The sequence below is a fragment of the Stackebrandtia albiflava genome (genome assembly GCF_007994225.1).
Lineage (GTDB): Bacteria > Actinomycetota > Actinomycetes > Mycobacteriales > Micromonosporaceae > Stackebrandtia > Stackebrandtia albiflava.
The window spans coordinates 213,038-270,259 of sequence record NZ_VLLL01000008.1; the positions used below are offsets into that span (position 1 = coordinate 213,038).

Here is a 57,222-nt window from a genome sequence, read left to right on the forward strand (position 1 = left end):
CGCGGCACTGCTGGGGATGTCGGCCGACTGGCGGCCGATCGACCTGGCGGCCGGGCTGTGCGTCGTGGGTGTCGGCACCGGCCTGTTCTCCGGAGCCAACTCGGCGCTGACACTGTGGGCGGCGCCGCCCGAACGGCTGGCGACCGCCTCGGCGGCGATCAGCGTCGCCAGGCAGGCCGGTATCGCGGCCGGTCCGGCGGTGGCGAATCTGGTGTGGAGTGTGACGGGGCAGGGCTGGGACGGCGTCCGCGCGGCGGTCGCGGTCGCCATGGTGGTCGGCGCGCTCGGCTGGTGGACGATGTGGCGCTCGGCGCGCCGTCAGGCGGCACTCGTCACGACGTGAGGAACCGGGTGACACCCTCGGCCAGCGCCTCCGCCAGTTCCTGCCGGAAACCCGCGTCCTTCAGCAGCGCGGCGTCGTCGGCGTTGCGCATGTTGCCGCACTCCACCATGACCTTGGGAACGGTCGTCAGGTTGAGCCCGCCCATGTCGTCACGGGGATTGATGCCGTCGGTGCCGATGTAGTCGGCCGGCGGCATCCTCGTGGCCTTCATCGCCTCGGCCAGCAGCACCGCCAGGTCGTGGGAGGGCACGACGACGTCCTCGTTGTGGCCGTCGATCGGCACCGGTTCCATGATGTGGAAACCGGAACCGGTGCCGGGGCCGCCGTCGGCGTGTATGGACAACGAGACGTCGGCGCCCGCGTCGTTGGCGACGGCGACCCGTTCGGTGATGCAGGGACCGACGCCGGTGTCGTCCTCGCGGGTGAGGATCACCGTCGCGCCCGACTCGGTCAGCAGCGCCGACAACCGGGTGGCCACGTCGAAGTTGAACGCGTGTTCGGCGTACCCGTCGTCGGTCTCGGTTCCGGTGGTGTCGCAGGGTTTCTCACCGTTGCCGACCTCGACGGGCTCGGCGATCTCATCGGGCGCGTCGGCGTTGCCGCCGTTGTGGCCCGGATCGATGACGACGACGAGACCGTCGAGCGGTCCGGCGGGACCGGCGGGTTCGGCCGCGTCCCCGGGCGGGGTGCGGCCGTGGCCGGTGGCGGCGCAGCCGGCGGTGACGGCGGCGAGCGCGACGACGGCGGCCAGGCGGCTCAGGACGGTGTGTCTCACGGGGCGGTTCCTCGATCGGGTGGAGTGGCGAGGCTATCGGAACCCGTCGTGGCGGGTTCGGCCCGCCCGGCCGCCGCCGGTTCCATATTCCGGCTATCGCACCGGCGGCCCGGGCCTGCCACAACGAAACCGCGGCGCCCGCTTCACATAGACGCAGGTAAAGGCATTCATATAGGGAATTCGACGGATTCAACCGCCCCCGTCGTGGCGGTGTCACCCACCGTCCCCGCGGCCCCGGCGTTTGTCCAGGTTGTGGGCCGCTTGTATGTGACTGCGGTAACCCTGTACCTGGACACGCGGCGACCCCCACCGCGTGCCAGGTGGACGGCGAAGGTCGGCTCCAACCCGTTGTGAACCGGTACGCAATGGCCGCCCACCCGGTTTTGTGAAGGAGAACCACAATGTCACGCGAAACGCCCGGCCGCGGCATACGCGGCCGGCTCATGCGGCTTTCCCGCCGGAGCCGGATCGGCATCGCGGCGGCCGCACTGGTCGCCACGGCCATCGTCACACCCGCCACCGTCGCCTCGGCACAGGACGCCGGCACCGACGACGTCAGCACCCAGGCCGTCAGCCACCGGGTACCGTTCCCCTGCGGCCAGACCTGGTCGGGACAGACCCGCACCAACCACAGTCCACTGCGCGCCGTCGACTTCAACCGCACCAACGACCAGGGCGACGCCGTCACGGCCAGCGCCCCCGGAACCGTCGTCCACCGTGGATCGATGAGCGGCACCTCCTACGGCAACCTGGTCGTGATCCGGCACAGCGACGGCACCGCCACCTACTACGCCCACCTCAGCGGTTTCGCCGTCAGCAACGGCCAGAGCGTCAACCGAGGCCAGACCATCGGCTACGTCGGCGGCACCGGCTTCCCGAACACGCCCGGCGGCTTCGGAGCCCACCTCCACTACGAGCAGCGCACCTCCTACGGCGGCTCGGCGGTCTCCATCAGGTTCAACAACGCCAGCGTCTACTACTACGGCACCCGCAACTACACCTCCGACTGCGGCGGTGGCAGCACCAACCCGTACACCCCCGGTGAGGTCTGCGGCAGCGGTTACACCCAGATCAACTCGCACGCCGTCACCGGCGGACGCATCTACCTCATGTACAACTCCTCCAACCAGTACAACTGCGTCGTCACCATCAAGAGCACCAAGATCGGCACGGCCAGCCCCGTGTCCGCCTCGCTCGAAGTACAGGGCGGCACCAAGTCCACCGATTCCGGCAACTTCGCCTACTACGCCGGACCGGTGAAGAAACACGCCCCCTCCACCTGCGTGAAGTGGGGCGGCTCGGTGGGCAGCTCCAGTTGGACCAGCGCCTGGTCCCACTGCGGCTGACCTCTCAGGCTCACGGCCGCCGCCGGGCAACCGGCGGCGGCCGTTCCGTGTCCACCCGAAGGTAGCCTTCGCCGCATGCGGGCCGCGAGACTGATCAACCTGGTGCTGTTGCTGCAGCGGCGCGGCACCGTCACCGCCGAACGGCTCGCCCGCGAACTCGGCGTCACCACCCGGACGATCACCCGCGACGTCCTGGAACTCGCCGAGGCCGGAATCGGCGTCGAGACGATCCGAGGCAGGTCCGGCGGATACCGGCTCAGCGAGGACCTTCGGTTGCGGTTGGGCGGCCTGGAGGCCGCCGAGGTGGAGGCACTGTTCCTGTCCGGTGTGCCCGAAGCGGTCACCGGGCTGGGGCTCGCCGACGCCTCCGCCGCCGCCCGGCTCAAGGTCGCCGCCGCACTGTCACCCCGCGCCCGAAGCGCCCCCGACCGGGTCAGGGAACGATTCCACCTCGACGCCCCCGGGTGGTTCCGGGAGGCCCCGCCACCACCCCACCTCGGCGACCTCGCCCGCGCCGTATGGCAGAACCGCCACGTCACCGTCACCTACCAGGCGGGCACCCGGGTGTGGTCCACCGAACCGCCACCACCCACCCGCGGCAGGCTCGCCCCGTACGGGCTGGTCCTCAAGGCGGGAGTCTGGTACCTGATCGCCGCCCGCGACGGCGACCTCCGCAGCTACCGGGTCGACCGGGTCCAGGCGGTCGAGGTCACCGAGGAACGTTTCACCCGCGACCCCGACTTCGACCTCGCCGCGCACTGGCGCGCCCAGTCCGACCGCTTCGGCGTCGCCATCCTGCGGGAACGCATCACCGTCCGGTTGAGCCCGGCGGGCGTCGACCTGATCGGGCACGCCGTCTCACCCCACGCGTACGCCCTGATCAAGGACCACCTGGCGCCCCGCCCCGCCACCGTCGAGATACCCGTGGAGACCCTCGACGTCGCCTATACCGAGATGCTGCGACTCGGCCCCGAGGTCGAGGTCGTCGCCCCCGCGTCGCTGCGGGAACGGATGGCCGAGGCGGCCCGGCGGACCGCCGCCCTCTACCGGTGACGGTTCGCGGCAGAATTGGAGACGAGGACGGTGAGACGCGATGCTGTGGCGGATACTGAGCGACATCACCATGGTGGTGCACTTCCTGGTGCTCGCGTACCTCGTCGTCGGCGGCTTCCTGGCGTGGCGGTGGCCGAGGATGTGGTTCCCGCACCTGGCGATGGCGCTGTGGGGACTGGCGGCGATCATGTTCCCGGTGATCTGCCCGCTCACGTACCTGGAGAACCTGTTCCGTGACAGGGCCGGCCAGAACAGTCTCGACCCCGGCGGGTTCATCGACCAGTACCTCACCGACGTGGTCTACCCCGGTGAACACCTGATCCTGGTGCGGTGGATCGTCGTGGCCGTGATCGCGGTGTCCTGGGCGGGAGCCTGGTGGCGGTGGCGGCGGCGCACCGGTGCGGCCCGGTAGAGCCGCACCGGAACCGGGTCACCGGTAGTCGTCGGCGGTCCGGTCGGCGCCACCCTCCACGACCTCGGAGATGTAGCTCCACGCGTCCGGCCGTGAACCGTCCACATCGGTGGTCCCGTACTCCTGGGACAACCGGTGACTCGACAACGTCTGCCCGTTCCAACGCGCCACGTCCGGATCGGCGGCCAGTGCGGCCGTTCCACGCGCCACGAAGTACGGGGTCTCACTGATCAGGAAGTGCGGGTCACGGTTCGCGCCGTCCCGCCAGTTCTCCTCGGTCACCTCGAAGTGGGTGTCCAACATGGCCTCCGAGCGGATCCACCCGGGTGTCACGCACACCGCGGTCCCACCGGAATCGGCCAGTTCCTCCGCCAGCGCCTTGGTCATCCGGTGCGGCGCGGCCTTGGCCAGATCGTAGAAGAACGGCTTGCGATAGTGCGTCGAGTTGTACTCCCACGTGCCGTCGGTGACCTCCACGACCAGGCCGCCGGGTCGCCGGACCAGCAGCGGAAGGGCCGCATGGGAGGTCACGATGTGCGACTCCACACCCAGCCGGAGGATCCGCAGCCCGGCGTCCAGGTCGTGCTCCCACAGCTTCGCCTCCCCCTCCCACAGGTGGTCACCACCCCAGATGTTGTTGACCAGGACGTCCAGCCGCCCCTGCTCCGATTCGATGCGGGCGACCAGCTCCCGCACCCGCTCCGGCTCCAGGTGGTCCACCACGGCGTACGCGCCTCGGCCGCCCGCGGCCTCCATCGCCTCCACGGTGCCCTCGATCGTCTCCGGACGGTCGATCTCCGAACGCCCCGCGGCACTGCTGCGGCCGGTCGCGTACACGAACGCGCCCGCCCGGGACAGTTCCACCGCGAACGCCCTGCCCGCACCCCGGGTCGCCCCGGCCACCAACGCCACCTTGCCCGACAGCGGTCCCTGCATGGAATTACCTCCAGTTCGTCGAGACGCCGACGTTAACAACGAAACCAGACAACCCGTGTCGGGTTTTCCCGGCGGGTCGCCCGTTTTCCGGACGACCGTGCCCTCACCGCGTCCCGGACGGGCGAGGCGGTGTCGCGCGCCGGTGCCCACACTGGTGCCGAGGTGGGGAACATGACCGGAACGCCCGAAAGGCTCCCCGAGCCGCGTACGGCCGTCGCCGCTCGCACTCGGGCGGTGGCGGTACCGCCCGGCGGCGTCATGGCGCTGCAGGCGGCCGCCGGGAACCGCGCCGTGCAACGGCACATCGAACAGCAGAAGGCCGGTCTCGACGAGGCGACGTACCAGGCGCGGGCCGATCACAGCGTTCTCACCAACGCGTTCGGGGACTCCAATCGCGGCTGGATCAGAATCATGACGGGCGGCCAGGAGAGGAAGATCCCCGCCGAATCCCTCGGCGGGCACCACGCCGAAGGGCTCCTTTTGAAGAAGGCCGCCGAGATCATCACACCGCAGGCGCTCGGGAACCATCCCGACGACCAACGGTTCGCACGGGTGCTTGACATGTACACCGAGCGCCGGCCGTGCGCTCCCGGCCACAAGTACGGGAACCTCCGCTCCCGGACCTTCGGTACCGCCGATGACTGCCACAGCATGCTCCAAGCGGCACTGCACGCGCAGACCCCCGTCTACTACAGCGTTCCCGACGGGGACCGGGACCAGTGGCAGAAGCTTCGTCTCGCCGGAACCAACCGGCTCGCCGAGGAGGTGGTCGCCGGTCTGCGCCGCGGCTCGGTCCAGTTCAACGGGCCGATCCGTGCCGCCCACGAGGCTCGACATGGGACACCGGGCCGCGATTACCGCCGGGAATACCGATACTGGTCGACTGTGACGAGCCGGCTGGAGGGCGTCTATGCCGCGCGCACCGGCAAACGTCCGCGGGACCTGCACCAGGACCCGTTGTGGACGACGAGGACGCCCGGACGGTACGGCCCTCTGGAGTGGATCGAGGTCGGCGAGGAGAGCGGAAGCGACGTCATGCTGGAACGGATCGACAAGATCCGCTGCGACGTTCTCGCGGCGATCGAAAGCCTGCCGACACCGGCTCCGGTGTACGTGGACGCGGGGACGTCGGCGACGCGGGGGCGCCGCGGTGTGTCCAATTCCCCCGCCCACCCCTCCGGTGACGCGCTGAGCGACACGGAGGAACCCGAGTCGTCACCGGACCCGACTCCGCCGGTGCCTACCCGGGGGGCGATCACACCATCACCGGTGGCGGGCGTAGGAGGCCACGGCGGGACGGCGGTGGACGCCATTTCGTCCCCACCGGACGCCCTAGGCGGCGCCGCCGGAGGTGTCGAACGGGAGGAGGAAGAGGACGATGCGGAGGCCACGGCGTCCACACCAGACGAAGCCGCCTCGCAGTGGCGCGGTTCGGGCGTCGCCGTCTTCGGCCCGGGCGGTGTCCAGGAGGAGGACGAGGAGCCGGAAGGCCGGCACGATCCCGACCTCGTCCCCAACGCCGTATCCGTCGATGATCCCGGCTACCTGCCTGACTGACTACAACGGACTCTTCATGTTGAAGATCTCGCAGTACTTGCCGACGAACAGGTCGGTCCCCTTGTACTGCACGGTCGTGGCGGCGTCCAGGATTCCGGCGTCCGGCGAGTACGAGGCGCCGCCGCGGGGACCCAACGGGATCAGGAACATCGGTTGGCTCGGGTGGTAGCGCTTCAGGCGCCCACCGCCGCCCATCAGGGTCTTGATCTGCTCGGCGACCAGTTCCCCCTGCTCCATCGCCACCACGGCGGTGTCCATGGCGGGCGCGGCGGTGACGTCACCGATGGCGAACACCCGGGGCTGGCCCGCCAACCGCAGATCGGAACCCACCGACAGTCGCCCGTCGGTACGCCACGCCCCCGACAGTTCCCGGGACAGGCAGTGCGCCGCCGGTTCCCGGCCGAAGCACTGGAACCAGATGTCCGCGGTGATGGTGCGTCCCGACCAGGTGCGCGCGGTGAAGGGGGCGGTCGTGCCGCTGAGCACCGGCAGCGAATGCCGCAGCGAGTCGTTGAGGATGATCTCCACACCCATCGCGCGCAACTGCCGCCACAGGTCGTCGCGCAACCGGGCCGCCACGTCCTGCGGGAAGCCGTCGATGAACCCACCCGACAGCACCGTCCGGCCGGGATCCACTATGGTCACCGACTTGTCGGGCCACGCCGCCTTGATCTCACCGGCCAGTTCCAGCCCGACCGGTCCCGCCCCCAGCAACAGCACCCGCCCGGCACGGGACAGCTGCTCCGCCGTCCGGTGGAACCGTTCCCTGCCGATCTTCGCGCGGTCGTTACCCGGCTTGGCGGGGAAGGGATACGCGGTCCCCGTGGCCACCACCACGTAGTCGGCGGCGATGCGCGGCCCCGAGGCCAGCCGCACCCCCGTGGACTCGACCGAGACCGCCAGGTCGGTCACGACCCTGCCCCGTTCCAGTAGCCGCTCATAGGGGAAGAACACCCAGTCGGCCCACCACGGATCCACCACCGCGCGCAACGACGCGACATTGTGGACGAAGGAGTCCTTCGGGTCGATCAACACCACGTCGGCGACCTGGTCGAGTGCCTTGGCGGCGGTGATCCCGGCGTAGCCACCACCCACGATGGCCACGGTCGCGGACATGAGGACTCCTGTCGCTCAGCGGAAGACGTCTGCGCCATACAGGTTGCTGGAGCCCCGCGGCGGTGTCAACCGTCCACGGCGACGGGCCTGGACACCGGCCCCTCCTGGCGACCGCCCCCAACGCGGCGCCGCGCGGGGCGGGCGGCCGTGCCACCAGGCGAAATCCCGTTGTGGTCGGCGCCCGACCGGCCTACCGTCATCCCATGCCCGACGCGATCTTCGCCCACCCCCGCCTCGCCGCCGTGTACGACGCCTTCGACGGCGACCGTGCCGACCTCGACGCGTACCGTCGCGTCGCCGCGGAACTCGGCGCGCGTCGCGTCCTCGACATCGGCTGTGGCACCGGTAATCTCGCCGTGCTGCTCACGGAAGACGGCCTCGACGTCACCGGAGTGGACCCGGCGGCCGCGTCACTGGCGATCGCCGCGACCAAGGACCCCGACGGCGCGATCCGGTGGATTCACGGCGACGCCACCGACGTCCCGGCCACGGCACCGGGGTTCGATCTGGCGGTCATGACCGGCAACGTCGCCCAGGTGTTCCTCACCGACGCCGAGTGGACGGCCACCCTGCGCGCGATCCACGCGACACTGCGGCCCGGGGGCCACCTGGTGTACGAGACCCGCCGCCCCGAATACCGGGCCTGGGAGGAGTGGGCCGCCGACACGGCACCGGCGCGACGCGACGTCCCCGGAGTCGGGATCGTGGAACAGACGCGACAGGTCACCGACGTCGACCTGCCGCTGGTGTCGTTCCGGGAGTCGTACCGGTTCGAGTCCGACGGCGAGGTCGTCGACTCCCGGTCCACGCTGCGGTTCCGCGACCGTGCCGAGTCCGAGACCGCGTTGCGCGACAACGGTTTCGAGGTACGGGACGTGCGCCAGGCACCGGACCGGCCGGGCAGGGAGTTCGTCTTCGTCGCCCGCCGGGTCGGCTGAGGCGGGGGACTCCGCCGGTCCCGGGTCAGGCGGTCCCGGCCCAGCCCGACACGACCGCCGCCGCGACGGCCGCGACGTCACCGTTCGCGTCGACCGAGAAGTCGCCGAACCCGCTGCGGCGCAGCGTCTCGTTCCGCGCCACGGCCGCCTCCACCGCCCCCGGTACCTCCGACGGCGCATGATGCCGCCACGGGTTCCCCGGTTCCGGCCAGCCGGCACCGCCGACTCGTGCGGATATCCGGTCGCGCAGTGTCTCCGGGGACACGTCGAGACGGCACACCGTCAACCGCGTGACCGACAGGGCCGCCCGGTACCGGCCGAGGGCGGCGGCGTCGCCCGCCCTGCCGACCATGACGAGCCGCCGGGCGCCCGCCACGCCGAACCGGGGCCACAGGCCCGCCACCGTCCGCGCCGCGAGCCGATGGCCGTCGGCGTCGTCCGGGCGCGCGGGACCGAACCCGAGCTGCCCGAGATCCAGGAAGGCGCACGTCTCCGAGGCGACCAGCCGCAGGTACGCGGCGAAACCGATCGTGGACGCCCCGGCGCCGGGTGCGCCGCACAACCACAGCACCGCGCCGGGCGGGCCGCCACCGGCCTCGGCGTCCCCGCCGAGTGGCGGTTCGGACGGCGGCGGTTGCGGCCACCGCCGCCGCACCCGGTCGGTCACCTCGTCGACGGTGAGGTCCGTGGTGTCCACGACATCCCCTGTGGACGATGCGTCGAGTAGTGCCGCCTCCCGGCGCACCGCCGCCTCGGGTGGCGCGGACCCGCCGCGAGCCGTGATCCGTTCCCACAACCGGTCGAAGTCGGCGCGCAGCCCGACCGTCGTCACGGCCGCCCCCGGAACCGCGGTCGCCTCCGGGCCGCCCGCCGGATCCGTCACCCCCGACACGATCAGGCCGTGTGCGCCGTGGTCGCGTTGCGCGGCGACCACCGCCGCCAGGTTCCGCAGCTTCAGGCGATACCGGCCGGGGTCGGCCTCCGACTCGGGGTAGCACATGCCGAGCTGGTCGACGTCGACGTAACCGACCGCCGCGCCGGCATCGCGCAACTCGCGGTAGAGCCGCCACGCCACCGTGGTCTTCCCGGCGCCCGGCGGCCCGCACAGCCACAACACCGGGAAGCCTGCGGGGTCAGAGAGGCGCGTCATACCGGGATTCTCACGGCGCGACGGTGAGCGGTCAACGGAGTATCGGGGGGCGGGTGCCGGTGCCCGATCACAGAGGACGGTTGGGCGGTGGTGGGGGAGTGACGCCGTGGTTCGGTCGGTCGGTCGGGCGGTGCCGGTGTCACCGGGTCGCCGGGGGACGGGGCCGGCATCGCAACGGGCGCGATGGTGTGTGGAGTATGGACGGACCGGCCGCGGGGCTTCCGGGTACGGGCGAGGCGGCGCGGGGCATGAGGCAGTGGCGTGCCGAAAAGTCCGAGAACGGACTATTGACCGTTTAGTACTGATGTGCGAACATTGTGCACGGCGGATTCGCGGAGTGCGATCCCCCGCCGTCCCAACCCCCGGGCCACCGACCTCCTCCCCTGTCTGTGAACGTAGACGGGTTTCGCTGAAGGGAGGCTTAAGCGGCGGGGAGGGTTGTGGACGACGCAGGTGTTGTGGAAAAGCCATTGTGGAATATGTGGGGTGGAGGATGACGACGGTTCCCGGATGGCATGTCGCACGGCCACGATCGAGATGGCACCGGTGGTTCCGGCGCCACCGGCTGCGCCGGTTCGTGATCGTGTGCCCGCCGACCGCACTCGCCCGCCACGCCCGTGTCCTCGCGCGCCTCCGCCGCGTCCCCGACACCCACCTCCCGACCCGGCGGCCCCGGCTGGCCTGGCTGCTGGGCGTCATCCCGGTGCCCGTCGTCTTCGCCCGCTGCCGCGAGTGTGGCCGCCGGTGGCCCTGCGGCCCGCTGATCCGGCACCTACGCCGCCGCCACGGCTGGACCGGTTCCATCGCCCCGCACGTGGCCGCGCTGTCCACCCGCCGCCGCCGCGACCGCGCCGCCCGGCGGAACCCCGGGGCGGTCAGCCACCGCGCCGTCCGGCACGCCCCGCCACACCCCACCGCGCCGGCATCGCCTCCCCGACCACTCCCGGTCACCGCCCGAGGCCGGGGCGGGTCACATTCGGGCAGGTCGGCGTACCCGCCGGAAACCCGCTCCGCAAGATCATTCCCGCGTACCAGCCGCCCGACGTGGTGCCCGCCGCGTCGAAATGAGCGAAATCCGGGCGCGGAAATGGGAGATTTCGGTACATGGGGAAGAACACCTCCGGCACCGCCGCCGCATCGAAGGTCAACGGTTTCGACCGTTGGTTCCAGATCACGGCACGCGGCAGCACCGTCGGCGCGGAGATCCGCGGCGGCTTCACCACCTTCATGGCGATGGCGTACATCGTCGTCCTCAACCCGCTGATCCTCACCGGCGCCACCGACGTCACCGGTGAACGCCTCTCGCTGGTCGGCGTCACCACCATGACGGCGTTCTCGGCGTTCATCGCCACGACCGTCATGGGCGCGGTCGGGCGGGTCCCGCTGGCGTTGGCCGCCGCGTTGACCGTCAACGCCGTCGTGGCGTACCAGATCGCCCCCAACGTCACCTGGGCGCAGGCGATGGGCCTCGTCGTGTTGGAGGGCCTGCTGATCGTGGTGCTGGCGATCAGCGGTGCCCGTGCCGCCATCATGAACGCCATCCCACGAGACCTCAAGTACGCCATCGGCGCGGGACTCGGACTGTTCATCGCGCTGATCGGACTGGTCAACGCCGGATTCGTCACGCGACGCCCCGACGCCGACGGCACGACCGTGCCGGTGGTGCTGGGCAGCGGCGGTGAACTCCAGGGCTGGCCGATCGCGGTGTTCGTGATCGGTCTGTTGTTGACCATCGCCCTGTGGGGCCGCAGGGTTCCCGGCGCCGTCATGATCAGCATCGTCGTCGCGACCGTGCTGGGCATCGTGGTCGAGTCGGTCGCCTCCCCGGGTGGCTGGGGCCTGGTCACCCCGACCATGCCCGACCGTGTCTTCGCCGCACCCGACTTCTCGCTGTTCGGTCAGGTAGACCTGTTCGGCGCGTTCACGCACCTCGGCCTGGTCACCGTGGTCGTGTTCCTGTTCACCCTGGTGCTGTCCGGTTTCTTCGACGCGATGGGCACCATCATCGCCGTCTCCGACGAGGCGGGCCTCGTCGACGACAAGGGCAGGATGCCCGGGATCGGTCGTGTGCTGTCGATCGACGGCGCCGCCGCCGCGTTCGGAGGTGTCACCTCGTCCTCCGCCAACACCGTGTTCGTGGAGTCGGCTGCCGGCGTCGGCGACGGTGCCCGCACCGGCCTGGCGAGCGTCGTCACGGGTCTGCTGTTCGGCGCGACCATGTTCCTGGTGCCGTTGGCGGCGGTGGTGCCGCAGCAGGCCGCCGCACCCGCGCTGGTCCTGGTCGGCGGGCTCATGGTGGCGCAGGTCCGCAACATCGACTTCACCGACACCGAGATCGCGATCCCGGCGTTCCTGATCCTGGCGATCACACCGTTCACGTACTCGGTGACCAGCGGCGTCGGCGCGGGCATCATCGCGTTCGTGCTGTTGAAGACCGTGCGCGGCAAGTGGCGCGAACCCGGTTGGCTGTTGTGGATCGTCACCCTGGTGTTCGTGGCGTACTTCGGCATCCACGGCATCGAGGTGCTGTTCGGCTGAGGTCTCGCGGGCGGGCGTCCGGGTTTGGGCGCCCGCCCGCCGGGGAACCATCGTCGGGTCGGTTGCCGCCCATGGCATCCGGCCGTAGTCTGTGACACCCCGACGAGACGGAGGCCGTCATGCCCGCAGGATTCCGGTGGACGGCCGCCGACATACCCGACCAGTCCGGCAGGGTCGCCGTAGTCACCGGCGCCAACACCGGGATCGGCTACGAGACCGCCGCAGCCCTGCTGCGCCGGGGCGCGACCGTGGTGTTCGCCTGCCGGGACGTCGCCAGGGCCGCCGACGCCATCGCCCGGGTCGGTGAACACCCGGGAACCGCCGAGATCACCGTCGTGGACCTCGCCGACCTGGCGTCGGTGCGGACGGCCGCGACCGAGCTGACCCGGCGGCACCCGCGGATCGACCTGCTCGTCAACAACGCCGGTGTCATGTGGACACCCCGCACCCGCACCGTCGACGGCTTCGAGCTCCAGTTCGGCACCAACCACCTCGGGCACTTCGCGTTGACGGGGCTGCTGTTGGAGACGCTGCGCACCCACGCCGAGGCGCGCATCGTGACGGTGTCGAGCCTCGCCCACCACACCGGCCGGATCGACTGGGACGACCCGCACCGGGAACGCCGATACACCCGCACCGGCGCGTACGCGCAGGCGAAACTCGCCAATCTGCTGTTCGCGTTCGAACTGCAACGCCGGTTGGCGGAGTCGGGGAGCGCCGCGATATCGCTGGCCGCGCATCCGGGTCTGACGGTCAGCGAACTGGGCCGGCATGTCGGGCGGCCGTGGCGGCCGTTGCTGCGCGCCTTCTCCGCGTTGACCAACCAGCCCACCGCCGCGGGGGCGCTACCGGTGTTGCGGGCCGCGACCGACCCGACCGCGCGCGGCGGCTGGTACTTCGGTCCCGGGGGACCCGGACAGGCCAGGGGCGCACCGGTCAGGGTGTCGGCCTCGCCGAGGGCGGCGGATCTGGCCGCGGCGGCGAGGCTGTGGGAGGAGTCGGAACGGTCGACAGGTGTGCACCACTCGTTCGGTGCGGCGACATGACCGCCGTGCTCTCCCCGTCTGGTCCCCGACCTGTACGACTTGGTCCCCGCCGGATCGTGCTTGGTCCCCGCCGTGTCATGGATTCGCGGCCGAATCACGCCGATTCACGCGTGTCCGCCCGCAACGGCGGGGACCAAGCGGAACCTCGCGGGGACCAAGCGGAGCTTGTGGGCGGCGGCACCGTTACCCGTCGGTGATGCCACCGCACTATGATCCCGGGTTGTGAAAAGTACCACCGCAGTGCCTCCACGCCGCCGTATCGCCAACCGCAGCACCCGGATGTCCCGGTTCAAGGACCTCCCGTTGCCGTTGACGACGACCGGTGCGCCCGACACCGGTCCCGACCACGAATGACCGATCACGGGCCGTCCTCGGCAGGGGCGGCCCGTGGCGCGTCAGTCGGCCAGTTTCAGGTCGCGACGCAGCTTGGCGACGTGTCCCTTGGCCCGCACGTTGTACTGGGCGAGCGTGATCTTCCCGGCCTCGTCGATGACGAAGGTGGACCGGATGACGCCCTGCACGATCCGCCCGTAGTTCTTCTTCTCCCCGAACGCGCCGTAGGCCGTCAGGACCGACTTGTCGGTGTCGGAGACCAGCGGGAACGTCAACGCGTCCCGTTCGGCGAACTTCGCGAGCTTCTCGGGCTTGTCGGGGGAGATGCCCACGACCTCGTAGCCCTCCGACTTCAGCGAGGCCAGGCTGTCCCGGAAGTCGCACGCCTGGGTGGTGCAGCCGGGCGTCATCGCCGAGGGGTAGGCGTACAGGATCACCTTGCGGCCTTTGAGGGACGCGAGACCGAGGTTGCCGCCGTCGGCGGTCGGCAGGTCGAAGTCGGGGGCGGTGTCGCCCGGTTCCAAACGTGTCGTCATGGCACACCAGTCTAGGAGCAGGCTGTGACCACGCCGCCTTGCCGCGCATCGGCCGGGCGACGGGAGTGACCGGTTTCCTGAAGCCCCGCTGAATACCCGGTTGACACCGGTATGACCGGTTCGTCATGCTTTGCGATGTGGGTGGCCTGCCCCCGGTTGGGGGTGGGGCGTGCGTGAGCTGCATGAGCCGCACGTTTGGGGGTGGACGCACAGTGGACAGGCAGAGGGCCGCCCGTGACCGGTCGGGAGGTCACGGTCACGGGCGGCCGTACCGTCGCGTTCCAGGTGGCGCGACGGTTCCGGTGGCGGCCCCCGCTCTGGGGCCGCCTTCGGGTCACCGGGTCATGGGTGTTCGGGTGGCCGGTAGACGGCGACGATGGAGGCGATGAACGCCTGGTGTCGTGGCATGGGGAACAGCCATTCGCAGGCGGCGTCGGGGCCGTGGAGTTGTGTCCGGCAGTCGCGGTGGTCGGCGGTGATGTCGGGGCGTAGCCATTCGGGCCGGGTCTGGTGGGTGTCGGTGACGATCTGCCGCATCTGGTGCCACAGCCAGTCCAGTGCGGGCGCGGGCGCGTCGAAGCGGTGTACCCGCAGGGATCCGGGTTTGGCCGTCCAGCCGCGTGACGTCGCCGGTGGTACGGGACAGCGCGGGTCGGCCTGGCTCGCCGGGTCGCGCAGCAGCGCGGTCGGTCCCCGCCAACGGTGACAGTGGTACACGACCCGCCCGATACGGCCGGGTTCGGTGGAGGTGGTCACGGTTCAGCCCTCGCACTGCCGGGTCGCCGACCGGTACACCGCCAGGGCACGCTCCACCATGGCCTGTCGCCACGTCTCACCGCGCGTCAGGTACAGCGGGTGCCAGGCATCGACACGGCCCGTGCCGGTGTCCACTCGCAACACCGTCACGTCCCGGTCCTGCGACCGCCACACCACGTTCACCTCACCGGATCCGGCGGTCCCCGTCACCTGATACGAGACCGCCGGGTCGTCGAACACCCCATAATCGATCCTCATACCGCCTCCATGTTCGGACGTGGTCTCCGGCTCACGGTCGTGAACCGACCTTCACGGTATGGGCACGAACGGGCGATGAACAGCATGTCGGCTCTGCCCCTTCTGGACCGACCGCCGCGTCATGCCACTCACGTGCCGTACACGACGAGCCGCCCGAAATGTACGAGGCGGTTGGCACGATCTGATGTAGACCTGTCGGTCACGCACTGTCATCATCGTGGGCATGGCGAGCAGCGACACCGCGAACCAGCCGACCCTGGCGCGGATAGCCCTTGGAGACATGGTGAGACGGGCGAGGGAGGCCAAGCGCCTACAGCCCGCGGAACTCGGCGCGATGATCGGGTACAACCGGAACTCGATCGTGCGCATCGAATCGGGCGAACAGGGTACGAAGGCGCTCGTGATCGAGAAGATCTGCCAGGTACTCGACATACCCGCCGAACAGATGTCCCTCATGACCTCGCTCGTCGTACGCGGCAAGGAACGGGGCTGGTGGGAGAGTTTCAAGAACGGCGCACCGTCCAAGTTCTCCCTGTTCGCCGAAACCGAGCAGACGGCTTCGCTCATTCAGAACTGGTCCACCGAAACGATTCCCGGCCTGGTACAGACACCCGAGTACCTGGCCGAACTCCAGTCGGTGGCGCTTCCCCTGCCGCACAATCAGCTTCCAGACATTCGAGGATTCCGCCTGAAGCGCCAAGAGCTTCTCGCCAAACGGCGAGACAAGTTCAGAATCCAGCTCTTGATCGGCATCTCGGCACTACATCACCTCGACCAGATGGCCGCCGGCATCAGATCAGACCAGTACGGTCGCCTCGCCGAAGTCGACAAGCACGGTCGGTACGAGATCCGTGTCGCCCACAGAGCCCATGCCGCGGTGGACGGCGGCTTCACGATCCTCACACCCGGTCGGGGGCCTGCCGGTCAGGTCCGAAACTCCTTCGTCTACATCGAATTTCTGGACGGATATCGGTACATCGAGAAGACTGACGTAGTGTCGCGATACGAACAGGCTTTCGAGTCCGCATTCGCCAGTGCGGCACCGCTGAAGGAGTACTTGCCATGATCGTTCCCTCCCCGTGGCGCAAGTCGAGCCGTAGCCCCTCCGGCGGCAACAACTGCGTTGAGGCGCGGTTGGCCGAGACGCCGCAGTTGTCCGACAGCCGACACGGTGGGGTCCGTCCCGTCCTCCCGGTCACCACCGCCGACTACCTGGCCCTCCTCCACACCGTCAAGACCGACCCGACGGTCTGAACCACACGACGGCGAAGGCTCGGGTGGCCGCAGTCCCACCGGCCACCGGGACGTACCCGGTGCCAGAGGGGTCCGCGACCACCCGAGCCGACTCGTCTCATACCTGGACGGCACCGCCCGGTGCCGGGGAAACCGGGGACCGGCACCGGGCGGGCTGAGGGGAATGTCGGGTTACGGCCGGTCCATGCCGAAGGCGTAGGCGCCGGAGCCGGAGTACGAGTAGATCCGCCACACGTAGTAACCGGCGGAGCCGTTGTAGCTAATGCTCTCCTCGGACGTCGGCGTCTCCGAGCGCGCGACCACGCTCCAGCTCGAACCGTTCCAGCGCTGGAGTTCCAGGTCGTAGTCGGTGCCGGACGGTCCGGCGAGGCAGCCGATGTGGGTGCCGGCGCCGGAGTAGTAGTAGTCGCCGTTGGGCTGGAAGTCGTAGTCGCCGGTGCCACTCAGGGAACCGCTGTAGTTCTCGCCCGCGTCGTCACAACCGCCGGGGCCCGGGCCGGGGCCGCCACCGCCGTCGGTGGTGAGGGTCAGGCCGGGGTAGGCGGCCATGATGGTGGTCAGCGGGAAGAAGTACGTGGTGCCGCCGCTGTTGCAGTCGCCGCTGCCGCCGCTGGTGACGCCCTGGGCGCTGCCGTTGGAGATCCAGGAGCCGCCGGAGTCGCCGGGCTCGGCGCAGACGTTGGTGCGGGTCATGCCGCGTACGGTGCCCTGCGGGTACGTGACGGTCTGGTTCTTCGGCCCGATGGTGCCGCAGTGGACGCCGGTGGTGGAGCCGGACCGGCACACGGCCGCGCCGGAGGGCTTCTCGACGCCGTCGGTGACGGTGAAGTCGGCCTGGCCGTATCCGTTCACCTTGGGGGTGGAGGTCCAGTTGGTGTTGGTGGCGACCCAGGCGTAGTCGCTACCGGGGAACACGGAGCCGCGGAACGTGCCCATGGCGACCTGGTTGTAGCCCTGCACCGCGGTACCGACGGTGCCGCAGTGTCCGGCGGTGACGAAGCCGCTGCCGCCGGAGTGGGTGACGGAGAAGCCGACCGAGCAGCGTCCGCCCATGTAGTAGGCGTCGCCGCCGCGGATGTTATACAGCGGCCGGGCCTGCTCGGCGGAGTGTTCGTAGTGGACGTCGCGGGTGCGCAGTCCGGCGGCGTCGGTGAGCGCGGCGACGGCGCGGCGGTTCTCGGCGGTGACGACGACGGCGTTCTGGGTGACGTCGACGTACCAGGAGTGGATCCCGTCGGGCACGGAGGTGACGGCGTCGAGCCGTTCCTGTGTCGCCTGGAGGGTCTGGAGGTCGTGGGCGACGATCTTCGGGGTGGCGCCGAGTTCCTCGACCTCGGAGGCGCGGGCGGGGTCGGTGACGGCGACGATGGTGCCGGTTCCGTCGGCGTTGACCCAGGTTCCGGCGTAGTCGCCGAAGAACTGGATGCCGGCGACGGATTCGATGGAGGTGGCGACCTCGTCCACGGCGAGGCGGTCGTAGACGCCCTGTGTGGTGAGTCCGAAGTCGCGTTTCATGGCGGACATGATGTCGGGGTCGACGTCGCCCGCGATGTCGGCGCGGGCTTCGTCGAATCCGAGGACGGGGGAGGCGGTGGCGGGTGTCGCCGTGGCGGCGAGGGTTCCCGCCACCACGATGGCGGCGGTTACGCCGCTGGTGGTGAGGGTGCGGAGTTTCACGAACGGGCCTTTCGCGTGTGCGGCTGTGGCCGTGGGGCCTTGCGCGCCGGGCGACGCGCCGCGATCACAGTATCGACATGTATCGATCTTAGGGAAGGCCGGGCTTATTCAGTGAAACCTGCGGGCGGGTCACGGCGCGGCCCGTGACCCGCCCGCAGGGGGGTGCCGTCAGACCGCCTGCCACAGGGCGGGGGTGTTCGGCGGCTCCCAGCCGGGCATCGCGGTGTGCGAGATCCGGCACTGGTAGGTCGTTCCGCCGTAGGTGACGGTGTCACCGACGGAGTAGGCGGTCCACGCCTGCCAGGTGCCTCCGCCGCCGTTGTCCTCGCCGACGACGAGGGTCACGGTGGTCGTGCGGCTGACCTGCGGGGAGCCGCCGGTACCGGTGACGGTGACGGTGTACCGGCCCTCGGGGGTGCTCGCGGAGGTGGTGATGCGCAGTTGCGAGGAGCCGTTGGAGCTGATGCTCGCCGGGCTGAACGACGCCTGCGCGCCGGACGGCAACGCCGACGCGGCCAGGCTCACGTTGACCGCCTGGCCCGCGACGACACGGGAGTTGACCGTCACGGTGGCGGTCTGTCCCGGCTGGACGGTCGCGCTGGAGGGGGTGGCCGACAGCGCGAAGTCGTTCTGCTGGTTGCCGCCGGTGACGGTCAACGTGGTTCCGGTGTTGGCCAGCGCGCGGGCCAGCGGCTCGAAGAAGGTGGTGCCGCCGGTGCGGCAGTTGCCGCTGCCGCCGCTGGTGACGCCCTGGGCGCTGCTGCCGGAGATGTAGGAACCGCCGGAGTCGCCGGGTTCGGCGCACACGGTGGTCTGGGTCATCCCGGTGATGGTGCCCTCGGGGTAGGTGACCGACTGGTTCTTGGCCTGGATGGTGCCGCAGTGCCAGCCGGTGGTGGAACCGGACCGGCAGACCGAGGCGCCCACGGCGGCCTCGGTGCCGTTGGCCACCGACACCGTGGTGCCGTTGTAACGGTTGACGAGCGGCGCGACGGTCCAGCCGGAACCGGCCTCCACCCACGCCCAGTCGTTGCCGGGGAAGCGGGAGAAGCGGAACTGGCCGCCCTGGCCCACGCCGCCGGTGATCTGGGCGCCGACCCGGCCGCAGTGCCCGGCGGTGACGAAGCCGTCCCCGTAGGTGGGGTGGGTGGCCGAGAAGCCGACCGAACAGCGTGAGGAGCCGTTGATGTTGTAGGCGTTGCCGCCGACGATGTCGGCCAGCGGGCGGGGGCGGTCGCGGTCGACCTCCACCGTCACGCCCGTGACCCCGGCGCGTCGCGCGAAGCGCTCCCCGACGGCGTCGCTGTCGGCGACGACGACGACGGAGTTGGTCGTGACGTCGGCGTACCAGCCGTGGACGCCGGACGGGGCGGAGTGGGTGCGGTCGTACCGGTCCAGCTCGCCGACCCGGGCGTAGAGTGTGGACAGTGGATCGTCGACGACCTTCACGGTCGCGCCGAGGGCTTCGACGTGGGTCGTCAGCCCGGGATCGGTGACGGCGACGAGGATGTCGGAGGCGTCCTCGTCGACCCAGGTTCCGGCGTAGGCGTCACCGAAGCCGGCCTGGGCGACCGACTCGATCTCGGTGGCGACCGCCTCGGTGGCGAGACGGTCGTAGACGCCGGAGGTGCTGAGGCCGAACTCGGCCGACATGGCGGCGACGAGCTGGTCGTCGACCTCGGCCACCAACCGGTCCCGTGCGGTGTCGAATGTGGTCAGCTCGTCCGCGCCGGCGCTGGTGGTGCCGGAGAGGACGAGCGCACTGGTCGCCGCGAGCGCGGTGGCGCCCAGTGCGGCGAGGTGTCTGCGAGGGTTCAAGGTCCTGCCTTAGTGCTCGGGGGTCATGTCCGCCACCTGACGCGTGACGCGGCGTCGCCGGAGGTGGCGGAATCAGGGTATGGAGACCCCTAGATATTTGGAAGCTTTATTAATTAACTGAATCGTCACACGCCGCTGGCCACGGCTTCACAGACCGTTCACAATGCACGAAGGAACCCGCCCCGGCGCGGATCCGAACGCGCCGGGGCGGGTGAGGGGGAGGTGGAGGCCCGGTTCCCACACGGGGAACCGGGAGCGGTCAGGTCACCAGCGTCAGGCTGTACGCCGACAGGGCTTCACGCACCGGCTGGAAGTACGTCCGGCCGCCGGTGCGGCAGTTGCCGCTGCCGCCGGAGGTCATGCCCTGCGCGCTGTTGCCCGTGATGAACGAGCCGCCGGAATCACCCGGCTCCGCGCACGCGGTCGTCAGTGTCAGGCCCGAGACGGTGCCCTGCGAGTAGTAGACGGTCTGGTTCTTCGCCTGGATGGTGCCGCAGCGCCACCCGGTGGTGGAACCGGACCGGCACACCGAGGAACCCACGGCGGCCTCGTTGGCGTTGTTCACCGAGACCGTGGTGCCGTTGTAACGGTTGACGGTGTCGGTGTTGGTCCACGAGGACGCCGCGTCCACCCAGGCGTAGTCGTTGCCGGGGAAGGACGAGCCGCGGAACGTTCCGGTGCCGCCGTTGCCGCCGGTCACCGACGCGCCGACCCGGCCGCAGTGGCCCGCGGTCACGAAGCCGTTCCCGTAGGTGCCGTGGTTGACGGCGAAACCGACCGAGCACCGCGACGAGTTGTTGATGTAGTACGCGTCGCCGCCGCGGATGACCGCGGTGGTCTGCGGCACGTCCTCGGACACGACGACCTCGGCCGGGACGTCGAGGCCCGCCGCGTAGTCGGCGGCCGCGTCGGCGGCCTCGGGCAGCGCGGTGATCACGACCCGGTTGGCGGCCGGGTCGATGTGCGTGGTGGTGACGCCGTCGGGGATCGCGCCACGGTCCAGTGTGGCCTGCCAGGCGAGCAGTTCCGCCTCGCTGTACTTCACCACGGTGGTCTCGTATCCGTACCCGTCCACGGCACCGGTCGACGCGGCGTCGGTGACGGCCACGTGGACCCGGCCGTCGTCCAGCCACAGCCCGGCGAAGTCGTCGCCGAGCAGTTCGCGGATCTCGGGCTCGGCCTGCGCGGCGAGGCTTTCGGTGGTGAGGCGGTCGAGGGCCTCGTCGGCGGAGTACCCGAAGGTCTCCATCACGGCGTCGAGCATGCCGGGGTCGACCGAGGCGGCCAGTTCGGCGCGTTCGGTGTCGAACCCGGGTTCGGCCGAGGCGGGACTCCCGGCGAGGGCGAAGGTGGTCGTGGTGATGGCGGTGGCCGCGAAGACGGCGGCGAATCTTCGAATGTTCACGAGAAGTGGGGGCCTTTCACGTGTGCCGGACATTCAGGACTGGGCGGGCGCGGCGTGCGGCGGGGCCGAGGGGATCGGCGTTCGGGCGGCCGTTACCCGACCGTGACCCAGATTAATAGAAAGTCATCGATGCGCCACGGTTCGTGGCCGAACTTTAGGCGGCTTTAAGGCGGAGTGTCGTGATCGTGACGCGACAGTCGGAAACCCGACAACTCCTTCCGTTCCACGGTAGATGCAACATACTTGCAAGAACCGATCACTCTCCGCATCCCCCGGGCGACAGCCCCCGCCCCCTCGGAGGAAGAAATGGACACCGTGGCGATGCACATCGCCGACGGCATCATCGACGGCCCCACGTCCGCGGTGTTCGCGGCCGTCGCACTGGCGCTACTCGCCGCCTGCGTCGTCAAGGCCCGCGACGACCTCGACGAACGCCTGGTACCGATGGCCGGGCTCACCGCCGCCTTCATCTTCGCCGTCCAGATGCTCAACTTCGCCGTGCTCCCCGGAGTCAGCGGCCACCTGCTCGGCGGCGCCATGGCCGCCGCCCTGGTCGGCCCCTGGGTGGGAGCACTGTGCGTCTCGACCGTCCTCATCGTCCAAGCCCTCATGTTCGCCGACGGCGGCATCACCGCCCTCGGACTCAGCATCGTCAACATGGCGCTCATCGGCGCCCTCGTCACGTACGGGATCCTGCGGCTCCTGCTGAAGTTGTTGCCCCGCACCAGATCGGGCGTCACCGTCGCGGTGTTCGTCACCTCCGTCGTCTCCGTCGTCGCCGGTGCCGCCGGATTCGTGCTCCAGTTCGCGATCGGGGGCGTCGCCGACTTCGGTCCCGGACTCGGCGCCATCGCCACCGGAATGCTCGGCATCCACCTGCTCATCGGCGTCGGCGAGGGCGTCATCACCGCCACCACCGTCCTCGCGGTCGCCACCGCCCGGCCCGACCTCGTCCACGCCCTGCGCGGGCACACCCTCCCCCACCGACCCGCCGTCGCCGGAGGTGCCGAATGAGAAGGACCGGCGGATTCGTCCTCACCGGCCTCGTGGTGTCCCTACTGCTGGCCGCGGTCGTGTCCCACTTCGCCTCCGGTGCACCCGACGGACTCGACACCGTCACCCTGCGGGGCTGCGAACTCGACGCCGCACACGAGATCACCGGCGGAGAATGCCTCGCCCGCACCGCCGACGAACACCCCGTCGGCGGGCCGTTCGCCGACTACGCCACCACCGGCATCGAGAACGGGTTCCTGTCCACCGCGGTAGCCGGCGCCCTCGGCGTCCTCACGGTCTTCGTCACCGGATACGTCCTGTTCCGGTCGATACGGCGCCGAGACACCGGAACCGACCGATGACGGCCGGACACCCCGACGCACTGTACGTGCCGGGCGACTCGCCGGTGCACCGGCTGCCCGGCGAGGTCAAGATCGTCGCCGTCGTCCTGTACGTCGTCACGGTCGTGGCCACCCCCGCCACCGAGGTCGCCGCGTTCGCCGGATACGCGGCGCCCGTGGCGGCCGTCGTGATCGTCTCCCGGCTCGACCCGCTGCCGCTGGCCAGGCGCGCCCTCATCGAGGTCCCGTTCCTACTGCTGGCCGTCCTGCTGCCGTTCCTCTCGACCGGGCCGCGCGTCGAATGGCTGGGACTCACCCTCTCCGAACCGGGCCTGTGGGCGGCGTGGAACATCGTGGCCAAGGCGACCCTGGGCGTGTGGGCCGCCGTCCTGCTCGCCGCGACCACCGACGTCACCTCACTGCTGACCGGACTCCAACGGCTCCGCTGCCCGACCGTCATCGTCCAGATCGTCACCTTCATGGTCCGGTACGTGCACGTCCTCCTCGACGAGGCACACCGGATGCGGATCGCCCGGCTCTCCCGTGGCGACGACCCGCGGTTCCTGTGGCAGGTGCGCGCCACCGCGGCCGGTTTCGGGGCACTGTTCCTGCGTGCGTTCGAACGGGGCGAGCGCGTGTACGTGGCGATGCTGTCGCGCGGCTACACCGGACGGATGCCGGTCGGCGCGGAACGGCCGGCGGCGCGGGTGCGGGAATGGGCCGCCGGGGCGCTGCTACCGGCCACCGCGGTCACGATCGCGGTCACGGCGACGGTGGCGTGATGCTGCGCGTCCGGGGCCTGACCTTCGACTACCCCGACGGGCGGCGCGCCCTCGACGGCGTCGACCTCGACGTGGCCGACGGCGAACGGGTCGCGCTACTGGGCCCCAACGGGGCCGGCAAGACGACCCTCGTCCTGCACCTCAACGGCATCCTGACCGGCCGGGGACACATCGAAGTGGACGGAGTACCGGTCGTCCGGCCGCGACTCGCCGAGATCCGGCAGCGCGTCGGAGTGGTGTTCCAGGACCCCGACGACCAGCTGTTCATGCCGACGGTCGCCGCCGACGTCGGATTCGGGCCCGCCAACCTCGGACTGACCGGTGAACCACTCCGACGCCGCGTCACCGAGGCGTTGGAGGCCGTCGGAATGGCCGCGCACGCCGACCGGCCACCGCACCACCTGTCGTTCGGGCAGCGGCGCAGGGTCGCGGTGGCGACGGTCCTGGCGATGCGCCCGCGCGTCCTCGTGCTGGACGAACCGTCGTCCAACCTGGACCCGGCCGCGCGCCGGGAACTGGCCGCGATACTGCGCGGCCTGCGCGTCACCATGCTCATGGTCACGCACGACCTGCCGTACGCGTGGGAACTGTGCGACCGGGCGGTCGTCCTCGACGCGGGACGGATCGCCGCCGACGGGCCGATACGCGACGTACTGTCCGACGCGCCACTGCTGGCGGCCCACCGGCTGGAACTGCCCTACGGCTATTCGGTGCCCCCGGCGACCTGACCACTCCGGCGCATTCATGGACACCTATCGGTCTTCCGCAGTGGGTGCAATGCGTCGAGACCCTCATGGAGCGGTAGCAGTACACTAAGGATCGGGCGGGCGCAGACGCGAACGCCACGAGGTCTAGCGTCGAGCGATACACTAATCGGCACAACGGATCGCACACCGACGCCGTCGTCCATAGGCGACGATTCTGATTCCGGAGCGCCGCATGCAAGATCAAGATCCTGACTGCGTCCTCATCGAACTGCCCTTGCAACCGGGTGTGCGACAGACGTCTCTCTCCGACAACGCAGTGTATGAGCGGTCCGAAGCCGCCCTGCGCAAGGCTGCCGGGACGATACGGCGCGTCGCGGATGAGGTACACCAGGTGGTCGGCGCGATGGACTCCACGCCTTCGAGGATCGAGATCTCCTTCGGTCTCACTTTCAACGCCGAGGCCAAGGCGCTAATCGCGAGAAGTACCGCCGAAGCGTCTATGAACATCGTGCTGGCATGGGATCGCGACGCCGAAGGCACAACGGAGTGAGGTGAAGCGATGTCGGCATCGACGGGAGTCATCCTGCAGGATCCCAAGTCATACAGTGTCAAGCTGCAGGTCAGTGAAACTGGTCCTACGCTTGGCACCGGCATTCTGGTTTCCGCCGACGGCCTCATTGTCACGTGCGTCCATGTCCTCCGCAACGGTGAATCCGGTAGCCCACGCATCGGTGATACCGTCACGGTGTGCTTCCCGGCTAGAGCTGGACGTGCCGCCGTATTCGCCGTTGCCGAACTGGTATGGCTACCAGAGGGCCATGATGACGACATTGCGTGTATTCGGACGGCGGAACCGGTACCGAGTTTCGCTCGGCCCGTAGAGGCGCTGGGATACACATTCGAGTCGCTCCGGAATCGATTCATCAGCTATGGCTACCGCCGAATGGAGAAGTATCACGCAGGAGTCGCCGACGGTGTCATTCTCGGGGAGGTGGAAGCTCCCGACGGCACGACGCTCCTGACTGAGCCGATTCAGTTGCGGTCCACTCAGATCAACGCGGGTATGAGCGGTGCGGGCGTCCTCGATGTGGAGCGGAATCTCGTAGTGGGAATCGTTTCGGAGGCGTTCTTCACCGATTCCTATGGAAAAGACCGTGATACGGCCTGGGCCGTCAACGCTAAGGTGCTGTCGCTGTCCAGCCTGCCGCTCGAACTCCGGAACGAACCTCTGCCGCTCGGACACGCGGAAACCCCCTCATTCGATCAGGGGCTGATTGCGCAGGCAAGTGCAGCCCCGGGCCACTTCCTGGAAGAAGCTCCAGGACTGTTGCCAGAGAGTATTGAACGTGAACCGTACTTTCAGTACCTCAACGATGCGTACGACGATGATCGATGCAAGGTCGTTGGGTTGATCGGCTTCGGTGGCGAAGGGAAGACCACCATCGTCCGTCACTGGCTCGACGATGTGCTCCGGCGAGCCGCTCAACCGGACGGAGTATTCTGGTGGGATTTCGGCGCACACCCTGATGCAGACCAGTTCTTCGACGCTGCACTCCGATACGTTACTGGAAACCGACTCTCGGCCGCTTCCGTTTCGAGTCAGGGTGACAACATGGCGGCGACCGTAGCGGGAATGTTCCGCCGCCGACGCTTTTTGATCATTCTCGACGGTCTGGAAACTCTGCAGCACCTCCAGTCCGATGAATACGGCGCCATCGCGAGCGGAGAATTTAGGGCATTCTTGCAGTATATGGCGGCGCCAGATCACGGCTCATTCCTCGTGGTGACCAGTCGAGCGCCGCTCATAGACCTCGCGCCCTATACGACGTACCAGCATCTGGCGGTTGCTCCCTTGAGCGTCGGTCAGGGCGTCCTTCTGCTTCAACGTCTCCACATCACGGGGCCCATACGTTCCATGGAACGCCTCGTGACTCAGTGGGGGGGCCACGCGTTGACATTGACCTTGCTGGCCGGTTACCTTTTGCGAAGGTATGGTGGAGACTGTCGGCATCTGACCACACTGTCCATACCTCATCGGCATTCCTCTCAGGGAGCCAAGCTAAAAGCGATCATGTCTCAATACGACGCGTGTTTGACCGACACCGAGCGAGGTGTGCTCGTACAGTGCAGTGTATTCCGTATCCCACTCAATTCTCAGCTGGTTCATCGATTCGCGGCGGAGTACGGTAGTAAGGCAGCGGCGGCTGAAACCGTTGGATACCTAATGGCCACGCGCCTAGTCCGCCCCATTGGAGCGGAGTATCTCAGTGTTCATCCAACAATCAGAGACTATTATGTACAAGACGCTAAAAAGGATGCAGAGAAGTTCGCCCGATTGCATGAGGTGGCACTGCGCCATTATCAGATTAGATTGGCGAGTTTGGCGCCGGCAGAAAGTCTTGAACAGTTGGTTCCAGCGATCGAAGCGGTACACCATGCGTGCGGAAGCGGTGAGTACGCTCTTGCACTCGAACTTGTCGAAGATCGTCTGTATCAGGGAACGACTGCGTTCATCACGAATGTTCTCAACGCGTATGACACCGTGCTTGCTGCTCGCTCCGAGTTCTTTCCCCAGGGTAGGTGGGAACTCGATCCCATGGCGCCTGACGACTCCGCGCGGGCTTGGATTCTGCATGAGGTCGCCACGTCACTTCAACTGCTCGGACGTCCTCGGGAAGCCGCGGGTATCTTCCGTCGGGCGTTGGCGGCCTTCGAGCACCGAGAAGACTGGCATATGGCCGCCGTTACCTGCCAGAACCTGGCCGAACTGTATCTCCGGCTCGGAGCCCTAGCGGTATGCGACGGTCTGGTGAGTAAGTGCTTCGCCCTCGCCCAGCAGGCTGATGATCGTGAAGACGAACTGGTGGCGGAGACCCTCCGTGGCGCGCTGCTGTATCTGAAGGGTGAGGGGGTGGATGCCCTCGTGTGCTTCCGCAACGCGCTGACGATTGCAGAAGAGGCAACGCCTCTACCCTTCCTCTACAGCTCAAGTGGACTCAAGTATGCCGAGGCGTTGCTGGAGCTGGGTCAGGTCGAGGAGGCCGACCAGGTATCGCGGATGAACCTTCGTATCTGCAAGGAAGCAAGTTGGCACGCAGACGTGGTGCAGTGCCGAATCGGGCTGGCCGACATAGCGCTAAGGCGCCATGAGGCCGGAATCGCAGAACGCGGCTACGTCGAGGCACTAGCAGCGGCGAAGCGACTTAGCCGCCGTGATGTCCTTGTTGTCGCCTTGTTGGGCTATGGTCGGTGGCTACTGTATGACGCGCAACCTTTGGAATCGGAGGTTGTGCTCAAGGAATGCATCAAGCTCGCGGCTCTCAGCGGCTACCGACTTTCGGAAATAGACGCACGGGTCGCCTACAGTGACGCTCTCCTGGCTCTAGGAGAAGCGGAGCACGCACTGTCGGAATTGACGGTAGCAGAGGAAATAGCCATTGAGATAGGATACGGGCTCGCGGTGGACAGGATTCGGCTCGCTCGTGAAGGTTACGACGCGGGTTCCGGATCCTGAGCACCGTCATCGTCTTCGGACACGGTGCTTGAGACGGAACCCTCGACGATCCGGCGAATGGTTTCGGCGTCGAGTCTTGGGTCGATCGGTGTGATGTGCCGCTTCTTGTCTTCGAATTCATCGGTACTCATTTTCGGCTCCCGTTGCTCAGGGCAGATGCCGGTTCAATGGATGCTCGCGAACGAATATAACAACGACCGTCGAGCGGCACGTCGTAGCGCTACCGCCGATCCAGACGACAATGGGTTGACACAGTCGTCGCGTGCGGAATGAAGTGGCTCGTGGCCGACAAGCCTCCCGTGGTCCGCCACGACACGGATTCTGGTATTGACAGTGGCTCTTCGCATGTATTTGGGCAGTTGCAATTGCCTCTGGCATCTGCCCGACGGTGCCAGTACCCCGGCGCGCGCTCGGCGGCGAAACGGATTCCGGTCAGCGCATCGCCGCGATGGCCTCCTTCACCCGGCGCAGGTTGCGGCGGCGGCGTTCGAAGGTCGCACCGACGACCAGCAGCAGCGCGCCCGCGATCGCCAGCGGCAGCCAGCTCGGCAACAGTGTCCACAGTAGCGCCAGTTCCCGGACCGCCACGACCGCCACGACGGTCCCGCCGACCACCACCGGCGCCTGCAACCGTCCGCGCACCCCCCACAACACGAAGGCGAGCGCGCCGGCGCCCAGCAGCAGACGGCGCAACGGCGTCTCACCGGTGACCAGGATCAGCGCGAGGCTCGGAAGCAGCGCCACGGCCAGCCCGGCGCCGTAACCACGCCAACTCGACAGCTCCGGCCGTCGCCGCCTCTCCAGTGCCCCACCCAACAGGGCCAGTGCCGCCAACGGCGACAGGTACGTCTCGATGACGCCGACGTCGCCGTTCCACAACAGTCCCCAGTACGCCAGCAGCGCCAGCGTTCCCGCCGCCACGTGGTACACGCGCGCGGGCAGCCAACGCCGTCCCCGCCGTAGCCCCAGTAGCGTGAGCGCCACCGCCTGGGCGATCAGGACGATCGTGACCGCCCACGCGGAGTCGGCGGTGAGTACGACGGCCGCCAGGAACGGCGGCCACGCGGCGAGCTCGAACCGGCGGCCGGTGCGCATCGCGGCCGACACGGCCAGCAGGCACACCGACACCGCGACCCCGGCGAGCCCGGCCGTCTCGGAGGGCAGGCCCGCCGCCAGGCCGGCGGCCACACCGGTGACGGTCGCGAACCCGCCGGCCAGGACGGCGCCGACGCGCCGGGTGGCCCGGGTGGCGGCGGTCGCCGAGAGCCAACCGCACACCACCGTCGCGAGCCCGAATCCGGCCAGGGTGGTGGTCGCGGCGGCGAGGGTCCCCGCCAGGCCCGACGCGCCCACGGTCGCGACCACGATCGTGATCGCCACCCGGTGTCCCACGTGCCAGCCCGGTCGTCCGGCCATCACCGCCAGTGCGGCCGCCGCGAGGACGGCCAGCACCGGCAGGGCGGGCCACGGCAGGTCCAGTACGACGGCCGCCGCCGGGATGAGCAACGCCGCCAGACCCCAGGCGGTGACCACTGTGGTGCGGAGTCGGGCGAACCCGGCGACCAGCAGCAGGAACGCCACCGCGGTGAGGCATCCGGCGGCGTATCCGTCGAGTGGGAACGGGATCTCCCACGAGTACGGGGCGAGGCCGTTCCTGGTGCCGGTGGGTTGCCTGCTCCACGCCGAGTCGATCCACCGCCACGGGAGCGCGTAGGTGGCGGCCAGGACGGGCGCGACCGTGACGAGGCAGGCGAGCGCGCCGGGGGTGGTCATCGCGGCGCGGCGTATCGCCCCGGCGCGATCGGGCAGCAGTAGGACCGCCGCACCGGCCGACACGACCGTGGAGACGCCCAGCGACGCCGCCGAACCGGTGAGCCAGATGCCCAGCAGCCCGATGCCGGTGGCGGTGACCGGGACCATCGCGGACACGGCGGTGAGTTCCGGGGCTCCCCGCCACCGCAGCAGCGCGGCGGCGAGCAGCCCGGCGGCGACGCCGGTCATCCCCGTCAGTTGCGTCAACGCCGACGGCCAGTCGAGGGCGAAGCCGGCCGCGACCCCGGTGATCGGCAGCCACAGCACCGCCCCGCCCGCCAACACCGCGGTGGTCGGACCACTGCGGGACCGCGCCGGGATCGACAACCCCAGGCAGGCCAGCAGGGTGACGGCGGGTGCGATCGCGTCGAGCGGGGGTGTCCAGGTGTACGACCAGGTCATTCCGAGTGCCCATGCCGACAGCCCGGCGCCGGTCCACACCGGCCAGTGGGCGTGGCCGAACGCCGCCGGGAGCGCCGCGGCCACGCCCGCCACCGCCACGCACACCGGAACCGTCCACCATGGAAGTTGCCAGGCCGCGGGCGCGGCCACCAGCGCGGCGGCCGTGGCGAGTCCCGCGATGATCCAGCCGGCCCGTGCCGACAGCAGCAACACCGCCCCGGTGGTCGCCAGGACCGCGAGCAGGACGGGCGTGCGCCAGTCGGGGGCCATGTCCCACTCACGGGGAAGGAGCCCGGTCGCGGCGTCGGCGGTCAGTACGGCGGCGATGCCGCTGAGCAGCGCGACGGCGGCGAACCGCAGGTCCCGGCCCGCCGACCCGGGGACGACGGCGGCCACGGCGGCGGTGAGGAGCCCCGCCGCGACGTACACCGTCGGCGGCCAATCCGGTGCGAAGGCGATCGTGACACCCCCGGACGCCACGAGGGCGGACACCATCGCCCCGGCGCGCGGCGCGCCGGCGCTCGCGACCCCCGTGGTCAGGGGCGTCACGAACAGGGCGGCGGTCGCCAGCGCCGCGAGCGGGATGACGGCCGCCAACGGCAGTTCCCCGTTCTGAATCAGTCGCATGGCCGGTCCGGCGGCGCTCAACGTGGCCAGTCCCAGGCCGGGCACCGCCCAACGGGCCGCGCGGGCGGCGTCGGGCGCGGTGGGCCAGGCCGCCACGGCCCACGCCGAGGCGACGGCGGCGACACCGATGAGGACGGCCGTTCCGTCCGGGACACCCGACAGGTGAAGCGCGGTGAGCACGGTGACGGTGCCGCCCCAGGCGGCGATTCCCCAGGCCGCACCGGCCACGGTGGCGGCCCGGCGTCCCCGGAGTCCGATGGCGACACCGCCCGCCAGGACGACCGCCGCCACGATCAGGGTGGTCGTGGCACCGCCTCTGGCGAGCGCGGCGGCCGTCACCAGCCACGCCACCGCCGTGACCGCCGCGGGTAGCCGACGGTCACGGTCCCGGAGGGCGTACGCGGCGGCGGCGACCGCGAGCCCGGCGGCCAGTGGCGCGACGGACGGCCATTCCAGCGGGGTGGTGGCGGGCAGGATCGCCGGAAGCGGGACCAGCGTGACCGTGGCGAAGGCGGTACGGAACCGCCGGGGGCCGCGCAGGGTGAGCGCCAGTCCCAGCGCGACGAGGAAGACCGGTAGCTGCCATCCGCCGCCGAGCGGGACGTCACCGGTGGGCGCCGACCACGCCGGTCCGGCGCGGGTGACGCCGACCGCGGTGGCCATGGCCGCGAATAGCAGTCCCAGGCCCCACAGTGCGAATGCGGCGAAGCCCGCCGTCCATTCCGCGCCCGGTCGCCACGGGGTGGGCAGGGCGCGGGCGGCGACCAGTAGCGCCGCCGCCGTCAGGCCGAGCGTCAGGATCTCCGTGTCGTCGCCGGTCCACGCCGAGACCTGGTCGGTCACCCCGTACAGCACGACGACGACGGCGGTGCCGGTGACGGTGCGCGCCATCGCCAGTCGCGGGCGCGACGGGTCGGCTCCGCGTCCGAACCACCAGGCGGCGAGCACGAGGACGAGCGCGGTGGCGGCCGGTAGCAGCGACCGGGCGGTTTCGCCGGCGTCGTGGAGGGTGGCGAGGACGGCCACCGCGACGGGCGCCAGCGCGAACCCGGGCGCGTGGGTGCGGCTGACCGGTTGGTAGACGGCGGTGACGACGAGTACGGCGAAAGCGGCGACCGGGAGCGCGACGGCGGGGCCGACGTGGAGACGGACCACGACGGCGTCGCACAGGACCGCGAGGACACCGAGTACGGCGACCGTCTCGGCGGTCGCGGTGAGTCCACGCATCCGCAGCGGCACGGGCGCGGCCAGCAGGACGGCGGTGACGGTGGCGAGGACGGCGGCCCGTCCGACGTCACCGAACTCGTTCCACGCGTAGACGGCGAAGCCGATGATCGCGACGGCCGAGACGAGTCCGCCCAGCATCAGCAGTACCCGTTGCGCCGACAGGGGAGACAGTTCGGGCCGGGCCGCCGGGGTGGGCGGTGGCGCCGGTGCGGTCGGCGGCGCGGCGGGCGGCGCGGCGGGCGGCGGCGGAACCGGAACCGGGGCCGGAACGGGCCGTGGCGTGCGGGCGGAGCGGGCGATGCGGTCGAGTCGCCTCAGGACGTCGGCGCGGTGTCCCTGGAGCGCGGTGAGCTCGGCGGTGAGCGCGTCGATCCGGCGGCGGGCGGCGGCCAGGGCCGCGTGCCGCCGGCCGACCTCGTGGTCGAGGCGGGTCAGTTCGTCGAGCAGGGGTTCGTGTCCCCGTCCGCAGCGCGGACATCCGGCGGCGGGCGCGAGGTGGCCGCACACCGGACATCGATAAGTTTCCACCTATGTACCGTGCCGCATGTGGACGCGTGTCCGCGCGGCCCCTCATCGAAGTTGGCGCGAATCCGGGATGGATCCGCGGCCGGACCGTGTAACGGCTCGCCCGGCGTGACCCGTGAGGTTCCGTCGATGCGCCGAATCGTTCCCGGGCGGTTCCGTGACCGGGGAGGATGGTGTCGTCCGGGGGCGCCACCGGTCCGGCGCGCGGAGTGGTTCCGCCGATCGTTACCGGCGAGTATTCTCGCAGTCGAGACCGGCGCGACCGGCTGGCACTTATTCACCAAACGCTGGAAAAGGTGACCCCTACATGGCCGCAAACCCGCAGTTCGACGTCTACCGTCTGCCCGAGGAGCACGAGGCGATCCGCGCCGCCACCCGTGAGGTGTGCGACGCCGAGGTGGCTCCCCGCGCCGCCGAGACCGACAGTGCCGCCGCGTTCCCGCAGAAGTCCTACGCCGCGTTGCGGGCCGCCGACCTGCACGCCCCCCACATCCCCGAGAAGTACCGGGGAGCGGGCATCGACGCGTTGGGTACCGCGATCGTCATCGAGGAGGTCGCACGGGCGTGCGCCTCGTCGTCGCTGATCCCGGCGGTCAACAAGCTCGGCACCATGCCGCTGCTGTTGGCGGCCTCGGAGGAGCTGAAGGAGCGTTACCTGCCCGAGGTGGCCTCCGGAGAGGCGATGTTCTCGTACTGCCTGTCGGAGCCGGAGGCCGGCAGCGACGTCGCGGGCATGACCACCCGGGCGGTCCGGGACGGCGACTCGTACGTGCTCAACGGCGCGAAGCGGTGGATCACCAACGCCGGCGAGTCGAAGTACTACACGGTGTTCGCCTCCACCGAACCCGGCGCCGGATCCAAGGGGATCAGCGCCTTCGTCGTGGAGAAGGACGACGCCGGGGTCAGCTTCGGCGCGCCGGAACACAAGCTGGGCATCAAGGGGTCGCCGACCCGCGAGGTGTTCTTCGACGACGTCCGCATCCCGGCGGACCGGTTGATCGGCGCCGAGAACGAGGGCTTCAAGATCGCGATGCGGACCCTCGACCACACGCGGGTCACCATCGCCGCGCAGGCGGTCGGCATCGCGCAGGGCGCGCTCGACTACGCCGCCGAGTACGTCCAGGAGCGCAAGCAGTTCGGCAAGCCGGTGTCGTCGTTCCAGGGCGTGCAGTTCATGTTGGCCGACGCGGCCATGAAGCTGGCCGCCGCCCGGCAGATGACCTACGTCGCCGCCGCCAAGTCCGAACGTGAGGACGCCGACCTGACCTTCTACGGCGCCAGCGCCAAGTGCTTCGCCTCCGACGTCGCGATGGAGGTCACCACCGACGCGGTGCAACTGCTGGGCGGTTACGGCTACACCACCGACTACCCGGTGGAGCGGATGATGCGGGACGCCAAGATCACCCAGATCTACGAGGGCACCAACCAGGTCCAGCGGGTCGTCATCGCCCGCCAGGTCCTCAACGGCCTGGTCAAGCCGTAGCGGAACCGCCCGCAGCGCGCGACAGGGGGACCGGCCGACTCGGCCGGTCCCGCCCCCGTCGCGGGACGATCCGATCGCTGCACGGTGGTCAGTCGATCGCCTGGTACAGCGTGCTCCAGAAGTCGTGCATGAGGTGCATCGGCGCGGGCACGGACGCCCCCACCTGGGTGAGGAGGATCCCGGTGATCCCGTTGTGCGGGTCGGCGTAGGTCGAGGTGCCCGAGCCGCCGTCCCAGCCGAACTGCCCCACGGGCGCGTAGTCGCCCCGGTAGGTCCGTACCGCCATTCCGAAGCCCCAGCCGCCGTGCTGTCCCTGTCCGTGTGAGATGTGGACGTTGTCGGTGGCCATTCTGGTGCGCGCGGCGAGCTGCGCCGGGTCGAGCCGGTTGGTCGTCATGAGTTCGACCGCCGGCCGCGACAGGATCCGCTCGCCTTCGTGGGTGCCGCCGTTGAGCAGCATCCGGAAGTACGCGTGGTAGTCGTCGGCGGTGGAGACCAGTCCGCCACCGCCGCCCTGGAACGCCGGAGGGCTGCTCCACCGGCCGCCTTCGGCGTCGTCCCACACGTGGAACTCGCCGGACTGCGGGTCGGGCGCGTAGAGGGTCGGCAACCGGTCGAGGTCCCGCTCCGGAACGTGGAAGCCGGTGTCCTTCATGCCCAGCGGCGCGAAGATCCGTTCCCGCAGGAACTCCTCGTAGGTCCGGCCGGTGACCCTGGCGACGAGCACGCCGACCACGTCGTGGCTGATCTGGTACTGCCAGTATTCGCCGGGTTGGTGCATGAGCGGGAGGGCGCCCAGGCGGCGCATCCACTCGTCGGGTTCCGGCATCGGCTCGGGCATGTTGGGGGTGAGTCCCCGCGCGAAGATCTCGTTCATGATCGGCGTGCCCAGGGACGTCATGTCCATGCCGAGTCCGAACGTGGAGGTCAGCAGGTCACGCACGATGATCGGGCGCCGCGCCGGGACCGTGTCGTCGAGCGGGCCGTCGATGCGGGCGAGGACCCGGCGGTCGGCCAGCTCCGGGAGCCATTCCTGTACCGGGTCGTCCAGCCGCAACCGGCACTCGTCGAGCAGCACCATGGCCGCCGACATCGCGACGGGCTTGGAGGTCGACGCCATCCGGAAGATGGTGTCCCGGCGCATCGGTGCGCCGCCGTCGTGCCGCATCGTGCCGAGCGCCTCGACGTGGGTCTCCTCGCCCCGGCTGACCAGGGCGACCAGTCCCGGGATCCTCCCGGACTCGACGTGCCGCGCCAGTACGTCGCGCAGCCGGCCCAGTTCCGCCTTCGAGAAGCCCTCACCGGTTGGGGTCGTCATGATTCTCTCCTGTGGTTCGTCGTGTCGTTCGATGGGGAAAGCCTCGCCGGGTGGGCTTTCAGGGACCTGACACCGCACTGTCACGTGACGACGGCCGCGTCGACCCGCACGGCGAAGGGGGTGGGCCGGTGTGTACCGGCCCACCCCCTTCGGTCCGTCGTCAGCGGGCCGGACGGTTGTAGAGACGTCGCGCCCACAGGTAGCCGCCCAAGGCGATCACGGCGCACCAGCCGAGGGCGATCGGCAGGTCGGCACCGACCGGGGCGCCGGTGAGCAGGCCCCGCAGCGCCTCGATGACCGGGGTGAACGGCTGGTACTCGGCGAACCAGCGCAGACCGGCGGGCATCGACGCGGTGGGGACGAAACCGCTGCTCAGGAATGGCAGGAGCGTCAGCGGCATCGGTAGGTTGCTGGCGGTCTCGACGCTCTTGCTGACCAGTCCCAGCGCCACCGACAGCCACACCAGCGCGAAGGTGACGGCGGCGAGGAGACCGACGGCGGCGAACCACCCGCCGACCCCGGCCGTGGGCCGGAACCCGACGGCGACGGCGATGCCGATGACGACCGCCAGCCCCAGGAACGTCTGAATGAGACTGCCGATGACGTGACCGGTGAGGACCGAGACCCGTGCGATGGCCATGGTGCGGAACCGGGCGACGATGCCCTCGGTCATGTCCATGGCGACCGAGATCGCGGTTCCCTGGACGGCGGCGGTCACCGTCATCAGGATGATCGCGGGTGCGACGTAGTCGACGTAGGCGGCGCGGCCACCGGTGGGGGCACCGAGTCCGTCACCCAGGGTGCCGCCGAACACGTAGACGAACAGCAGTAGGAAGACGACCGGCAACCCGATGAGCATCAGCGTCATGGACGGGTACCGCAGCATGCGTTTGAGATTGCGGCGCAGCATGGTCACCGAGTCGGTCAGGGCGTAGCCGGCGGTGCTCATCGGTCGGTCTGCCTTCCGTCACTGGAGGTCGGGGCGGTGAGGGTGAGGAACACGTCGTCGAGGTCGGGGGTGTGCACCGTCAGTTCGGTGACCTCGACGGACTCGCGGTCGAGGGTGTCGAGCATGGACCGCAGCGCCCGGCCGCTGCCCTCGCCGGGGACTCGGACGGTGAGCGTCTCGGCGTCGGGGACCGCGCCGTTCAGCACCCGGGAGGCCGCCTCCAGTTCGGCGAGGGCGGCGAACCGCAGCCGGATGTGGCCACCGGGCACCCGGCGTTTCAGTTCCGCCGCGGTGCCCTCGGCGACGAGGTGACCGTGGTCGAGGACCGCGATCCGGTCGGCGAGGGTGTCGGCCTCCTCCAGGTACTGGGTGGTGAGCAGGACGGTGAGGCCGTCGGCGACGAGATCGCCCACCATCTGCCACATGTCGCGCCGGCTGCGCGGGTCGAGGCCGGTGGTCGGTTCGTCGAGGAAGACGACCTTCGGGTCGCCCATGAGGGTCATGGCGAGGTCGAGCCGTCGCCGCATCCCGCCGGAGTAACCGGCCGCCGGTCTCGCACCCGCGGCCACCAGGCCGAAGCGTTCGAGCATGGCGTCGGCCCGGCGGCGGCTCTCCTTGCGTCCCAGGTGGTGCAGGTCGCCCATGAGTCGCAGGTTCTCGATGCCGGTGAGCAGGTTGTCCACGGCCGAGAACTGCCCGGTCACGCCGATGGCGGCGCGGACGGCGTCCGGTTCGGTCGCCAGGTCGTGGCCGTCGATCCGGGCGGTCCCGGCGTCGGGTGCCAGCAGGGTGGACAGGATGTTCACGGTGGTGGTCTTGCCGGCCCCGTTGGGACCCAGCAGCGCGAACACGGTGCCCCGCTCCACCGTCAGGTCGAGGCCGTCGAGGACGACCTTGTCGCCGAAGGACTTGCGAAGGCCGTTCACCGCGATCGCGGGTGAGGACGTGGTGGTCATGCCGGGTCTCCCTCGGGGTGTGCGCGGCGGACGGTGACGTCGCCGAAACCGGAGTGCGCGGTCACGTCGACGGTTCTCCCGGCGGGAGCGGGCGGTGCGCCGAGTTCGTCGAGTTCGCTGTGGGCGCGGCCGAAACCGGTGCCGAGGTCGAGCCGGGCGGCGACGCCTTCGGCGATTCCCACCTCGACATCCCCCATCCCGGTCTTCAGGACGAGCGAACCGCCGGAGGCGGAACCGACCCGGACGGCGCCGTTGGAGGTCCTGGCCTCGACGTCGGCGTGCGGCCGGTCCACCGAGACGGCGCCGTTGGCGGTGCGGGCGAGGACACGGCCGGTGACGGTGCCGAGCGCGATGTCGCCGTTGGAGTTCTTGACGACGGCGGTGCCCTCGACACGCCCGATGTCGACCCGCCCGGTCCCGGTGGTCACCTCGGTGTCGCCGGCGGCGGTGCCGACGGTGACGCGCCCGGCGCCGGTGTCGACGTGCAGCGGACCGGTCAGGTCGGCCCGGATGTGCCCGGCGCCGCTCTTGAACCGGCACCGGCCCAGCCGGCCGGTGCTCCACAGGTCACCCATCTGGGTGTCGACGTCCAGGCGGGAACCGGTGGGGACCTGGATCGTCACCCGCACCGACCGGGTCTTGCGGGTGACGTGGAACGGCTTCCTCCTCGGGGCGACGATCCGGAGCCGCCCGTCGGTGAAGTCGACGACGGTCTGTTCGGCGGCCTTGCGGTCGGACTCGTCGTCGGGGTCGGTCGGGGTCACCTCGACCACGGTGTCGTCCCGGTCGGTGGCGGTGACGTGGACGTCTCCGACGCCGAGTTCGGCCTCGACGGTGATCGGTGTGGGTGTGGGAAAGGCAGGCATGTCGGTTCTCCGGGTGGTGGATGTGTCGGTGTCGGGAGTAAAGGGGCGGTTCACTGGACCCAGCCCCGGTAGCGGTCGGATCCGCGTGGGCGTCGTCCGGGTGGTTGCCGATCCCGGTCGCGCCGTCGCAGTGCGGCGGAGGCGGCGCGGACGAGCCACGCGTTCAGCGAGCGGCCCTCCTGCGCGGCGTCCTCCTCGATCGCCGTCTTGAGCCGTTCGGGCAGGCGGAGGTTGATCCGGATGGTCGGGCCGTCGTGGCCGCCCGGTGGGTCGTCCTCGCCCACGGGTTCGGGGGCCTCGGGCGCGGCGGGTGGGGGCTCCGGGGGTCGGGTCACCACGAAGTCGGGGTCGCGTCCGCGGAGCCGCAACTCGACCGAGCCGGGGGCGAGCTCCCGGCTGATCTCGTCCGCCGCGGCGGACAGCGCCTCCAGGAGCGTCAACCGGATCGCCGGTTCCAGGGAACCCGCGAGCCGTGCGAACTGTGCGCGGGCCTCCTCGCCGCCGGTCTCCGCCAGGGCGGCGATTTCCCGCCCGAGACGGTCCACGTAAGAAGTCATGTCCATGGCATCATCATGACATCACGACGCCACTAATGCAAGCAATGCGACGTCATTCTGAGCCAAACTGAGCCAGGTTCGCGGCGCGACTGGCGCAGGCCGAAGGGAACCAGCTGGGAAATCGACAGATCCACGCCGATGATGTGGCGTGCGTCATGCCCACGCGGACAGGGATCGGCCGGGCGCGTCGGCGTCTCAATCCCCGATTGGCCCACTGCCCGGCACCCGATTGCGGAGGAGGCGGCGCGGGTGACGTCGTCGTGGCCGCCATGATGTCGTCGTGCCGCCGTGCGGCGTCATGGTGGACCGGCGCCGGGGACGGCACCGGTCCGCCGACGGCGTCACGTCAGGTGCGGCTATTCGCCCCGGAGTTCCCGGGCCATCCCCTGCAGCCGCTCCTGCAACGCATCCAGTTCCGCGGCGGAGGACGGGTCCGCCTGCCGCCACAGCCGGACCAGTTCCCGGGCCGCCGGCCCGTCCGAACCACCGCCCGCCGGATCGGCCGCCGACCAGGCGAGCAGGTGCACCCGGTGTTCCCGTTCCGGTTCCACGCCGAGGACGGCGTCGACCCACTCGCGCGGCAACGGGAACGGCCGCGCCTCCGCGGCGAGTTCGGTGATCACCTGCGCGGCCCGCTTCCCGGTTGTGGCTCGGACCTGCAGATGGGCGACCGAACGCGCGAGGGCGCTCGACAGCGGCGCGAACGCGATCCCGACCCCCACGCCGTACAGCAGGCTGAGCCAGATCCGCTCCGGGAAGGCGACGGCCAACGCCGCCGCGGCCACCACGACGCAGATCACGTACCACCGGTATCGGAGCCGTTCCAGGGCCCGGAACCAGCCGGGTACCGCGCCGGGGAATCCGGCGAGCGCGTCGTCGAGGCGCCGGACGGCCTCACGGACGTTCGATTGTGGACCGGGCGAGGTGACGATCAGCGCGCGGGACCGCGCACCGCTGGTGAGCCAGGAAGGCCGTGTCATCGGGGGCTCCTCGTCGTGGTGATCGGGGGGAACGGTGCGGTGCGATCAGTCCGAAGGGGACGTCGAGTGCCCCTGACGAAGGCGTGGCCCGCCGTCGTCGAATCGGGCTCGGCGTGGTCGCCGGGGCATCGCGACGGTGTGGGAGGTGCCGAGGTCGACGGTCGGCAGCTTCTCGTGTGAGTGGCCACTGTCCTCCTCACCACGGGCGACGCGACGGTGGTGTCCCGAGTGTATCGGCGGGGCCCCGGCCGGTCCCGGTCGTTGACGGTCGGGGGACGGGCCGTTCCGGCGTCACACCTCGTCGCTCCGGAGGCTCACGACGGCCTCGCGGTCGAGGCGGGTCAACTTCTCCGGATTGCGGACCGTGTACAGCCCGGCGATCCTGCCCGCCTCGATCCTGACGGCGATGACCGAGTCGAGCGCGCCGTCGATCCGGACCAGCAGCGCCGGTCCGCCGTTGACCTCGGTGGGTTCGAGACCAACCCGGCCCCGCAGCTTCCGCCGCCAGCCGCCGACCAGCAGTCTGGCTGCCTTGTCCGCGCCGGTGACGGGGCGGGGGAACGCCTGCGCGACGCCGCCGCCGTCGGCGAGCACCACCACGTCGGGGGCCAGGACGCCGAGTAGCCCGTCGAGGTCGCCGGTCTCCAGGGAGTGCCGGAACTCGGCGAGCACCCGGCGGGATTCGGCCGGGGTGACGGCCGCGCGGGGGCGTCGCGCGGTGATGTGCGACCGCGCGCGGTGCGCGATCTGGCGCACCGCGGCGGGGGACTTGTCGACGGTGCGGGCGATCTCCTCGTAGGACAGGTCGAAGACGTCGCGGAGGACGAAGACGGCGCGTTCGGTGGGGGTGAGGGTCTCCAGGACCAGGAGCATCGCCATGGAGACGCTGTCGGCCAGCGCGACGTCCTCGGCGATGTCGGGGGCGGTCAGCAGCGGTTCCGGAAGCCACGGCCCGACGTAGGACTCGCGTCGCCTGGAGAGGGTGCGAAGCCGGGTGATCGCCTGCCTGGTGGTGATCCGGACCAGGTAGGCCCGCCGGTCGCGGACGGTGTCGAGGTCGACGCCGGACCACTTCAGCCAGGTCTCCTGGAGGACGTCCTCGGCGTCGGCGGCCGATCCCAGCATCTCGTACGCCACGGTGAAGAGCAGGTTGCGATGCGTGACGAAGGTCGCGGTGGCGGGGTCGGGCTCCCCGGTGTCGCCGGGCGCGTGCGTCGACGGTGGCGTTTCGGGTTCGGCCATGACCGGTCCTGTCTGTGTGGTGCGACGATGACGATCACGAGACGCCGCCCAAGGTAATCCTGTGACAGGTCGTCGCGCACGTCACGCCGCCCCATCGGAGCGCTTCGGGGGGATCAGCGCGCCAAGGCGCCGCCCAGCACCGTGTCGACCAGGCGTTCCGCGTCGCCCGCCGCGATGGGGATGCGTCCCAGCGCCCGAAGCAGTACCGCCCCGACCAGTGCCTCCGCGATCTCCTGGAGGCGGCTGCCGTCGCGCAACTGCCCGGCCTCGACCGCGTCGGCCAGGCGTCCGGTGACGGAGGACTCGGTTCCCAGGCTGTCGTGCAACCGCCGCCCGATGTCGGCGTTCTCGGTGGCGGCCGCGATCAGCGACCGCACCAGCGACTCGCCGGAGGGCTCCCGCAGGATCGTGAATATCCGATCGGTCCAGGCGATCAGGTCGGCCTTGACGTCGCCGGTGTCGGGAAGGCCGAGGTCCGGCATGAGCAGGCCCTCCAGCAGGCACTCCGCGACGAGTGCGCTCTTGGAGGGCCACCACCGGTAGATGGTCTGCTTGGCGACGCCCGCCTCGGCGGCGATGCTCTCCATCGCGAGGTTGTCGTATCCCGACGCCTGGAACAGGTGCGCGGTGGCGCGCAGGATGGCTACTCGGGCGGCCTCGCTGCGGACCGCGCCGCGGCGACGCTGGGACATGTGAGTCATCATACGAGCCGATCAACTAGACGCAACGTTGCGTATATTGGATCGTCCCCTCGACTCGGAAGGAACACGATGGCGGAACTGCTGTACCGATTGGGCGCCTTCGCGGCGAGACGCGCGTGGCGGGTCGTCGCCGCGTGGTTCGTGGTGCTGCTGGCGGCGGGTGCCGGCTTCGTCATGGGCTTCGGCACCCTGACCACCAGCTTCGACATCCCCGACACCGCCTCCGCCGACGTCATCGAGGAACTCGAACGCGAACTCCCGGACTTCAGCGGCGCCTCCGGGACCGTCGTGTTCCAGACCGCCGACGGCACCGCGTTCACCGAGGGACAGCGCGCCGAGATCTCCGCCCTCATCGAGGACACCGACGGGCTCCCCGACGTCGCCGACGTCGTCGACCCGTTCGCCACCGAGGAACAACGCGCCGCCCGTGAACGGGAACTGGCCGACGGCCGGGACCAGATCGAGGACGGCCGGCTCCAACTGGACGAGGGCCAGGCGCAGCTCGACCAGGGGGTCGCCGACCTCGACGCCGCGCAGGCCGCGCTCGACACCGCCCGTGAGCAGGCCCAGGCCGCCGGGGCGCCACCCGAACAGCTCGCGCTGCTCGACGAGCAACAGGCGCAACTCGACGAGGCCCGTGACCAGCTCGCGCAGGAACAGGACAACCTCGACGCCTCCCGCACCGAACTCATCGAGCAGAGCGAACAGCTCGAACTGGGGGCCGAACTGCTGTCACTGGCCGCCGACATCCGGATGGTGTCGGAGGACGGCTCGACCGCACTGGTCAACGTCGCCTTCACCGAACCCCGGCTCGACCTGTCGGACGCCTCCAAGGAGGCCGTGATCGCGCACTTCGAGTCCGACCCGGTCGAGGGAGTCGAGGTCTCGTTCTCCACCGACATCGCGCAGGGCGTGCCGGAGATCCTGGGCGTCGGCGAGGTCGTCGGCGTCGGTATCGCGGCCGTCGTGCTGCTGGTGATGCTGGGCACCGCCGTCGCCGCCGCCCTGCCCATCGTCACGGCCCTCGTCGGCGTCGGTATCGGCGTCCTGGCCACCCTGGCGTTCTCCGACGTCGTGCAGATGGCGTCGATCACGCCGGTGCTGGGCGTCATGCTCGGCCTCGCCGTCGGGATCGACTACTCGCTGTTCATCATCAACCGGCACCGCAAGCAGCTCCAGAAGGGCGCCGACGTCGTCGAGTCGATCGGTGTCGCCAACGGCACCGCCGGCAACGCCGTGGTGTTCGCCGGTTCCACCGTCGTGGTCGCGCTCCTGGCCCTCAACATCACCGGGATCCCGTTCCTGGGGCTGATGGGTTCGGCGGCGGCGGTCTGCGTCGCCGTCGCGGTACTGATGTCGATCAGCCTCACCCCCGCACTGCTCGGCATGGTCGGGCAGCGCGTCCTGCCGCGCCGGGCACGCGCCGACTCCGGTGAGCCTCGGACCGAACCGGCCGCGCCGAAGCCGATGGGGACACTGCGTGCGGTCCTCACCGTGCTGGCGACGGCGGCGGCCCTGCTCACGCTGGCCATCCCGGCGCTGTCGATGCGCCTGGGCCTGCCCGACGGGTCGTCCGAGCCCGCCGACTCGGCGTCCCACCGGGCGTTCGTCGTCACCGAGGAGGCGTTCGGCGCCGGTGCCAACGCGCCCCTACTGGTGACCGCCGACCTTCCGCCGGGACTGGCCGACGACGAACTGCTGTCCGCGCAGTTGACGGTGGCGCGCGCGATCGCCGAACGGGACGACGTCACGGCCGTGGCGCCGATAGCGGTCTCCGACGACAACGCCCTGGCCGCGTTCCAGGTGGTCCCCTCCGGCGGCCCGAACAGCGAGTCGACCGAGGCGCTGGTCCACGACCTGCGGGGACTCGCGCCCGTGGAGGGCGAGGACGTCCTCGGCGTCGCGGGCCAGGCGGCGATAAACATCGACATATCCGAAGGGCTGCAGGAGGTGCTGCCGGTCTACCTGATCATCGTGGTCGGCCTTTCGCTGCTGATCATGATCGTGGTGTTCCGGTCGCTGCTGGTGCCGCTCATCGCCACCGGCGGGTTCATCCTCTCGCTGTTCGCGACCTACGGCACCGTGGTCGCCGTCTTCCAGTGGGGGTGGCTCGCCGACCTGGTGGGCGTCGAGAGTCCCGGGCCGATCCTGAGCTTCCTGCCGGTGATCCTGGTGGGCATCCTGTTCGGACTGGCGATGGACTACCAGTTGTTCCTCGCCTCGGGGATGCGGGAGGCGTACGTCCACGGCTCGTCTGCGCGACTGGCGGTCGCCCAGGGGTTCCGGGCGGGCCGCTCGGTGGTCATCGCGGCCGGGCTCATCATGGTGGCGGTGTTCGGCGGGTTCGTCTTCTCGGAGTCGGTGATCATCCGGCCGCTGGGCTTCGGTCTCGCCTTCGGGATCCTGGTCGACGCGTTCGTCGTGAGGATGCTGTTGATGCCCGCCCTGATGCACCTGCTGTCCAAGTCGGCGTGGTGGCTGCCGCGCGGTGTCGACCGCGTCCTGCCCAACGTCGACGTCGAGGGCGCGGCGCTGGAACGGCGGCACGCCCTCCACTGAGGACGGGTTCCTCCCGGTTCCGCGCCCGCGACCACCGCGGGCGCGGAACCGTCGGTCACTCCGGCTGATGTAGTCCGAAGTAGACGCCCTGGTCGTCGCGGCAGGCCGTGAACCTGCCGAACCCGGGACTCGGCTCACCGGGGTCGCCGGCGGTGCCGCCCAACTCCCTCACCCGTTCCGCCGCCGCCTCGATGTCGTCCACCCGGAAGTACAGCCCGATGGTGGCCGAGGAGTCACCGGGATGCACACCGCCCCGGATGCCCGCGGTCTCCAGCCTGGCGCCTCCGCCGGTGCGGTGGGTTCGCCACCCGAACAACGCCGAATAGAACCGTTCCGCCCGTTCGGCGTCCGGCACCCCTATCTCGAAGAAACTCGGTTCACCCGTCATCTCGTCTCCTCTCCACTGCGACGTTCAGAGGCCGTCTCAGCGCCCGCCGTCCTGCCGCTCGTCCGCTCGCGACGAACCAGGACCGAAGCCGGCCTCCAGGTCGCCGGCGGCACGGTCGCTCCCGGTCCCCCCGTGACGGCCCACGCCTCCCGGCGAACGCTCTCGCGGCGGAGGGCCGGTGGAGCCGCCGCCATATGATGTTCACCGCACGGCGGGACACGGGGAGGCCGATCGGTGGAATTCCGGGTACTGGGTTCCTTGCAGGTGTCCCACGACGGCGTCGAGATCCCCGTCCGCGGCCGGATCGCGATACGACTGCTGGCCGTCCTGTTGACGGCTCCCGGCCAGGGCGTCTCCATGGCGAGGCTCATCGAGGGCGTGTGGGACGGTGATCCACCCGAGACCGCCCACCGGCAGGTCAGGCACGCCGCCTCCCGGTTGCGGAAGGCCCTCGGTGACGGCCGCGTCCGTTCGGCCGGTGACGGCTACCGGCTCGACCTCGACGGCGCGTCCGTCGACTCGCGGCGCTTCGCCGAGGCGGTACGGCGCGCGAGGACCGCCGCCGAGTCGGGAGACCACACCGAGGCCGTCGAGTCGTCGCGCGCGGGACTGCGGTTGTGGCGGGGCGAGCCGTTCTCCGGCCTGTCCGGCCGGATCATCGACGCCGAGGCGGGCCGGCTGAACGAACTCAGGCTCGCCGCCACCGAGGACCGGCTGGAATGGGAACTCGACGCCGGCGACCACACCGAGACGGTGGGGGAACTGCGGCGCCTGTTGTCGGACAACCCGTACCGGCAGCGTCTCGCCGGTCTGCTGATGCTGGCGCTGTACCGGGAGGGCCGCACCCCGGAGGCCCTCGACGTCTACGAGCGGATCCGCGCCCGGTTCGCCGACGAACTCGGCCTCGACCCCGATCCGGCGTTGCGGAGGCGTCACGCCGCCGTACTGCGCGGCGACCCCGCCCTCGACGCCCGGCCGCCGGTCGGCGCCGCCCCACGCCGGGCGGAGCCCGCGATCGCGGGACCGGTGCCCGCGCAGCTTCCGGTCGCGCCGGTCGCGTTCACCGGACGCGACGCCGAACTGCGGGCGCTGGACGCCCAGCTCGACGCGGGCCGGTCACGTTCCTGCCTGGTCACCGGTGCCGCGGGTGCGGGCAAGACCTCCCTGGCGGTCCACTGGTCCCACCGGGTCCGCGACCGGTTCGGTGACGGCCAGTTGTTCGTGGACATGCGCGGCTTCGACGACGGCGAACCCGTCGGGGTGGCCGACGCGGTCGGCCGGCTGATCCGGGCACTCCACGGGCCGGGGGCCGTGGTGCCGTCCGATGTGGATGAAGCCGTGTCGCTGTACCGGACGCTGACCGACCGCAGGCGGTTGCTCGTGGTGCTCGACAACGTCCGCGACGCCGCCCGGGTGCGGCCACTGCTGCCCGCCGGAGACGGCTGCTTCGCGTTGGTGACCAGCCGCAACCGGCTCACCGGCCTCACCGTCCTGGACGGCACCGCGATGGTGTCGTTGGGGACGCTCCGCCGCGAGGAGTCGGTCGCGCTGCTGACCGACGTGCTCGGCGCCGAACGGCTCGCCCCGGAACCCGGTGCCGCCGACGCGCTCGCCGAGCGGTGCGGCGACCTCCCGCTGGCGTTGCGGATCGCCGCCGCGCACCTCACCGTCCACACCGAGAAGACCCTCGCCGGATACGGCGCGGAGATGCGCGACGGCGACCGGCTCACCGCCCTGTCGATCGACGGCGACCCCGACGCCACGGTCACCGTCGCCCTCACCCACTCCCACCGTGCCCTGGACGCCGAGGCGCGAAGGCTGTTCTGCCTACTGGGGATCGTCCCCGGGGACGACTTCTCCGGCGACCTGGCGGTCGCCGTCCACGCGCAGGCCGGTACCGACCGGGTCCTGGACCGGTTGGAGACCGCGCACCTGATCGAACGGCACCGGCCGGGCCGCTACCGGCTCCACGACCTGGTGCGGGAGTTCGCCGCCAAGACCGCCGCCCGCGACCTCGCCCCCGCCGACCGGGACGCCGTCGCGGACCGGTTCATCGACTGGCACTACCGCCGACGCCTGGAACCGCTACCCGACGAGGAGGACAACGTCATGGCGGGGTGCCTGCGGTTGCGTGGCCACCCGGAACTGTGGAAGTTGGTGTCCCCCCTGATGCACCCGCTCGGCCGTGGCCGACGGTTCGGGGAGGCCGGGCCGGTCATCGAGTCCGCCATCGCCAACGCCGCCGCCGACGGTGACGCGCTGGGCAGGTTCCGCGCGATGAACGTGCTGGTGGCGTACCACTGCGCCGCCGACGACGACGCCGCCGCGATAGAGACCGCCCGTGCGGCGGTCGCCGTCGCCGAGCAGGTCGACGACGCGTCGCTGGCGGGCGCCCACGCGAACCTGGGGGTATCCCTGTTCACGGCGGGCAGGTACACCGAGTCGGAGGAGCAGATCGGTCACGCCCTCGCCGTCGCGCCCGGCTCGCTCGACTGGCGGGTGAGATTCGGGTTCCTGCTGCAGTACCTGATAGTGAGCGTCGAACTCGGCCGGTACCACAACGTGGACGAGACCGAGCGCCGGCTTCGCGACGGGTTCCCGGTCGAGGAGTCACCGCAACGTGCCATGTGGCTCGACTTCGCGATGATGCGCCGTTACTCGGCCGTCGGGTCGCGTGACAGGGCGCTGCGCATGGCGGCCAGGGTGATCGAGGTGGCCACCGCACTGCCCGACGACCGCTGGAGGACACTGGCGCTGCTCGAACGCGGTGCGTTGCGCCGCCGGGCGGGTGAGTTCGAGGCCGCCGGGCGAGACCTGCGGGAGGCGTTGCGCCTGGCGCGCAAGGTCAACCGGATCACGGCCGAGGCCGGGGCGCTGGTCGAGTCGGCCATACTGGCGACCGAGATCGGCGACCACCCGGGCGCGGCCGAGTACGCGGGTGTCCTCCGCGAACCGCGTTTCCATTCGACGGCCAGGAGGTCGATGCAGGCGGACATCGCCTTGGCCTGGAGCATCGTGAGTCACGGGGTCGGTGAGCACCGTACGGCGGCGCACCACGCGAGGCAGGCCGTCACCCTGAACTCCCACGGCCCCAGGCCGTTGCCCACCGCCCGGGCGTACCTGGCACTGGGCCGGGCACAGGCCGGATACGGGGATCACACCGCCGCCCGCGAGTCCTGGCGGGACGCGCGGGACCGGTTCGAGGAACTGGGCGTACCCGAGGCCGAGAACGCCCGCCGGCTGTTGTCCCGATACGAGGCGGGCGGCGGCACCCGCTGACCCGTCACCGGCGCGGGCGACCGTACTCGGTCGCGACTCGGTTCCGACTCGTGCAGGCGCCCCGCAGAGTGGAGGACATCCGCTCGAAGGAGAACGGGAGAACGCATGGCGTCGGACCCGACGGCCGCCGGCACGGATACGGCGGCACGTCGTTCGCACGGGCTGACGGACCGGATCACCGGTCGTGAACGGAGTGAGCGGCCTTACCGTTCGCGGCCGTCACGGTGATCCGGAGCCCTGGGAACCGGTCCGGCGCCATGCGACCACATCGGAGGGAGCCTGGATGGATTCGGCCACCGTGGAGAGACTGGCGACGAGACTGCGTGCGCTGGCGACCACTCGGTCCTCGGCCTCGGGGGCCGTGACCGTGACGATTTCGTCCGGTTCGGGCCCCCGGGTCCGCATCGACGACGAGGCACGCCTCGGGCATGACGAACACTCACTGGCCACCGAGATCGAATACACCGTCTACATCGTCGAGGAGGAGTACTTCGGCGGGCTCATGGAGATGTCGAGACGGGTGTGCGGACGGCTCGGAATCCCGTGGGACGACACGGCGGCACCGGAGGACCGGGCGTGGTCGGAGGTCGAGGCACTCGGCACCGGCGAATCCGACGACGGGGCGGTCCGGGTGACCGTCTTCGACGGGATCGGGATCGCGGTGGAGTTCCGGCACAACGCGGTCCGGCGTACCGACGTGTCCACGGTCGCCCTGGAAACCGGACTGGACCAGGCGATGGCCGCCGCCCGGCGGGAACGCCGCCGGGCGCTCGGCCGGGCGCGCGCCGCGAGAAGGGGAGATTGACCATGCAGGTGGACACGGCCGCCATCCGCAAGACCGGCGACACCCACTATCCGGCGGTCGCCGACGAGTTCCAGCGGGTCGGCGACGGTATCGGCGGCGTGCAACTGGACGCGGCCCTCGACGACCCCGGGAACGCCGAGGTGAAGCAGGGCGAATCACAGGCGGCGCTCAACGGTTTCATCTCCTGCGTCGCGCTGGTCATGACCACCAGTGCCGACTATCTGCGCGACTGCGGAGACGTCCTGGTGACGATGGCCGACGAGTACGACTTCCTCGACGGCGAGACGGCGTACGGCATCGAACGCCCCTCGTCGGGATTCGACGAGCCACAGGAGGAGTGAGATGAGCGACGAGGTCGAGGACCACGCCGCGTTCATGAGCGCGTACGAGGGCCGCTGGGAACGGTTGCGACTGCTCGCGACGAAGAAGGTCGGCGAGGAACTGTCGATGCTGGGCCCGAACAATCCACAGAACCTGTACCGGGCCGGCGACCTGTTCGACGGCCTGGGCCGGTTGGACATGCTCATGGACGAGTTCGACGCGGTGGACCTGTTTCTGCGCGGTTTCGTCGAGTCGTGCTGTTTCCCTAACCTCGACTGCGCCGACATCGACGAGGCGATCGGCACGATCGGTGACAATCGTGACTCGATCTTCATCGAGAGGGACGTCGGTAGGATCCACGTCGGGCTCGACACCTGGAACACCGAGGACCGCACCGACCTGAACGAGGGCGGCGTACTGGGTGTCACCGAGGGGCCCGCGGAGCTGTTCAAGAAGTACTATGCGGACACCGTCAATCCCACCCTGGTGCGACAGGACCGCCTGATGGGCGACGCGATCGAATCCCTCAAGGCGTGGAAGACCCTGGTCACGGAGAACCGGCTCGTACCGTTGACCCTGTTGGACGACGTCATGAAGACACTGCGCGAGTACGAGCCGTTGGAGGGGTTGGTCTCGGCGACCATCCACATGGCGTTCACGGTGGTGGGCCTGGTGGCCGGGTCGGTCACGGTCGGAGCCGGGGCGGTGGCGTCCGATCTCATCGCCACCAAGGTGATGGAGGAGTTGGAGTACGCCGACGCCGGCTGTGCGGTGGAGGTGCTTCACGAGCTCCGGAACACGGCCATGTACCTCACCACCGAACGGGTGGAGGTGATCACCGACTTCACCGCCAACCTGGAGGACATGACCGACCAGGTGAACGACTCGGCGCACGAGTACGTCTGCAAGCGGCCGTCGCAGTTGGACGACACCGGGCCGACGGTGTACGTCTGACCCTCCCTCCCGAACGCCTTGGGTGGCCTGGGGCCCATCGACATGCCTCGAATAGGGCTGAATGTCCGAATTCTGCGGGGCCTGTGCCCACCCAAGCCGGGCCTGTGCCCACCCAAGCCGGGCCTGTGCCCACCCAAGGCGGGTGGTCAGCGGGAGCGGGTCGCCGGGCGGGCGCGCAGGTGGGCGCGTTCGCCCTGCCTGCCGAACAGGCTCAGGAACTCGACGGGCTCGGAGTCGGCGCTGCCGAACCAGTGCGGTGTCCGGGTGTCGAACTCGGCGGCCTCGCCGGGGGACAGCACGACGTCGTGTTCACCCAGGATCAGCCGGAGCCTGCCGTTGAGCACGTAGACCCACTCGTAGCCCTCGTGGGTCTGGGGAGTCGGAGGCGCTGCGTCGGTACTGCCGGGGATGACCAACTTGTACGCCTGGATGCCGCCCGGTCGCCGGGTCAACGGCAACATCGTCATCCCGTGGAGGTTCACCGGGCGCAGGTGGACGCGCGGGTCCCCGGTGGGCGGGGCGTCGACCAGCTCGTCCAACGTGACGCCGTGTGCCCGTGCCAGCGGCAGCAGTTGCTCCAGCGTGGGGCGGCGGCTGCCGGACTCCAGCCGGGACAGCGTGCTCACCGAGATGCCGGTGACGGCCGACAGTTCGGCGAGGGTGGTGTCCCGTCGCTGCCGGAGCATGCGCAGTCGTGGCCCGACGGCGTCGAGCGCGTCGCCGATGTAGTCACTCATCCCACCAGTTTGCCAGAACGGCAAGAATGTTTGCCGGTTTCATGGCAGAGTCGGCACGCTGGCCTCGGAGGTGTTGACCATGACGTTCCAGATGAACGACGAATACGACGCCGTGGTGATCGGCGGCGGAGCCGCCGGACTCAACGGTGCGCTGATGCTGGCGCGCAGCAGGCGGTCGGTCGCGGTGATCGACTCCGGTGAGCCGCGCAACGCGCCCGCCGCGGGAGTTCACGGCCTGCTGGGCAGGGAGGGTGTGCCACCCGCCGAACTGTTGGCACGCGGGCGGGAGGAGGTGACCGGATACGGCGGCCACCTGTTCACCGGAGAGGTCACCGAGGTGACACGTGACGGTGACCGGTTCACCGTGTCGTCGGCCGACGGCCGGACCGTCCGGGCACGTCGGCTCCTGGTGACCGCCGGACTGGTCGACGAGTTGCCCGACGTCGCCGGGCTGCGCGAACGGTGGGGCCACGACGTCCTGCACTGTCCGTACTGCCACGGCTGGGAGGTGCGCGACCAGGCCATCGGTGTCCTGGCGACCGGCCCCATGTCGGTGCACCAGACGTTGTTGTTCCGGCAGTTGAGCGACGACGTGGTGTACTTCCGCCACACCGCACCGGCCCTGGACGCCGAGCCCGCCGCCCAGCTCGCGGCGCGCGGCATCCGCGTCGTCGAGGGAGAGGTCACCGGTGTGGAGGTCGCCGACGACCGGATCACCGGCCTGCGGCTGGCGGACGGCACCGTCGTGAACCGGCAGGCGGTCGCGGTGGCGACCCGCATGGTCGCCCGTGCCGGATTCCTCGCCGGGATCGGGTTGGAGGCCGTGGAGCACCCCTCCGGAATGGGTGTGCACATCCCCGCCGACGCGGCGGGCCGCACCGACGTCCCCGGGGTCTGGGTGGCGGGGAACGTCACCGACCTGTCGGCCCAGGTGGGTGCCGCCGCCGCGGCGGGCGCGCTGGCGGGCGCCCAGATCAACGCCGACCTCGTGATGGAGGAGACCCGGCACGCGGTCGAGGCCCGCGCCGGATCATAGCCCCAGGTGAGGCGTGCGGCCCGCGCCGGCCGCCCACCACCGTCGAAGTCGGGGGACATCGACGTCGTTTCGCGTCGATGTCCCCCGACCTGGGCAGACTGCGGCTCGGCGGCGGTCCCGTTCTCTCAGTGCGTCCCACCGCCCGGCGGTGCCGGTCTCACGGCCCGCCGCCGGGCGAGCCCGCGCGCCGCCGCGACCACCTGTGGCGGAGTCGCCTCCCCGAAGGCGAAGCCGACCCTCTGTGGTGGCAGTGCGTCGGCGATCGGCACGAACCTGACACCGGCCGGTACCGGGTGACCGGGCGGTACGCACATGGCGTACCCGTCGCCCGCCGCCACCCGGGCGGCGGCCACGTCGATGCCGTGGACCTCCCCCCGGACCTTCGGGGTGAGACCGTGACTCGCGAAGGCGGCGAGTTCCCAGCCGCGAAGGCAACCGGAGCCGGAGTCGGCGGGCAGCAACAGCGGCTCCCCCGCCAGTTCGGTGAGCTTCACCGGCGAGGCCGCGAGCCGATGGTCCTCCGGCAGCAACACGTGCGCCTCGGTGACCTCCAGAGTGAACGCCCGCACCCGCGCCGGCGGCCGGTTCGCGGGCACCCGGTGGAACACGCCCGCGCCGATGTCGCCGCGCGCCACCGCCGACAGTTGCCCGGCGCAGTCCATCGGCACCGCCCGCACCGGCCGTTCCGGTGCGTCCGCCACGAGTGCGGCCAGCAGGCGGCGCAGCACCCCCGCGAGCCCGTACGCCCAGGCGATCCGGACGCCCGCCGGGGTACCGGAGGCGGCGGCACGGAGCGCCCGCTCGGCCGCGTCGAACGCCGCGACGGCCTGCGAGGCGTGTGAGATGTAGACCTCCCCGAGCGCGGTCGGTGTCATCCCGGTCGTCGTGCGATGGAACAACGCGCCGCCGACGTCGTTCTCGGCGCGGCGGACGTGTTCCGACAACGTCTGCGGTGAGACGAACAACGCCGCCGCCGCCGTCCGGACACCACCGGCCTCGGCGACCGCGAGCACGTACCGCATCTGTTGGACGTCCACGTCCCGATCCTGCCTGGAGTGTCAGGACGGACCTGACGGGGGTGTGGGAACACCGGACACGACACCGGATGAGCCCCCGGGATCGTCGTGTTGCAGCGGTCGTCCCAACGAAAACGAGGAGCCCACGTGGCCGAACTGCACATCCACACCGCCGGTGAGGCGGGACTGTTCGTCAACTCCTACATATGGGAGACCGAGACCGGAACGGTCCTGATCGACACCGGACTGCTCGTCTCCGACATCGCGGCGCTGAAGGAGCGGTTGGCGCGGATCGCCAGGCCGCTGCGCGCGGTGTTCGTGACCCACGCCCACCCCGACCACTTCAACGGCGTCCACGACGTCGTCGGCGACACCGGCGTCCCGGTGTACGCCACCGGGGAGGTCACCGCGGCGATTCGGGAGATCGCCGACGCGAAGCGCGCGCAGTGGGCGCCGGTGTACGGGGACGAATGGCCCCCGGTGACCGCCTACCCCACCGCCGAGCTGACCCACGGCCAGGCGTTGACCTTCGACGAACTGACGCTGACCGTCCACACCGTCGGGAAGGCAGAGAGCCACGCCGACAGCCTGTTCACCGTGACCGTTCCCGGCAGACCGCCGGCGGTGTTCGTCGGGGACCTGGCTTTCCACGGCACGCACCCGTACACCGCCGACGGCCACAGTGGTGCGTGGTTGGCGGCTCTGGACCGGGTGGCGGCCGAGGTGCCGGCGGGCGCGGTCCTGTATCCGGGTCACGGTGCCCCCGGCGACGTGACGATGCTCGACGCGCAGCGCCGTTACCTGACCCGGTACCGGGAGGAGGTGGCCCGCCTGGCCGCCGGTGCCACCACCCTGACCGAGGACGCCCTGGCCGAACTGGAGAAGCTGATGACCGGCTTCCTCCCCGACGCGCCCCTGACATGGATGATCGGATTGGGCGCGAACGCCGTAGCCGCGGAACTGAACGGAGTGAGATGATCGAGGAGACACCGGTGCGGTTCCGCACCGAGGACGGACTGACGCTGGCGGGTGTCCTGCGGGCACCGGCGGACGCGAAGGAAGCCGTCGTGTTCACCGGCCCCTTCACCGGGGTCAAGGACCAGGTGGTGGGCCGGTACGCGCAGGCGTTGGCGGAGCGCGGTTTCGCGACCCTCGCCTTCGACCACCGCAACTTCGGCGAGTCGGAGGGCACGCTGCGGCACCACGAGGACGCCGCCGGGAAGCTCACCGACCTGCGCGCGGCCGTCACCCTGTTGCGCGCCAAGGGATTCGACCGGGTCGGCATGACCGGGATCTGCCTGGGCGGCGGTTACGCGCTCAAGGCCGCGGCCCAGGACCCCCGCGTCTCGGCGGTGGCCTGTGTGGCGGCGGCGTTCCCGGGAGCGGCGACCGACTTCGCGGGGCGCGGTGAGGCGTACCGGGAGATCCTGGCGGGGCTGCTCGCCGAGGCCTGGACCGGCGACGGGGAACCCGTGTACCGCAAGGCCGTGAGCGACACCGACGAACCGGCGGCGATGCCCGGTGCGGAACCGTTCGCGTACTACGGCACGTCCCGTTCCGCGAGTCCACATTGGCAGAACCGGGTCACGGTGGCGTCGACGTACCAGATCATGACGCTGGACACCGTGCAGGCGGCCCGGTTGATCTCACCGACGCCGCTGTTGATCGTGCACGGCGAGGTGGACGAGTTCTGTTCGCCCGAGGCCGCCGCGCAGGTGTACGAGGCGGCATCCGAACCGAAGTCGCTGACGTGGCTGCCGACGACGAACCACATCGACCTGTACGACGTGGCCGAGTACGTCGACCCGGCGGTCGCACGGCTGGCGGAGTTCTTCGCCGAGCGGCCGTGAGTCCTCGGTGGCGGGCGGTCCGCCGTCCGCCACCGAGTCAACCGGGTTCGCCGGAGCCCGCCAGGCCCGTGCCGTCCAGGGTCACCGCGACGTCGGCGATCAGTTCGTCGACGAGTTGACCGGGTAGCCCGGACCGGACCACCACGCGGGCGCAGAGCGGCCCGGCGGGATCGGCCTGCGACCGGAACGTCGGTACGAACCAGCCGCGCGCGGCCATCCGCGCGGCGAAGTCGCGCACCGCGCGCCCGTCCGGATCGGTGTCCTGAAAGGACGACACCGGCAGGTCGGGCGCCGGATTCAGCAGCCGCACACCGGCCCTGGCCGCCATCATCCGGTTGATGGTCGCGGCGGCGTCCCGGCAGTAGCCGTGCGCCAACCGGTACCGTTCGATTGCCAACGGCCGCGTCAACAGGTGACGCTGCTGCAACACCGGTGCGGCGGAACGGGAGTACGTGAACCCCATCGGCGGCGCACCCGGGCGTCCGGTCGGTTGCCGCAACTCCGGCGGGCAGCACCCGGAGTCCCGCCACAGCAGCCACCCCAGGCCGAGCGCCGCCATCCCGAAGTTGTGCCCCGACGTGTTGATCGACACGACCCGGGGCAGCCGGAAGTCCCACGACAGCAACGGATCCAGGAACGGGGCCACGAATCCGCCGGACGCGGCGTCCACGTGCATGGGCACGTCCACACCCCGGAAGTCGGCCAACGCGTCCAGGGCCGCGGCCATGCCCGCGACCGGCTCGTACCGGCCGCTCTCGGAATCGCCGAGTATCGCGACCATGCCGATGGTGTCGGCGTCGCAGCTGCCCGCCAACGCCGCCGGATCGGGTTGGAGGCTCCCAGGGGCGGGCGGCACGGTCCGGAACTCGACCTGCCAGTAGGCGCAGAACCGGCGCCAGCAGGGATGTGCCGACCGGCTCACCACCAGGTTCGGCCGCCCGGCCGGACCCCTGCGACCGCGCCACCGCCGAAGGAGCGCCAGGCCCGCCAACAGGCACGCCTCACTGGAACCGGTGGTGGAGCAGCCGACCGGGTTCTCCGGGGTCGGGTGGCGCCACAGCCGTGCCAGGATGCCCAGGCAGTCGCGTTCGGCCGCCGCCATCTCCGGATGCGCCGCGCGGTGACCCAGATTGTGCCGCCGGTACCGGCGGTCGATCGCCGCCAGTTCCGGACACTGCCACAGACTCGAGTAGTCGGCGAGATTGCGTTCGGGCGCGACGCCCGTGGAACGGCGGAGCACGGCGGCGGCGTCGCCCGCGTCGCGGCCGGCCGGCGGATTGGTGGCGCCGGTGAGGAGGCACAGGGAAGTCAGCAGCACGATGGCACGTCCCTTCCGCGTCAGAGATGCATTCCGGACCCTCCCGGTTGGACGGTGGCGGCACTTCCCCGCCTGGCCCGGCAGCGGAACGCCACCGTGGCGACGCCTCGATCGCGTGCTGCCGTGAGTGACTGCCAGATTACTCCTCGCGAGTGGCCGGTGACAACCACTGATACGGCCCTGGCCAGCGGTGACAGCGTCCGTTTCCGCCTTCCAGGCGCGAGCCGGCGGCCGCCGGCGGCCTCGGGCGTCCCACATTGGCCCGAATGGTGTAGACCCGCCGCCTCACAGGTGCGGCACGCCGTTCGCCAGTTCGGCCGCGACCCGCCACAACCTCGCGGCGTTGTCGGGGTCCAGGGCGTAGGGCGCCACGCCCGGGACGTCCTCGGCGGGCCGGCGGAACACCGGCGCGACCCGCGCGCACGACTCGTGATAGCCGGGACCCTCCACGCCGTCGGCCACGGCGAGCATCACCGGGGTGGCCGCCGTCCGGGAGGCGTCGGTCGCCGGGTCGTCTCCGACTGAAGGCGATGGCGGAATCCGGTCGATCTCCGCGTGGCCGAGTCCGGCCGCGTCGGCGGTGATCCCGTCCGCCGCCCACAGGTGACCGATCGCGACCGCCGACAGGATGGCGCCGGTCTGCGCCTGGGCGTGGGCCGCCGCCGGATCGAACGGCCGGAAGTCGAAGTGGAGGTCGTCGAACACGACCGGCGAGTACAGATGCGCACGGGAGGCGGACGTCACCACGCGCGCCCCGCGAGCCGCCGCGAGCGCCGGGCGCAGCGCCCGGCACAGTGCCGCGTGCCCCACGACGTTCACCGCGAACTGGGCGTCCCAACCGCGTGGCGTCCGGGTCCGGTGCGGCAGCATCGGTAGCGCCGCCAGGTTCACCAGCATGTGCAGCGGCCCCCGCCACCGCTCGGCGAACGCCGCCACCGACCCCAGATCCGCCAGGTCGAGCGCGCTCACCTCGACCCGGGGATTGCCGGTGGTCTCCCGGATCTCCGACGCCACCCGGTCCGCCGGCCCCGCGCGGCGGGCGGCCAGTGTCACGGCCGCGCCCGCCGAGGCCAACGCCCTGGCCGTCTCGATCCCCACGCCGGTCGTGGCGCCGGTGACCACCGCCGAACGACCCGTCAAGTCGACCCCGGCCAGTACGTCCGCCGTGGTCGACCCGGGTCCGAGACTTCCCGACATGACCCGCCCTTCCGCCGGTTACGCGGTGGACCCTACCCACGCGCGGCACCGGAGGCGGGCGAGTCGGCGGAAACGACCCCCGTCTTACGGCGTTGTCGCAGGTCCTGCATAAAACACCGGATGCAGGACCTGCTCCGCCTTGCGAACGCACTCGACCGGACCGCTGCTCGCGACGAACGAGGACCGAAGTCGGCGTCTCAGACGGACCGGTCGGACACCGGCCGGTCCGAGGCGGCACGGGCGCCCCGGTTGCCGGGCAGCAGTCCCAACAGGATCATGCCGACACCCAGTCCGAGGTGCAGCCAGTTGTCGGCCGTGTTGACCGGCACGAAGTTGGCGGCGCTGTCGTGGTCGATGATCAGCCCGTACAGCCACAGGACGAGATAGATGATCCCGCCGCCCACCAGGAACAGTCGCGCTCCGCCGGCCGAGGCGGCCAGCGCGATGCCGGCGACTCCGAACAGCAGGTGCACGATGTTGTGCAGGATCGACACCTGGAAGATCCCCAGCAACATGGCACCGGACTCGTGGCC

General features: G+C 70.4%; 51 protein-coding genes (2 of these 51 only partly in view). 26 read left to right on the top strand and 25 right to left on the bottom strand.

The window, feature by feature from the left end; translation table 11 throughout:
* Positions 1-343 carry the end of an MFS transporter gene (locus LX16_RS21985; RefSeq protein WP_147142596.1) on the top strand. 1,004 nt of this gene lie to the left of the window's left edge, so 343 of the gene's 1,347 nt are visible here — the last part of the coding sequence; the start codon falls outside the window, past its left edge; the stop codon is at positions 341-343.
* Here the strand turns inward: LX16_RS21985 and LX16_RS21990 are convergent.
* Positions 333-1,118, bottom strand: a complete 786-nt coding sequence (locus tag LX16_RS21990; RefSeq protein ID WP_147142601.1) for an N-acetylmuramoyl-L-alanine amidase — start codon at positions 1,116-1,118, stop codon at positions 333-335. The two genes, LX16_RS21985 and LX16_RS21990, sit on opposite strands and share 11 nt — an antisense overlap.
* Positions 1,119-1,519: 401 nt before the next feature.
* On the opposite strand from LX16_RS21990, the gene LX16_RS21995 reads away from it, so the two are divergent.
* From LX16_RS21995 to LX16_RS22005, 3 genes are all read left to right on the top strand, one after another.
* Positions 1,520-2,464 (top strand): M23 family metallopeptidase, encoded by a 945-nt coding sequence (locus LX16_RS21995; protein ID WP_211354691.1) that lies wholly within the window; start codon positions 1,520-1,522, stop codon positions 2,462-2,464.
* 75 nt (positions 2,465-2,539) lie between these two features.
* Complete coding sequence (locus LX16_RS22000) at positions 2,540-3,517, top strand: helix-turn-helix transcriptional regulator (RefSeq protein ID WP_147142604.1); 978 nt, start codon at positions 2,540-2,542, stop codon at positions 3,515-3,517.
* Between the two features lie 40 nt (positions 3,518-3,557).
* Complete coding sequence (locus LX16_RS22005; RefSeq protein WP_147142606.1) at positions 3,558-3,929, top strand: DUF2784 domain-containing protein; 372 nt, start codon at positions 3,558-3,560, stop codon at positions 3,927-3,929.
* An 18-nt stretch (positions 3,930-3,947) separates the two neighbouring features.
* Here the strand turns inward: LX16_RS22005 and LX16_RS22010 are convergent, their stop codons facing one another.
* Entirely contained in the window at positions 3,948-4,865 is a 918-nt protein-coding gene (locus LX16_RS22010; RefSeq protein WP_147142608.1) for an SDR family oxidoreductase, read from the bottom strand.
* A 171-nt stretch (positions 4,866-5,036) separates the two neighbouring features.
* Here LX16_RS22010 and LX16_RS22015 point away from each other — a divergent pair, with 171 nt between their 5' ends.
* Entirely contained in the window at positions 5,037-6,422 is a 1,386-nt protein-coding gene (locus tag LX16_RS22015; RefSeq protein WP_147142611.1) for a hypothetical protein, read from the top strand.
* Here LX16_RS22015 and LX16_RS22020 read toward each other — a convergent pair whose 3' ends face one another.
* Positions 6,423-7,538, bottom strand: coding sequence for an NAD(P)/FAD-dependent oxidoreductase (locus LX16_RS22020; RefSeq protein ID WP_147142614.1), 1,116 nt, complete (start codon positions 7,536-7,538; stop codon positions 6,423-6,425).
* Positions 7,539-7,741: 203 nt separating this feature from the next.
* On the opposite strand from LX16_RS22020, the gene LX16_RS22025 reads away from it, so the two are divergent.
* Entirely contained in the window at positions 7,742-8,476 is a 735-nt protein-coding gene (locus LX16_RS22025) for a class I SAM-dependent methyltransferase (protein ID WP_147142617.1), read from the top strand.
* A 25-nt stretch (positions 8,477-8,501) separates the two neighbouring features.
* On the opposite strand, the gene LX16_RS22030 is transcribed toward LX16_RS22025, so the two are convergent.
* Complete coding sequence (locus LX16_RS22030) at positions 8,502-9,626, bottom strand: AAA family ATPase (protein ID WP_147142620.1); 1,125 nt, start codon at positions 9,624-9,626, stop codon at positions 8,502-8,504.
* Positions 9,627-10,730: 1,104 nt separating this feature from the next.
* Here LX16_RS22030 and LX16_RS22035 point away from each other — a divergent pair.
* From LX16_RS22035 to LX16_RS28045, 3 genes are all read left to right on the top strand, one after another.
* On the top strand, positions 10,731-12,164 hold the full coding sequence (locus LX16_RS22035) for an NCS2 family permease (RefSeq protein WP_147142623.1): 1,434 nt from the start codon (positions 10,731-10,733) through the stop codon (positions 12,162-12,164).
* A gap of 119 nt (positions 12,165-12,283) precedes the next feature.
* Positions 12,284-13,210, top strand: a complete 927-nt coding sequence (locus tag LX16_RS22040) for an oxidoreductase (RefSeq protein WP_147142626.1) — start codon at positions 12,284-12,286, stop codon at positions 13,208-13,210.
* Between the two features lie 222 nt (positions 13,211-13,432).
* Positions 13,433-13,564, top strand: coding sequence for a hypothetical protein (locus LX16_RS28045; protein WP_280176826.1), 132 nt, complete (start codon positions 13,433-13,435; stop codon positions 13,562-13,564).
* A gap of 41 nt (positions 13,565-13,605) precedes the next feature.
* Here the strand turns inward: LX16_RS28045 and bcp are convergent, their stop codons facing one another.
* The 3 genes from bcp to LX16_RS22055 all read right to left on the bottom strand — a co-directional run bounded on the left by bcp (position 13,606) and on the right by LX16_RS22055 (position 15,093).
* Positions 13,606-14,079 (bottom strand): thioredoxin-dependent thiol peroxidase, encoded by a 474-nt coding sequence (bcp, locus tag LX16_RS22045; protein ID WP_147142628.1) that lies wholly within the window; start codon positions 14,077-14,079, stop codon positions 13,606-13,608.
* A 342-nt stretch (positions 14,080-14,421) separates the two neighbouring features.
* Positions 14,422-14,835: a hypothetical protein gene (locus LX16_RS22050; protein WP_147142632.1), complete on the bottom strand. Its 414-nt coding sequence runs from the start codon at positions 14,833-14,835 to the stop codon at positions 14,422-14,424.
* Between the two features lie 3 nt (positions 14,836-14,838).
* Positions 14,839-15,093 carry a hypothetical protein gene (locus tag LX16_RS22055; RefSeq protein ID WP_147142634.1) on the bottom strand — a complete coding sequence of 85 codons (255 nt, stop codon included), beginning with the start codon at positions 15,091-15,093 and terminating at the stop codon, positions 14,839-14,841.
* Between the two features lie 223 nt (positions 15,094-15,316).
* Here LX16_RS22055 and LX16_RS22060 point away from each other — a divergent pair, with 223 nt between their 5' ends.
* Together LX16_RS22060 and LX16_RS22065 are read left to right on the top strand one after the other, a co-directional pair.
* The gene (locus tag LX16_RS22060; protein WP_147142639.1) at positions 15,317-16,159 is read left to right on the top strand and encodes a helix-turn-helix domain-containing protein; all 843 of its coding nucleotides are present in this window, start codon (positions 15,317-15,319) and stop codon (positions 16,157-16,159) included.
* On the top strand, positions 16,156-16,347 hold the full coding sequence (locus tag LX16_RS22065; protein ID WP_147142642.1) for a DUF397 domain-containing protein: 192 nt from the start codon (positions 16,156-16,158) through the stop codon (positions 16,345-16,347). The genes LX16_RS22060 and LX16_RS22065 overlap by 4 nt, the downstream gene beginning before the upstream one ends.
* Before the next feature lie 171 nt (positions 16,348-16,518).
* On the opposite strand, the gene LX16_RS22070 is transcribed toward LX16_RS22065, so the two are convergent.
* The 3 genes from LX16_RS22070 to LX16_RS22080 form a co-directional block, all read right to left on the bottom strand.
* A complete protein-coding gene (locus LX16_RS22070) occupies positions 16,519-18,024 on the bottom strand; it encodes a S1 family peptidase (protein WP_147142645.1) in 1,506 nt (501 codons plus the stop codon).
* Between the two features lie 168 nt (positions 18,025-18,192).
* A complete protein-coding gene (locus LX16_RS27260) occupies positions 18,193-19,842 on the bottom strand; it encodes a carbohydrate-binding protein (RefSeq protein WP_211354692.1) in 1,650 nt (549 codons plus the stop codon).
* Positions 19,843-20,101: 259 nt separating this feature from the next.
* Entirely contained in the window at positions 20,102-21,247 is a 1,146-nt protein-coding gene (locus LX16_RS22080; RefSeq protein WP_158645691.1) for a S1 family peptidase, read from the bottom strand.
* 306 nt (positions 21,248-21,553) lie between these two features.
* Here LX16_RS22080 and LX16_RS22085 point away from each other — a divergent pair, with 306 nt between their 5' ends.
* The 6 genes from LX16_RS22085 (at position 21,554) to LX16_RS22110 (ending at position 27,584) form a co-directional block, all read left to right on the top strand.
* On the top strand, positions 21,554-22,261 hold the full coding sequence (locus LX16_RS22085; RefSeq protein ID WP_147142651.1) for an energy-coupling factor ABC transporter permease: 708 nt from the start codon (positions 21,554-21,556) through the stop codon (positions 22,259-22,261).
* Positions 22,258-22,602, top strand: a complete 345-nt coding sequence (locus LX16_RS22090) for a PDGLE domain-containing protein (protein WP_147142654.1) — start codon at positions 22,258-22,260, stop codon at positions 22,600-22,602. Before LX16_RS22085 ends, LX16_RS22090 begins: the two co-directional genes overlap by 4 nt.
* A complete protein-coding gene (cbiQ, locus tag LX16_RS22095) occupies positions 22,599-23,363 on the top strand; it encodes a cobalt ECF transporter T component CbiQ (RefSeq protein WP_147142657.1) in 765 nt (254 codons plus the stop codon). The genes LX16_RS22090 and cbiQ overlap by 4 nt, the downstream gene beginning before the upstream one ends.
* The gene (locus LX16_RS22100) at positions 23,363-24,091 is read left to right on the top strand and encodes an energy-coupling factor ABC transporter ATP-binding protein (RefSeq protein ID WP_147142660.1); all 729 of its coding nucleotides are present in this window, start codon (positions 23,363-23,365) and stop codon (positions 24,089-24,091) included. Before cbiQ ends, LX16_RS22100 begins: the two co-directional genes overlap by 1 nt.
* 211 nt (positions 24,092-24,302) lie before the next feature.
* Positions 24,303-24,620 (top strand): CU044_2847 family protein, encoded by a 318-nt coding sequence (locus tag LX16_RS22105; protein ID WP_147142662.1) that lies wholly within the window; start codon positions 24,303-24,305, stop codon positions 24,618-24,620.
* 9 nt (positions 24,621-24,629) lie between these two features.
* The gene (locus tag LX16_RS22110) at positions 24,630-27,584 is read left to right on the top strand and encodes a serine protease (protein ID WP_147142664.1); all 2,955 of its coding nucleotides are present in this window, start codon (positions 24,630-24,632) and stop codon (positions 27,582-27,584) included.
* A gap of 432 nt (positions 27,585-28,016) precedes the next feature.
* Here the strand turns inward: LX16_RS22110 and LX16_RS22115 are convergent, their stop codons facing one another.
* The gene (locus LX16_RS22115) at positions 28,017-32,180 is read right to left on the bottom strand and encodes an SCO7613 C-terminal domain-containing membrane protein (protein WP_147142667.1); all 4,164 of its coding nucleotides are present in this window, start codon (positions 32,178-32,180) and stop codon (positions 28,017-28,019) included.
* 304 nt (positions 32,181-32,484) lie between these two features.
* Here LX16_RS22115 and LX16_RS22120 point away from each other — a divergent pair, with 304 nt between their 5' ends.
* Positions 32,485-33,660 (top strand): acyl-CoA dehydrogenase family protein, encoded by a 1,176-nt coding sequence (locus tag LX16_RS22120; protein WP_147142670.1) that lies wholly within the window; start codon positions 32,485-32,487, stop codon positions 33,658-33,660.
* 88 nt (positions 33,661-33,748) lie between these two features.
* Here the strand turns inward: LX16_RS22120 and LX16_RS22125 are convergent, their stop codons facing one another.
* From LX16_RS22125 to LX16_RS22160, 8 genes are all read right to left on the bottom strand, one after another.
* A complete protein-coding gene (locus LX16_RS22125; protein WP_147142673.1) occupies positions 33,749-34,978 on the bottom strand; it encodes a serine hydrolase domain-containing protein in 1,230 nt (409 codons plus the stop codon).
* A 160-nt stretch (positions 34,979-35,138) separates the two neighbouring features.
* Positions 35,139-35,927 (bottom strand): ABC transporter permease, encoded by a 789-nt coding sequence (locus tag LX16_RS22130; RefSeq protein ID WP_147142676.1) that lies wholly within the window; start codon positions 35,925-35,927, stop codon positions 35,139-35,141.
* On the bottom strand, positions 35,924-36,883 hold the full coding sequence (locus LX16_RS22135; RefSeq protein WP_147142679.1) for an ABC transporter ATP-binding protein: 960 nt from the start codon (positions 36,881-36,883) through the stop codon (positions 35,924-35,926). Before LX16_RS22135 ends, LX16_RS22130 begins: the two co-directional genes overlap by 4 nt.
* Positions 36,880-37,749 carry a DUF4097 family beta strand repeat-containing protein gene (locus tag LX16_RS22140; RefSeq protein WP_147142682.1) on the bottom strand — a complete coding sequence of 290 codons (870 nt, stop codon included), beginning with the start codon at positions 37,747-37,749 and terminating at the stop codon, positions 36,880-36,882. The genes LX16_RS22135 and LX16_RS22140 overlap by 4 nt, the downstream gene beginning before the upstream one ends.
* Positions 37,750-37,799: 50 nt before the next feature.
* Positions 37,800-38,312 (bottom strand): YlcI/YnfO family protein, encoded by a 513-nt coding sequence (locus LX16_RS22145; protein WP_147142684.1) that lies wholly within the window; start codon positions 38,310-38,312, stop codon positions 37,800-37,802.
* Between the two features lie 350 nt (positions 38,313-38,662).
* On the bottom strand, positions 38,663-39,286 hold the full coding sequence (locus tag LX16_RS22150; RefSeq protein WP_147142688.1) for a hypothetical protein: 624 nt from the start codon (positions 39,284-39,286) through the stop codon (positions 38,663-38,665).
* A gap of 291 nt (positions 39,287-39,577) precedes the next feature.
* Positions 39,578-40,528, bottom strand: a complete 951-nt coding sequence (locus LX16_RS22155; protein WP_147142691.1) for an RNA polymerase sigma-70 factor — start codon at positions 40,526-40,528, stop codon at positions 39,578-39,580.
* A gap of 113 nt (positions 40,529-40,641) precedes the next feature.
* Complete coding sequence (locus LX16_RS22160; protein WP_147142695.1) at positions 40,642-41,220, bottom strand: TetR/AcrR family transcriptional regulator; 579 nt, start codon at positions 41,218-41,220, stop codon at positions 40,642-40,644.
* A gap of 78 nt (positions 41,221-41,298) precedes the next feature.
* On the opposite strand from LX16_RS22160, the gene LX16_RS22165 reads away from it, so the two are divergent.
* On the top strand, positions 41,299-43,788 hold the full coding sequence (locus tag LX16_RS22165) for an MMPL family transporter (protein WP_147142698.1): 2,490 nt from the start codon (positions 41,299-41,301) through the stop codon (positions 43,786-43,788).
* Positions 43,789-43,843: 55 nt separating this feature from the next.
* On the opposite strand, the gene LX16_RS22170 is transcribed toward LX16_RS22165, so the two are convergent.
* The gene (locus tag LX16_RS22170; RefSeq protein ID WP_147142700.1) at positions 43,844-44,176 is read right to left on the bottom strand and encodes a VOC family protein; all 333 of its coding nucleotides are present in this window, start codon (positions 44,174-44,176) and stop codon (positions 43,844-43,846) included.
* 234 nt (positions 44,177-44,410) lie between these two features.
* On the opposite strand from LX16_RS22170, the gene LX16_RS22175 reads away from it, so the two are divergent.
* The 4 genes from LX16_RS22175 to LX16_RS22190 all read left to right on the top strand — a co-directional run bounded on the left by LX16_RS22175 (position 44,411) and on the right by LX16_RS22190 (position 49,535).
* Positions 44,411-47,455 (top strand): AfsR/SARP family transcriptional regulator, encoded by a 3,045-nt coding sequence (locus tag LX16_RS22175; protein ID WP_147142703.1) that lies wholly within the window; start codon positions 44,411-44,413, stop codon positions 47,453-47,455.
* Positions 47,456-47,738: 283 nt separating this feature from the next.
* Positions 47,739-48,260 carry a hypothetical protein gene (locus LX16_RS22180; RefSeq protein WP_147142706.1) on the top strand — a complete coding sequence of 174 codons (522 nt, stop codon included), beginning with the start codon at positions 47,739-47,741 and terminating at the stop codon, positions 48,258-48,260.
* On the top strand, positions 48,257-48,601 hold the full coding sequence (locus tag LX16_RS22185) for a hypothetical protein (RefSeq protein WP_147142709.1): 345 nt from the start codon (positions 48,257-48,259) through the stop codon (positions 48,599-48,601). The genes LX16_RS22180 and LX16_RS22185 overlap by 4 nt, the downstream gene beginning before the upstream one ends.
* A gap of 1 nt (position 48,602) precedes the next feature.
* A complete protein-coding gene (locus tag LX16_RS22190; protein ID WP_147142714.1) occupies positions 48,603-49,535 on the top strand; it encodes a hypothetical protein in 933 nt (310 codons plus the stop codon).
* A gap of 146 nt (positions 49,536-49,681) precedes the next feature.
* Here LX16_RS22190 and LX16_RS22195 read toward each other — a convergent pair whose 3' ends face one another.
* Positions 49,682-50,272, bottom strand: coding sequence for a helix-turn-helix domain-containing protein (locus LX16_RS22195; RefSeq protein ID WP_147142717.1), 591 nt, complete (start codon positions 50,270-50,272; stop codon positions 49,682-49,684).
* Positions 50,273-50,351: 79 nt separating this feature from the next.
* On the opposite strand from LX16_RS22195, the gene LX16_RS22200 reads away from it, so the two are divergent.
* On the top strand, positions 50,352-51,308 hold the full coding sequence (locus tag LX16_RS22200; protein WP_147142720.1) for an NAD(P)/FAD-dependent oxidoreductase: 957 nt from the start codon (positions 50,352-50,354) through the stop codon (positions 51,306-51,308).
* 125 nt (positions 51,309-51,433) lie between these two features.
* Here the strand turns inward: LX16_RS22200 and LX16_RS22205 are convergent, their stop codons facing one another.
* Complete coding sequence (locus tag LX16_RS22205; protein WP_147142723.1) at positions 51,434-52,345, bottom strand: LysR family transcriptional regulator; 912 nt, start codon at positions 52,343-52,345, stop codon at positions 51,434-51,436.
* Positions 52,346-52,471: 126 nt separating this feature from the next.
* Between LX16_RS22205 and LX16_RS22210 the strand changes: the two genes are divergently transcribed.
* Positions 52,472-53,302 (top strand): MBL fold metallo-hydrolase, encoded by an 831-nt coding sequence (locus tag LX16_RS22210; RefSeq protein ID WP_158645692.1) that lies wholly within the window; start codon positions 52,472-52,474, stop codon positions 53,300-53,302.
* Positions 53,299-54,174 (top strand): alpha/beta hydrolase, encoded by an 876-nt coding sequence (locus tag LX16_RS22215; RefSeq protein WP_211354693.1) that lies wholly within the window; start codon positions 53,299-53,301, stop codon positions 54,172-54,174. Before LX16_RS22210 ends, LX16_RS22215 begins: the two co-directional genes overlap by 4 nt.
* 37 nt (positions 54,175-54,211) lie before the next feature.
* Here LX16_RS22215 and LX16_RS22220 read toward each other — a convergent pair whose 3' ends face one another.
* From LX16_RS22220 to LX16_RS22230, 3 genes are all read right to left on the bottom strand, one after another.
* The gene (locus LX16_RS22220) at positions 54,212-55,492 is read right to left on the bottom strand and encodes a pyridoxal-dependent decarboxylase (RefSeq protein ID WP_158645693.1); all 1,281 of its coding nucleotides are present in this window, start codon (positions 55,490-55,492) and stop codon (positions 54,212-54,214) included.
* 285 nt (positions 55,493-55,777) lie between these two features.
* Positions 55,778-56,689, bottom strand: coding sequence for an SDR family NAD(P)-dependent oxidoreductase (locus tag LX16_RS22225; protein ID WP_147142735.1), 912 nt, complete (start codon positions 56,687-56,689; stop codon positions 55,778-55,780).
* Between the two features lie 197 nt (positions 56,690-56,886).
* A protein-coding gene (locus LX16_RS22230; RefSeq protein WP_147142740.1) for a DUF4383 domain-containing protein crosses the window boundary here: on the bottom strand, positions 56,887-57,222 show its 3' portion. 138 nt of this gene lie beyond the right edge of the window; only the last 336 of its 474 coding nucleotides appear in the window; the start codon falls outside the window, past its right edge; it ends in the stop codon at positions 56,887-56,889.

What these genes read in the sequence shown, in the direction of transcription:
- LX16_RS22110 (WP_147142664.1), top strand. Translation starts at nt 24,630, where the DNA reads ATGTCGGCATCGACGGGAGTCATCCTGCAGGATCCCAAGTCATACAGT.
- LX16_RS21995 (WP_211354691.1), top strand. Translation starts at nt 1,520, where the DNA reads ATGTCACGCGAAACGCCCGGCCGCGGCATACGCGGCCGGCTCATGCGG.
- LX16_RS22135 (WP_147142679.1), bottom strand. Translation starts at nt 36,883, where the DNA reads ATGACCACCACGTCCTCACCCGCGATCGCGGTGAACGGCCTTCGCAAG.
- LX16_RS22140 (WP_147142682.1), bottom strand. Translation starts at nt 37,749, where the DNA reads ATGCCTGCCTTTCCCACACCCACACCGATCACCGTCGAGGCCGAACTC.
- LX16_RS22030 (WP_147142620.1), bottom strand. Translation starts at nt 9,626, where the DNA reads ATGACGCGCCTCTCTGACCCCGCAGGCTTCCCGGTGTTGTGGCTGTGC.
- LX16_RS22195 (WP_147142717.1), bottom strand. Translation starts at nt 50,272, where the DNA reads ATGAGTGACTACATCGGCGACGCGCTCGACGCCGTCGGGCCACGACTG.
- LX16_RS22015 (WP_147142611.1), top strand. Translation starts at nt 5,037, where the DNA reads ATGACCGGAACGCCCGAAAGGCTCCCCGAGCCGCGTACGGCCGTCGCC.
- LX16_RS22215 (WP_211354693.1), top strand. Translation starts at nt 53,299, where the DNA reads ATGATCGAGGAGACACCGGTGCGGTTCCGCACCGAGGACGGACTGACG.
- LX16_RS22145 (WP_147142684.1), bottom strand. Translation starts at nt 38,312, where the DNA reads ATGGACATGACTTCTTACGTGGACCGTCTCGGGCGGGAAATCGCCGCC.
- LX16_RS22040 (WP_147142626.1), top strand. Translation starts at nt 12,284, where the DNA reads ATGCCCGCAGGATTCCGGTGGACGGCCGCCGACATACCCGACCAGTCC.
- LX16_RS22160 (WP_147142695.1), bottom strand. Translation starts at nt 41,220, where the DNA reads ATGTCCCAGCGTCGCCGCGGCGCGGTCCGCAGCGAGGCCGCCCGAGTA.
- LX16_RS22060 (WP_147142639.1), top strand. Translation starts at nt 15,317, where the DNA reads ATGGCGAGCAGCGACACCGCGAACCAGCCGACCCTGGCGCGGATAGCC.
- LX16_RS22125 (WP_147142673.1), bottom strand. Translation starts at nt 34,978, where the DNA reads ATGACGACCCCAACCGGTGAGGGCTTCTCGAAGGCGGAACTGGGCCGG.
- LX16_RS22170 (WP_147142700.1), bottom strand. Translation starts at nt 44,176, where the DNA reads ATGACGGGTGAACCGAGTTTCTTCGAGATAGGGGTGCCGGACGCCGAA.
- LX16_RS22130 (WP_147142676.1), bottom strand. Translation starts at nt 35,927, where the DNA reads ATGAGCACCGCCGGCTACGCCCTGACCGACTCGGTGACCATGCTGCGC.
- LX16_RS22035 (WP_147142623.1), top strand. Translation starts at nt 10,731, where the DNA reads ATGGGGAAGAACACCTCCGGCACCGCCGCCGCATCGAAGGTCAACGGT.
- LX16_RS22010 (WP_147142608.1), bottom strand. Translation starts at nt 4,865, where the DNA reads ATGCAGGGACCGCTGTCGGGCAAGGTGGCGTTGGTGGCCGGGGCGACC.
- LX16_RS22000 (WP_147142604.1), top strand. Translation starts at nt 2,540, where the DNA reads ATGCGGGCCGCGAGACTGATCAACCTGGTGCTGTTGCTGCAGCGGCGC.
- LX16_RS22005 (WP_147142606.1), top strand. Translation starts at nt 3,558, where the DNA reads ATGCTGTGGCGGATACTGAGCGACATCACCATGGTGGTGCACTTCCTG.
- LX16_RS22190 (WP_147142714.1), top strand. Translation starts at nt 48,603, where the DNA reads ATGAGCGACGAGGTCGAGGACCACGCCGCGTTCATGAGCGCGTACGAG.
- bcp (WP_147142628.1), bottom strand. Translation starts at nt 14,079, where the DNA reads ATGACGACACGTTTGGAACCGGGCGACACCGCCCCCGACTTCGACCTG.
- LX16_RS22155 (WP_147142691.1), bottom strand. Translation starts at nt 40,528, where the DNA reads ATGGCCGAACCCGAAACGCCACCGTCGACGCACGCGCCCGGCGACACC.
- LX16_RS22090 (WP_147142654.1), top strand. Translation starts at nt 22,258, where the DNA reads ATGAGAAGGACCGGCGGATTCGTCCTCACCGGCCTCGTGGTGTCCCTA.
- LX16_RS22165 (WP_147142698.1), top strand. Translation starts at nt 41,299, where the DNA reads ATGGCGGAACTGCTGTACCGATTGGGCGCCTTCGCGGCGAGACGCGCG.
- LX16_RS22065 (WP_147142642.1), top strand. Translation starts at nt 16,156, where the DNA reads ATGATCGTTCCCTCCCCGTGGCGCAAGTCGAGCCGTAGCCCCTCCGGC.
- LX16_RS22200 (WP_147142720.1), top strand. Translation starts at nt 50,352, where the DNA reads ATGACGTTCCAGATGAACGACGAATACGACGCCGTGGTGATCGGCGGC.
- cbiQ (WP_147142657.1), top strand. Translation starts at nt 22,599, where the DNA reads ATGACGGCCGGACACCCCGACGCACTGTACGTGCCGGGCGACTCGCCG.
- LX16_RS22180 (WP_147142706.1), top strand. Translation starts at nt 47,739, where the DNA reads ATGGATTCGGCCACCGTGGAGAGACTGGCGACGAGACTGCGTGCGCTG.
- LX16_RS22020 (WP_147142614.1), bottom strand. Translation starts at nt 7,538, where the DNA reads ATGTCCGCGACCGTGGCCATCGTGGGTGGTGGCTACGCCGGGATCACC.
- LX16_RS22225 (WP_147142735.1), bottom strand. Translation starts at nt 56,689, where the DNA reads ATGTCGGGAAGTCTCGGACCCGGGTCGACCACGGCGGACGTACTGGCC.
- LX16_RS22085 (WP_147142651.1), top strand. Translation starts at nt 21,554, where the DNA reads ATGGACACCGTGGCGATGCACATCGCCGACGGCATCATCGACGGCCCC.
- LX16_RS22055 (WP_147142634.1), bottom strand. Translation starts at nt 15,093, where the DNA reads ATGAGGATCGATTATGGGGTGTTCGACGACCCGGCGGTCTCGTATCAG.
- LX16_RS22120 (WP_147142670.1), top strand. Translation starts at nt 32,485, where the DNA reads ATGGCCGCAAACCCGCAGTTCGACGTCTACCGTCTGCCCGAGGAGCAC.
- LX16_RS22150 (WP_147142688.1), bottom strand. Translation starts at nt 39,286, where the DNA reads ATGACACGGCCTTCCTGGCTCACCAGCGGTGCGCGGTCCCGCGCGCTG.
- LX16_RS22100 (WP_147142660.1), top strand. Translation starts at nt 23,363, where the DNA reads ATGCTGCGCGTCCGGGGCCTGACCTTCGACTACCCCGACGGGCGGCGC.
- LX16_RS22105 (WP_147142662.1), top strand. Translation starts at nt 24,303, where the DNA reads ATGCAAGATCAAGATCCTGACTGCGTCCTCATCGAACTGCCCTTGCAA.
- LX16_RS22025 (WP_147142617.1), top strand. Translation starts at nt 7,742, where the DNA reads ATGCCCGACGCGATCTTCGCCCACCCCCGCCTCGCCGCCGTGTACGAC.